The organism is Halococcus agarilyticus (assembly GCF_000334895.1).
In the GTDB taxonomy this organism is placed as follows: Archaea; Halobacteriota; Halobacteria; order Halobacteriales; family Halococcaceae; genus Halococcus; species Halococcus agarilyticus.
In genome coordinates this window covers 165,165-219,964 of sequence record NZ_BAFM01000002.1, presented here as the reverse complement: position 1 = coordinate 219,964, position 54,800 = coordinate 165,165, and the positions used below count along the sequence as shown (strand labels likewise).

Annotated in this window: 62 protein-coding genes (1 of these 62 only partly in view); 40 read left to right on the top strand and 22 right to left on the bottom strand. The window is 67.4% G+C overall.

Annotation, left to right across the window (positions count from 1 at the left end; all coding sequences use genetic code 11):
• The 6 genes from TX76_RS02655 to TX76_RS02635 all read left to right on the top strand — a co-directional run.
• On the top strand, positions 1-612 hold the end of the coding sequence (locus TX76_RS02655) for a DUF7282 domain-containing protein (RefSeq protein WP_049898813.1). 687 nt of this gene lie to the left of the window's left edge; the window shows 612 of its 1,299 coding nt (coding positions 688-1,299); its start codon lies off the left edge, out of view; its stop codon occupies positions 610-612.
• A gap of 64 nt (positions 613-676) precedes the next feature.
• A complete protein-coding gene (locus TX76_RS02650) occupies positions 677-1,681 on the top strand; it encodes an AAA family ATPase (RefSeq protein WP_049898812.1) in 1,005 nt (334 codons plus the stop codon).
• Positions 1,682-1,795: 114 nt separating this feature from the next.
• Complete coding sequence (locus TX76_RS18485; RefSeq protein ID WP_267462353.1) at positions 1,796-1,927, top strand: hypothetical protein; 132 nt, start codon at positions 1,796-1,798, stop codon at positions 1,925-1,927.
• Entirely contained in the window at positions 1,921-2,931 is a 1,011-nt protein-coding gene (locus TX76_RS02645) for a YeiH family protein (protein WP_049898811.1), read from the top strand. The genes TX76_RS18485 and TX76_RS02645 overlap by 7 nt, the downstream gene beginning before the upstream one ends.
• A 49-nt stretch (positions 2,932-2,980) precedes the next feature.
• Positions 2,981-3,736 (top strand): helix-turn-helix domain-containing protein, encoded by a 756-nt coding sequence (locus tag TX76_RS02640; protein ID WP_049898810.1) that lies wholly within the window; start codon positions 2,981-2,983, stop codon positions 3,734-3,736.
• 85 nt (positions 3,737-3,821) lie between these two features.
• Entirely contained in the window at positions 3,822-4,697 is an 876-nt protein-coding gene (locus TX76_RS02635; protein ID WP_049898809.1) for a sulfurtransferase, read from the top strand.
• Positions 4,698-4,721: 24 nt separating this feature from the next.
• Here TX76_RS02635 and TX76_RS02630 read toward each other — a convergent pair whose 3' ends face one another.
• Positions 4,722-5,696 (bottom strand): methyltransferase domain-containing protein, encoded by a 975-nt coding sequence (locus tag TX76_RS02630; RefSeq protein WP_049898964.1) that lies wholly within the window; start codon positions 5,694-5,696, stop codon positions 4,722-4,724.
• A 123-nt stretch (positions 5,697-5,819) separates the two neighbouring features.
• On the opposite strand from TX76_RS02630, the gene TX76_RS02625 reads away from it, so the two are divergent.
• Positions 5,820-6,389 (top strand): TATA-box-binding protein, encoded by a 570-nt coding sequence (locus TX76_RS02625; RefSeq protein WP_005045880.1) that lies wholly within the window; start codon positions 5,820-5,822, stop codon positions 6,387-6,389.
• 26 nt (positions 6,390-6,415) lie between these two features.
• Here the strand turns inward: TX76_RS02625 and TX76_RS17940 are convergent, their stop codons facing one another.
• Positions 6,416-6,592, bottom strand: coding sequence for a hypothetical protein (locus TX76_RS17940; RefSeq protein WP_195155982.1), 177 nt, complete (start codon positions 6,590-6,592; stop codon positions 6,416-6,418).
• 140 nt (positions 6,593-6,732) lie between these two features.
• On the opposite strand from TX76_RS17940, the gene TX76_RS02620 reads away from it, so the two are divergent.
• Complete coding sequence (locus TX76_RS02620; RefSeq protein ID WP_049898808.1) at positions 6,733-7,152, top strand: RidA family protein; 420 nt, start codon at positions 6,733-6,735, stop codon at positions 7,150-7,152.
• Between the two features lie 26 nt (positions 7,153-7,178).
• On the opposite strand, the gene TX76_RS02615 is transcribed toward TX76_RS02620, so the two are convergent.
• Both TX76_RS02615 and TX76_RS02610 read right to left on the bottom strand, forming a co-directional pair.
• Positions 7,179-7,490: a hypothetical protein gene (locus tag TX76_RS02615; protein ID WP_228842286.1), complete on the bottom strand. Its 312-nt coding sequence runs from the start codon at positions 7,488-7,490 to the stop codon at positions 7,179-7,181.
• Between the two features lie 90 nt (positions 7,491-7,580).
• Positions 7,581-8,537: a hypothetical protein gene (locus TX76_RS02610; RefSeq protein WP_049898806.1), complete on the bottom strand. Its 957-nt coding sequence runs from the start codon at positions 8,535-8,537 to the stop codon at positions 7,581-7,583.
• Positions 8,538-8,772: 235 nt separating this feature from the next.
• On the opposite strand from TX76_RS02610, the gene TX76_RS02605 reads away from it, so the two are divergent.
• Positions 8,773-9,147, top strand: coding sequence for a DUF7473 family protein (locus TX76_RS02605; RefSeq protein WP_049898805.1), 375 nt, complete (start codon positions 8,773-8,775; stop codon positions 9,145-9,147).
• A 58-nt stretch (positions 9,148-9,205) separates the two neighbouring features.
• Here TX76_RS02605 and hisG read toward each other — a convergent pair whose 3' ends face one another.
• Entirely contained in the window at positions 9,206-10,051 is an 846-nt protein-coding gene (gene hisG / locus TX76_RS02600; RefSeq protein WP_049898804.1) for an ATP phosphoribosyltransferase, read from the bottom strand.
• Positions 10,052-10,147: 96 nt separating this feature from the next.
• Positions 10,148-11,680, bottom strand: coding sequence for a glycerol kinase GlpK (gene glpK, locus TX76_RS02595; protein ID WP_049898962.1), 1,533 nt, complete (start codon positions 11,678-11,680; stop codon positions 10,148-10,150).
• A 118-nt stretch (positions 11,681-11,798) separates the two neighbouring features.
• Between glpK and glpA the strand changes: the two genes are divergently transcribed.
• The 5 genes from glpA to TX76_RS02570 all read left to right on the top strand — a co-directional run bounded on the left by glpA (position 11,799) and on the right by TX76_RS02570 (position 18,410).
• Complete coding sequence (gene glpA / locus TX76_RS02590) at positions 11,799-13,568, top strand: anaerobic glycerol-3-phosphate dehydrogenase subunit GlpA (protein ID WP_049898960.1); 1,770 nt, start codon at positions 11,799-11,801, stop codon at positions 13,566-13,568.
• Positions 13,558-14,832, top strand: a complete 1,275-nt coding sequence (gene glpB / locus TX76_RS02585; protein WP_049898958.1) for a glycerol-3-phosphate dehydrogenase subunit GlpB — start codon at positions 13,558-13,560, stop codon at positions 14,830-14,832. Before glpA ends, glpB begins: the two co-directional genes overlap by 11 nt.
• On the top strand, positions 14,766-16,196 hold the full coding sequence (locus TX76_RS02580) for an anaerobic glycerol-3-phosphate dehydrogenase subunit C (protein ID WP_394295436.1): 1,431 nt from the start codon (positions 14,766-14,768) through the stop codon (positions 16,194-16,196). The genes glpB and TX76_RS02580 overlap by 67 nt, the downstream gene beginning before the upstream one ends.
• 67 nt (positions 16,197-16,263) lie before the next feature.
• Positions 16,264-17,556 (top strand): amidohydrolase, encoded by a 1,293-nt coding sequence (locus tag TX76_RS02575; RefSeq protein ID WP_049898802.1) that lies wholly within the window; start codon positions 16,264-16,266, stop codon positions 17,554-17,556.
• A gap of 71 nt (positions 17,557-17,627) precedes the next feature.
• A complete protein-coding gene (locus tag TX76_RS02570) occupies positions 17,628-18,410 on the top strand; it encodes an inositol monophosphatase family protein (protein WP_049898801.1) in 783 nt (260 codons plus the stop codon).
• A gap of 38 nt (positions 18,411-18,448) precedes the next feature.
• On the opposite strand, the gene TX76_RS02565 is transcribed toward TX76_RS02570, so the two are convergent.
• The gene (locus TX76_RS02565) at positions 18,449-18,679 is read right to left on the bottom strand and encodes a hypothetical protein (protein ID WP_049898956.1); all 231 of its coding nucleotides are present in this window, start codon (positions 18,677-18,679) and stop codon (positions 18,449-18,451) included.
• Positions 18,680-18,901: 222 nt separating this feature from the next.
• On the opposite strand from TX76_RS02565, the gene TX76_RS02560 reads away from it, so the two are divergent.
• Positions 18,902-19,456, top strand: a complete 555-nt coding sequence (locus TX76_RS02560; RefSeq protein ID WP_049898800.1) for a metal-dependent hydrolase — start codon at positions 18,902-18,904, stop codon at positions 19,454-19,456.
• A gap of 27 nt (positions 19,457-19,483) precedes the next feature.
• Here TX76_RS02560 and TX76_RS02555 read toward each other — a convergent pair whose 3' ends face one another.
• The gene (locus TX76_RS02555) at positions 19,484-21,061 is read right to left on the bottom strand and encodes a S8 family peptidase (RefSeq protein ID WP_049898799.1); all 1,578 of its coding nucleotides are present in this window, start codon (positions 21,059-21,061) and stop codon (positions 19,484-19,486) included.
• 165 nt (positions 21,062-21,226) lie between these two features.
• Here TX76_RS02555 and TX76_RS02550 point away from each other — a divergent pair, with 165 nt between their 5' ends.
• Positions 21,227-21,691, top strand: coding sequence for an NYN domain-containing protein (locus tag TX76_RS02550; RefSeq protein ID WP_049898798.1), 465 nt, complete (start codon positions 21,227-21,229; stop codon positions 21,689-21,691).
• 30 nt (positions 21,692-21,721) lie between these two features.
• On the opposite strand, the gene TX76_RS02545 is transcribed toward TX76_RS02550, so the two are convergent.
• Complete coding sequence (locus TX76_RS02545; protein ID WP_049898954.1) at positions 21,722-22,864, bottom strand: glutamate-cysteine ligase family protein; 1,143 nt, start codon at positions 22,862-22,864, stop codon at positions 21,722-21,724.
• 169 nt (positions 22,865-23,033) lie between these two features.
• On the opposite strand from TX76_RS02545, the gene TX76_RS02540 reads away from it, so the two are divergent.
• From TX76_RS02540 to TX76_RS02530, 3 genes are all read left to right on the top strand, one after another.
• The gene (locus TX76_RS02540) at positions 23,034-23,888 is read left to right on the top strand and encodes a TatD family hydrolase (protein ID WP_049898797.1); all 855 of its coding nucleotides are present in this window, start codon (positions 23,034-23,036) and stop codon (positions 23,886-23,888) included.
• Between the two features lie 39 nt (positions 23,889-23,927).
• Positions 23,928-24,515 carry a DUF2150 family protein gene (locus TX76_RS02535; RefSeq protein WP_049898796.1) on the top strand — a complete coding sequence of 196 codons (588 nt, stop codon included), beginning with the start codon at positions 23,928-23,930 and terminating at the stop codon, positions 24,513-24,515.
• 91 nt (positions 24,516-24,606) lie between these two features.
• Entirely contained in the window at positions 24,607-26,160 is a 1,554-nt protein-coding gene (locus TX76_RS02530) for a Kelch repeat-containing protein (RefSeq protein ID WP_049898795.1), read from the top strand.
• Between the two features lie 19 nt (positions 26,161-26,179).
• On the opposite strand, the gene TX76_RS02525 is transcribed toward TX76_RS02530, so the two are convergent.
• Together TX76_RS02525 and TX76_RS02520 are read right to left on the bottom strand one after the other, a co-directional pair.
• Positions 26,180-26,446: a DUF7513 family protein gene (locus tag TX76_RS02525; RefSeq protein ID WP_049898794.1), complete on the bottom strand. Its 267-nt coding sequence runs from the start codon at positions 26,444-26,446 to the stop codon at positions 26,180-26,182.
• Positions 26,443-28,014, bottom strand: a complete 1,572-nt coding sequence (locus tag TX76_RS02520; protein WP_049898793.1) for a Na+/H+ antiporter NhaC family protein — start codon at positions 28,012-28,014, stop codon at positions 26,443-26,445. The genes TX76_RS02525 and TX76_RS02520 overlap by 4 nt, the downstream gene beginning before the upstream one ends.
• Before the next feature lie 156 nt (positions 28,015-28,170).
• Here TX76_RS02520 and TX76_RS02515 point away from each other — a divergent pair, with 156 nt between their 5' ends.
• Positions 28,171-28,596, top strand: coding sequence for a hypothetical protein (locus TX76_RS02515; protein WP_049898792.1), 426 nt, complete (start codon positions 28,171-28,173; stop codon positions 28,594-28,596).
• Between the two features lie 2 nt (positions 28,597-28,598).
• On the opposite strand, the gene gvpO is transcribed toward TX76_RS02515, so the two are convergent.
• Both gvpO and gvpA read right to left on the bottom strand, forming a co-directional pair.
• Positions 28,599-29,129: a gas vesicle protein GvpO gene (gene gvpO, locus TX76_RS02510; protein ID WP_049898791.1), complete on the bottom strand. Its 531-nt coding sequence runs from the start codon at positions 29,127-29,129 to the stop codon at positions 28,599-28,601.
• Positions 29,130-29,256: 127 nt separating this feature from the next.
• The gene (gene gvpA, locus TX76_RS02505) at positions 29,257-29,595 is read right to left on the bottom strand and encodes a gas vesicle protein GvpA (RefSeq protein ID WP_049898790.1); all 339 of its coding nucleotides are present in this window, start codon (positions 29,593-29,595) and stop codon (positions 29,257-29,259) included.
• Positions 29,596-29,797: 202 nt separating this feature from the next.
• Here gvpA and TX76_RS02500 point away from each other — a divergent pair, with 202 nt between their 5' ends.
• From TX76_RS02500 to TX76_RS02440, 13 genes are all read left to right on the top strand, one after another.
• Positions 29,798-30,430: a GvpL/GvpF family gas vesicle protein gene (locus tag TX76_RS02500; RefSeq protein WP_049898789.1), complete on the top strand. Its 633-nt coding sequence runs from the start codon at positions 29,798-29,800 to the stop codon at positions 30,428-30,430.
• Position 30,431: 1 nt separating this feature from the next.
• Complete coding sequence (gvpG, locus tag TX76_RS02495) at positions 30,432-30,683, top strand: gas vesicle protein GvpG (protein ID WP_049898788.1); 252 nt, start codon at positions 30,432-30,434, stop codon at positions 30,681-30,683.
• Positions 30,680-31,150 (top strand): gas vesicle protein GvpH, encoded by a 471-nt coding sequence (gene gvpH, locus TX76_RS02490; RefSeq protein ID WP_049898787.1) that lies wholly within the window; start codon positions 30,680-30,682, stop codon positions 31,148-31,150. Before gvpG ends, gvpH begins: the two co-directional genes overlap by 4 nt.
• The gene (locus TX76_RS02485; RefSeq protein WP_049898786.1) at positions 31,147-31,776 is read left to right on the top strand and encodes a hypothetical protein; all 630 of its coding nucleotides are present in this window, start codon (positions 31,147-31,149) and stop codon (positions 31,774-31,776) included. Before gvpH ends, TX76_RS02485 begins: the two co-directional genes overlap by 4 nt.
• A gap of 15 nt (positions 31,777-31,791) precedes the next feature.
• Entirely contained in the window at positions 31,792-32,295 is a 504-nt protein-coding gene (locus TX76_RS02480; RefSeq protein ID WP_049898785.1) for a hypothetical protein, read from the top strand.
• Between the two features lie 4 nt (positions 32,296-32,299).
• A complete protein-coding gene (locus tag TX76_RS02475; RefSeq protein WP_049898784.1) occupies positions 32,300-33,322 on the top strand; it encodes a hypothetical protein in 1,023 nt (340 codons plus the stop codon).
• Entirely contained in the window at positions 33,315-33,851 is a 537-nt protein-coding gene (gvpJ, locus tag TX76_RS18570; protein ID WP_049898783.1) for a gas vesicle protein GvpJ, read from the top strand. The genes TX76_RS02475 and gvpJ overlap by 8 nt, the downstream gene beginning before the upstream one ends.
• Positions 33,838-34,161 carry a gas vesicle protein K gene (locus TX76_RS02465; RefSeq protein ID WP_049898782.1) on the top strand — a complete coding sequence of 108 codons (324 nt, stop codon included), beginning with the start codon at positions 33,838-33,840 and terminating at the stop codon, positions 34,159-34,161. The genes gvpJ and TX76_RS02465 overlap by 14 nt, the downstream gene beginning before the upstream one ends.
• Positions 34,154-35,023 carry a gas vesicle protein GvpL gene (gvpL, locus tag TX76_RS02460; protein WP_049898781.1) on the top strand — a complete coding sequence of 290 codons (870 nt, stop codon included), beginning with the start codon at positions 34,154-34,156 and terminating at the stop codon, positions 35,021-35,023. The genes TX76_RS02465 and gvpL overlap by 8 nt, the downstream gene beginning before the upstream one ends.
• Before the next feature lie 7 nt (positions 35,024-35,030).
• Positions 35,031-35,327 carry a gas vesicle protein GvpM gene (gene gvpM / locus TX76_RS02455; protein WP_049898780.1) on the top strand — a complete coding sequence of 99 codons (297 nt, stop codon included), beginning with the start codon at positions 35,031-35,033 and terminating at the stop codon, positions 35,325-35,327.
• A gap of 132 nt (positions 35,328-35,459) precedes the next feature.
• On the top strand, positions 35,460-35,894 hold the full coding sequence (locus tag TX76_RS02450) for a hypothetical protein (RefSeq protein WP_049898779.1): 435 nt from the start codon (positions 35,460-35,462) through the stop codon (positions 35,892-35,894).
• Between the two features lie 44 nt (positions 35,895-35,938).
• Positions 35,939-36,196 carry a hypothetical protein gene (locus tag TX76_RS02445; RefSeq protein ID WP_049898778.1) on the top strand — a complete coding sequence of 86 codons (258 nt, stop codon included), beginning with the start codon at positions 35,939-35,941 and terminating at the stop codon, positions 36,194-36,196.
• Between the two features lie 196 nt (positions 36,197-36,392).
• Positions 36,393-36,665, top strand: a complete 273-nt coding sequence (locus tag TX76_RS02440; RefSeq protein WP_049898777.1) for a hypothetical protein — start codon at positions 36,393-36,395, stop codon at positions 36,663-36,665.
• Positions 36,666-36,675: 10 nt separating this feature from the next.
• Here TX76_RS02440 and TX76_RS02435 read toward each other — a convergent pair whose 3' ends face one another.
• The 9 genes from TX76_RS02435 to TX76_RS02395 form a co-directional block, all read right to left on the bottom strand.
• Complete coding sequence (locus tag TX76_RS02435) at positions 36,676-37,599, bottom strand: DMT family transporter (RefSeq protein ID WP_049898776.1); 924 nt, start codon at positions 37,597-37,599, stop codon at positions 36,676-36,678.
• A gap of 29 nt (positions 37,600-37,628) precedes the next feature.
• The gene (locus TX76_RS02430; RefSeq protein WP_049898775.1) at positions 37,629-38,780 is read right to left on the bottom strand and encodes an ABC transporter ATP-binding protein; all 1,152 of its coding nucleotides are present in this window, start codon (positions 38,778-38,780) and stop codon (positions 37,629-37,631) included.
• Complete coding sequence (locus tag TX76_RS02425) at positions 38,777-40,063, bottom strand: ABC transporter ATP-binding protein (RefSeq protein WP_049898774.1); 1,287 nt, start codon at positions 40,061-40,063, stop codon at positions 38,777-38,779. The genes TX76_RS02430 and TX76_RS02425 overlap by 4 nt, the downstream gene beginning before the upstream one ends.
• Complete coding sequence (locus TX76_RS02420) at positions 40,063-41,079, bottom strand: ABC transporter permease (RefSeq protein WP_049898773.1); 1,017 nt, start codon at positions 41,077-41,079, stop codon at positions 40,063-40,065. The genes TX76_RS02425 and TX76_RS02420 overlap by 1 nt, the downstream gene beginning before the upstream one ends.
• On the bottom strand, positions 41,076-42,065 hold the full coding sequence (locus TX76_RS02415) for an ABC transporter permease (RefSeq protein ID WP_049898772.1): 990 nt from the start codon (positions 42,063-42,065) through the stop codon (positions 41,076-41,078). Before TX76_RS02415 ends, TX76_RS02420 begins: the two co-directional genes overlap by 4 nt.
• Positions 42,066-42,144: 79 nt before the next feature.
• On the bottom strand, positions 42,145-43,866 hold the full coding sequence (locus tag TX76_RS02410; RefSeq protein ID WP_079890729.1) for an ABC transporter substrate-binding protein: 1,722 nt from the start codon (positions 43,864-43,866) through the stop codon (positions 42,145-42,147).
• A gap of 226 nt (positions 43,867-44,092) precedes the next feature.
• Positions 44,093-44,752, bottom strand: coding sequence for a bacterio-opsin activator domain-containing protein (locus TX76_RS02405; RefSeq protein ID WP_049898771.1), 660 nt, complete (start codon positions 44,750-44,752; stop codon positions 44,093-44,095).
• Positions 44,753-45,172: 420 nt separating this feature from the next.
• Complete coding sequence (locus TX76_RS02400; RefSeq protein WP_049898949.1) at positions 45,173-46,321, bottom strand: carboxylate--amine ligase; 1,149 nt, start codon at positions 46,319-46,321, stop codon at positions 45,173-45,175.
• Between the two features lie 106 nt (positions 46,322-46,427).
• Positions 46,428-48,233, bottom strand: coding sequence for an asparagine synthase-related protein (locus tag TX76_RS02395; protein WP_049898770.1), 1,806 nt, complete (start codon positions 48,231-48,233; stop codon positions 46,428-46,430).
• Positions 48,234-48,610: 377 nt separating this feature from the next.
• Between TX76_RS02395 and TX76_RS02390 the strand changes: the two genes are divergently transcribed.
• The 7 genes from TX76_RS02390 to TX76_RS02360 all read left to right on the top strand — a co-directional run bounded on the left by TX76_RS02390 (position 48,611) and on the right by TX76_RS02360 (position 54,768).
• On the top strand, positions 48,611-50,083 hold the full coding sequence (locus TX76_RS02390) for a flippase (RefSeq protein ID WP_049898947.1): 1,473 nt from the start codon (positions 48,611-48,613) through the stop codon (positions 50,081-50,083).
• 287 nt (positions 50,084-50,370) lie between these two features.
• Positions 50,371-50,988: a ribonuclease H family protein gene (locus TX76_RS02385; protein ID WP_049898769.1), complete on the top strand. Its 618-nt coding sequence runs from the start codon at positions 50,371-50,373 to the stop codon at positions 50,986-50,988.
• Positions 50,989-51,153: 165 nt separating this feature from the next.
• Entirely contained in the window at positions 51,154-52,656 is a 1,503-nt protein-coding gene (locus TX76_RS02380) for an alpha,alpha-trehalose-phosphate synthase (UDP-forming) (RefSeq protein ID WP_049898768.1), read from the top strand.
• Positions 52,646-53,512: a trehalose-phosphatase gene (gene otsB / locus TX76_RS02375; RefSeq protein WP_049898944.1), complete on the top strand. Its 867-nt coding sequence runs from the start codon at positions 52,646-52,648 to the stop codon at positions 53,510-53,512. The genes TX76_RS02380 and otsB overlap by 11 nt, the downstream gene beginning before the upstream one ends.
• A 234-nt stretch (positions 53,513-53,746) precedes the next feature.
• Positions 53,747-54,109 (top strand): hypothetical protein, encoded by a 363-nt coding sequence (locus TX76_RS18245; RefSeq protein ID WP_228842284.1) that lies wholly within the window; start codon positions 53,747-53,749, stop codon positions 54,107-54,109.
• Positions 54,106-54,492, top strand: coding sequence for a PIN domain-containing protein (locus TX76_RS02365; protein WP_228842283.1), 387 nt, complete (start codon positions 54,106-54,108; stop codon positions 54,490-54,492). The genes TX76_RS18245 and TX76_RS02365 overlap by 4 nt, the downstream gene beginning before the upstream one ends.
• A gap of 72 nt (positions 54,493-54,564) precedes the next feature.
• Positions 54,565-54,768: a hypothetical protein gene (locus TX76_RS02360; RefSeq protein WP_049898767.1), complete on the top strand. Its 204-nt coding sequence runs from the start codon at positions 54,565-54,567 to the stop codon at positions 54,766-54,768.
• The last annotated feature ends 32 nt before the right edge of the window (positions 54,769-54,800 follow it).

Here is a 54,800-nt window from a genome sequence, read left to right as displayed (position 1 = left end):
ACCTACGAGAACGTCACCATCGCGGTCGGGGCGGGGGTTCCCGGCGTGAACGCGACAGAATTGAACCGGACGGTACGTCTCGGCGCGGTCGCCTACGAGGACACAGACGGCGACGAGCGGTTCCAGTACGTGCCCTCGAACGGGAGCGAGGACGACCCGTACGTCGACGACGGCCCGGTGAACGCCTCGGCGGTCGTCACCGTCGAAACGCCGGACGACGGGACAGCGACGGCGAACGCGACGACCACGCCGGCGAGCGCGAACGCGACGCCTGGCACGAACGCCACGACGACCGTCGAGAACGCGACGACCCGGAGCGAAGACACGACCGTCGCGACGACTACGGCCTCCTCAACCACCACTTCGACGAACACCACGACCGCCACGCGAACGCCGTCCGCCACCCCGACCGCGACCCCCGCAACCACGACCGATTCACCCACCGAAACCGACACCCCGACCGCCGATCCCGCGAGCGGATCGGAGCACGAGACCACCGCGTACGGTGCCGGGAGCGACGGTCGCGAGGGGATCCTCGACAACCCGTTGTTCCCGATACTCGCGCTCACGTTCGCCGTGTTCGTGGTCCTCGTCGCGGTCACCGGTCAGTGATCCGTGGACGAACGGCGGACCGCGACCGACCGATTCATCTTCGTGGCGCACCGATCCACCCTCGATGGACGGGCCGCTGTGGATCGACACGTACGCACCGGCGCTTGCCGACCTCCCCCAGTCCGAACTCCGGGACTCGTTGACGCGCGCGGTCGACGAACCGCTGAACCTGATCCTCCACGGACCGGCGGGCGCGGGCAAGACCGCCGCAGTGCGCGCGCTCGCCGCGGCAACTCACGCCGATCCCGACAACGACCTCGTCGAGATCAACGTCGCCGACGTCTTCGGTCGCACCAAGAAGGAGGTGAGCAACGACCCCCGGTTCGCGTCGTTCATCACGCCGAAGCGCCGGCGGAACTCCTCGAAGGCCGACCTGATCAAACACGTCCTCGCCGAATCCGCGGGCTACGCCCCGGTGTCGGGCGGGTACAAAACTGTGCTCCTCGACAACGCCGAAGGGATTCGTGAGGACTTCCAGCAGGCACTCCGGCGGGTGATGGAGCGCCATCACCGAACGACGCAGTTCGTCGTGACGACGCGCCAGCCCTCGAAGCTGATCCCGCCGATCAGGTCGCGGTGCTTCTCGATCCCGGTGCGCGCGCCGACCACCGCGGAGGTGGTCACGATCCTCGAACGGATCGTCGCGAGCGAGGACGTTCCCCACGACGACGACGGCCTGGAGTTCGTCGCGGCCTCCGCCGACGGCGACCTCCGGACCGCGATCTCGAGCGCGCAGGCCACCGCCGAGGACGCGGGCGAGATCACGATGGACGCCGCCTACGACACCCTGGGTGCGGTGGGCCACGACGATCGGATCGAGGCGATGATCACGGACGCCGCCGAGGGCGAGTTCACCGACGCCAGAGCGACCCTCGACGATCTGCTCGTCGACGAGGGGATGGACGGCGGCGAGGTCCTCGCCGAATGCCTCCGCGTCGCGCGGTCGCGGTCGGTGGGTCCCGACGCCGCCACGCTCCACCGGCTGGCGGGCGATATCGACATGGATCTCGCGGAGGGGACCAACGATCGACTCCACCTCTCGCACCTGCTCGCCGAACTCGATCGCTGAGTCGGCGCTTCGCCACCCCCGGTCCCGCCGCTGACCCGAAACGACGTTCGTCGTGCGACAACGTTGTCGCACGACGAACGAACGCGTATGATCGTCCCCGACCGACCGTATCCAGTGACCGATAGCGCGTCGACGATCACCGGTGTGGCCGAACGGTGGGCCGAACTCGACAGCGGTTGGCAGGCCGTCGTTCTCGGCTGGGTTCTCGTCGTGGCCGTTCGAGCGGGGGTCTCGATCCCGTGGTGAGGCGGGTCCGACGACTCCTGCCGGGCCTGGCGCTGCTCGTCGCGATCGGTCTCGCTGCCCGCGCCGTCGCGGGGATGATTCCCTCGATGAACTACCTCATCGTGGCGATCGTCATCGGGTTCGTGGTCGCGAACACCCGTGACGTCCCCGCGTGGGCGAAGCCGGGGGCCGAAACCCACACGCTGTGGCTCGAAACCGGGATCGTGGTGATGGGCGCGAGCGTCGCGCTCGACCGCGTTCTCGCCGCCGGACCCCGTCTCCTGGTGTTGGTCGCCGGCACCGTCCTCACGACCGTGGTGGTCGTCGAGGCACTCGCCCGCACGGTGTTCGCGATTCACGAGGAGACCGGATCGCTGCTCGCCGCGGGATCGAGCATCTGTGGCGTCTCGGCGGTCGTCGCCATCGCCGAGAGCATCGACGCCGACGAGACCCGGATCGCCTACGCCGCCGCCACGGTGTTGCTGTTCGACGCGGCGACGCTGTTCGCGTACCCCGTGGTCGGCCACGCACTCCACCTCTCCGACACCGTCTTCGGCGTCTGGGCCGGGCTCACGATGTTCAGCACCGGGCCCGCGACCGCCGCCGGCTTCGCCTTCTCCGAGGCCGCCGGCGAGTGGGCGCTGCTCGTCAAACTCACGCGGAACGCGCTGATCGGACTCGCCGCCATCGGGTACGCCCTCTACTACACCCGACGGACGGGGGGATCGGCGGTCGCGGGACGTGTCACCGGCGGCCTGGCACAGCTCTGGGAGACGTTTCCGAAGTTCGTGCTCGGATTTCTGGGCGTGATGCTCGTCGCCAACCTCGGCGTCCTCGGCGATCCCGCGATCGCGTCGCTCTCACACGCCGCCGACTGGACGTTCATGCTCGCGTTCGCGGGGCTCGGTCTCGGCATCGACGTCGACGAACTCCGCTCGACGGGGTACGAACCGATCCTCGTCGTGCTCGTCGGGCTGGTCGCCGTCAGCACCACCGTGCTGTTCGTCGTCGAGAGCCTGTTCTGAGACGGTCACGAACACCATCCTTTTGTCGAGCGCCAACTCCCCTCCACGGGTGCGGGAGTTCACGTTCGCCATCGACTACGACGCCGGGGCCGACCCCATCATGGACGTCTGTATCGAGCATCCCTCGGTCGTGGCCCACTCGCTCGACGGCTTCGTGACCGAGGACCGGTTCTGGCGTATCGAGCGGATCTCCGGGCCGGAGCGCGCGCTCGATCGGATCGAGGCCGTTCGGTTCGACGGGACGAAATGCGGCGAGTCGATCACCGAGCGCGACTGCGAGGCGGCCCGGTATCACGACGTGCTCGAACGTTCCGCCGACGAGATCGTGATCTACACCTACCTCGAAGACATCGCAGCGTGCGAGTCGGTTCATACGCTCGCCGGCAAACACCTCCCGTCGGGGCTGGTCTTCGAGACCCGCCGCCAGGGCTCGCGTCACCAGTGGCGGGTGTTGATGCGCTCGGACGCGAAGGTGGGGGTGCTCTACGACGAGATCGGCGCGCGCCTCCGCGATGGGCTCTCCTTTCAGATGGGGCATCTCCGTGACGCCGACGGCTGGCAGCGCGACTCGCTCACGACGCTCTCGATGCCGGACGAGCAGCGGACGGCGTTGTGCGCCGCCGTCGAGGGCGGGTACTACGAGACGCCACGGGGGACGACCCTCGACGACCTCGCCGACGAGCTCTCGGTGCCGCGGTCGACGCTTTCCTACCGACTCCGACAGGCCGAAACGCGGCTCGCACGTCGGTACGTCGGGGACGGGACCGACGACCGATGGCTCCGAAACCGGAGGACGAGCGAGTGAGCCCCCGATGGTGGCGGTCGAACCGGACAACCGCCACCCGACGCCACGAGGTTAATGCGTCTCGCGGTACGAGGTGGGTTACCGAATGAGCGACTACGCGAACGACGTGCTCGTTTCGGCCGCGTGGGTGGACGAGCGACTCGCTGCGTTCGAGCGCGACGACCCATCGCTTCGGCTGCTGGAGGTCGACATCGATCCGAGCAACTACGACGCGGGCCACGTGCCGGGAGCGACGAAGATCGACTGGGAGCGTGACCTCCAGGACGCCACGACGTTCGACGTCCCGACGCGGACCGATTTCGAACGGCTGCTCGGCGACGCCGCCATCACCGCCGACTCGACGGTCGTCATCTACGGCGACATGATGAACTGGTTCGCCGCCTACGCCTACTGGCTGTTCGTCTACTACGGCCACGACGACGTTCGCCTGGTCGACGGCGGTCGCGATCGCTGGCGGGCGCGCGACCTGCCGGTGACGACCGACGTCCCGCGGTTCACCGGCCGCTCGTACGCGGTGACGGGAACGAACGAGGCCATTCGAGCCGACCGGCCGGACGTCGAGGACGCGATGGGTCGTGGCGTCCCGCTCGTCGATGTCCGCACTCCCGAGGAGTACCGTGGCGAGATCCTCGCTCCGCCGGGCTGGAACGAGGGCGTCCAGCGCGGCGGCCACATCCCGGGCGCGGTGAACGTCCCGTGGAGCCAGGTCGTCGACGACGACGGCTGCTTCAAACCCGCGGCGGAGCTCCGGGAGCTGTACCGAGAGGCAGGCCTCGATCCGGGAACCGAGGTCATCACCTACTGTCGCATCGGGGAGCGTTCGGCGCTGACGTGGTTCGTCCTCAGCGAACTCCTCGGCTACGACGACGTTCGCAACTACTACGGCTCGTGGGTCGAGTGGGGGAACACGGTCGGCGCGTCGATCGAGAAGGGCCAGCGTGCCGAGATGCGCCGCGAGTAAGGTTCGAGACCGACGATCTGTGCCTCAGCCGAGCACCGCGATATGCCGCACCAGCGAGCGATGCACACGACGCTCGAAGGTGGTCTCGACGTTCCAGCCCGCCTCGCGCGCCGCAGTCGTCCACGGTCGGTCGCCGACCACCACGGCTCGCTCCGCGATCCGCCGCGCCTCGCCGAGCGCGCCCGTCACCACACCATCGAGCTCGCCCTCGATCCTCGACTGGCGGCCGTAGGGGGCGTCGAACACGACTGCGTCGGCGGCGTCGTCGCGAAGCGGGAGGCGGGTCGCGTCGGCTTGCGCGGTGGCGAATCCGGGACTGCCTTCCTCGTCGAGGTAGTGTGTGAGGTTCTGCGCCGCGCCGCGGGCCATCGTTGCCTGGGCGTCGAGCCCCACCACATCCGCCCCGACGAGCCCCGCCTCGACGAGCATGCCGCCGGTGCCGCACATCGGATCGACGAGCAGGCTTTCCGACCCCGCACCGGCGATGTTGACGAGGGCGCGCGCGAGCAGCGGGTCCATCGATCCGGGTTTGAAGAAGGGCTTCTTGGTGGGTTTGCGCGGGCCGAAATCCCGCACGCTCTCCATGTCGAGCCAGCCGAGCACGCAGGTCCCGTCCGCGAACAGCGCCCGGAGCTCGTGGTCGGAGTCGTCGAGATCGACCGCGAACCCACGGTCGGTGAGCACGCCACCGAGGCGTCGTTCGGCAGTCGGGGTGTCGATCCCGGTCGTGCGGCGCACGTCGCGCGCGCGAACCGCGACCGTTCCCGCGACGTCGAGCGTCGCGTCGTCGAGGCAGGCGACGGCGTCCGTGACGGTGGCGTTGGTCCGGCCGACGACGCGACTCGTCCGGTGGGTGTACGCGAGCGTCCGAACCCGATCGCGGTCGACCCCGTGAGCGAGCGCGATGCCTGGCGCGACGACCTCGACGTCGGTCGCCGCACTCGCGGCCTCCCGGGCGGCGAACGCGTCGTGCTCGCCGCCGAGTTCGAACGCGTACACGCGCCGACGTGGGCGACTCCGACGCATCATGCTGTCGATCGACGCCGGAGCGGTCGCCACACCGACCTATCAGGCTGTGACACCAATCTTTATAAGCCTTAAATACGATCTTTAAGACGAGTCATGTCTGCCCAGGACCCGAAGGAGACGATCAACATCGAGAACGTGGTGGCGTCGACGGGCATCGGTCAGGAGCTCGACCTCCAGAGCGTGGCGATGGACCTCGAAGGGGCTGACTACGACCCCGAGCAGTTCCCCGGCCTCGTCTACCGGACCCAGGAGCCAAAATCCGCCGCGCTGATCTTCCGGTCGGGCAAGATCGTCTGCACCGGGGCGAAGAGCACTGCCGACGTCCACGAGAGTCTGGAGATCGTCTTCGACAAGCTCCGCGACCTCGAGATCCGTGTCGAGGACGACCCCGAGATCGTGGTCCAGAACATCGTCACCAGCGCCGACCTCCAGAAGACGCTGAATCTGAACGCGATCGCGATCGGGCTCGGGCTCGAGAACATCGAGTACGAACCCGAGCAGTTCCCGGGTCTCGTCTACCGACTCGACGATCCCGAAGTGGTCGCGCTGCTCTTTGGCTCGGGCAAGCTCGTCATCACGGGCGGCAAGGAACCGGCGGATGCCGAACACGCGGTCGACAAGATCACCGACCGGCTCGACGACCTCGGCCTGCTCGACGGCTGACGCTACACTGTCGTCGTTTTCCCCTCTCACTCCCTGAACGTCGGATCGATGAGATCCTCCATCGGGACGATGCTGGTGCCGCGACACTCCGGACAGACCCCGTCGTGCGTCTCGATGGGGAGTCCACAGTCCTCACACGCGTAGCGATCCCGGTCCCGGTCCGCGGAATTTCGCTCCTGCCTGAGATCGTCGGCCCTGGTCATGATCACTCTATGTTGTGTGACACCATGTACCCATCGTTTGCAAGTGCCGGCCGACCGCTTCGCCGAGCCCGCGTCGAACCGACGTCGCCGTGGGGTGACGCCGCGGTACTTTTGCCTTCGTCCGGTGGAGGGCCGGTGTGATGAATCGCGAGCACGTCTCGACCGGCACCGAGTGGGAATCGCAGGTGGGGTACTCGCGCGCCGTTCGTGCCGGGGCCCAGATCCACGTCTCGGGGACGACCGCGACCGACGAAGACGGCGAAATCGTCGGGCCGGACGATCCACACGCACAGACCGTCCACGCCCTCTCGAACGTCGAGCGCGCGCTCGAAGCGGCGGACGCGACGATCGAGGACGTCGTCCGCACCCGGCTGTACGTCACCGACATCGACGACTGGGGGGCGATCGGCGCAGCGCATCGAGAGGTCTTCGGCGACGTTCGGCCCGCGACCAGCATGATCGAAGTCGCGCGACTGATCGATCCCGACCTGCTCGTGGAGATCGAGGCGACCGCCGTCGTGGATGCGACTGACGACGCCGAGCACGCGGACAACCAGTAGGGCGTTCGATTCGTTCGGATCACGCTCTAAAGCACTATCACGAGGACGAGAAAGAGCGTGAGCGTCCCGACCACCGCACCCCCGAGCCAGAACCATCGTGTTGGAGTCGGCTCGTGTCCTTGACGAACCGAATCGGGACGGCGATGATAGTACACTGCAAACCCGAGAAAGAAGAGCCCGTAGGCGATGAAGAAGGCGTCGGACGACAGTAGCTCGTCGGGAAGTCCGTCTCCGAGTGCGCTCACGAGCCAGAAGATCCCCATCGCAGCCCAGAGCACGGCGAGGAAGTCCGCACGCCGGAGCGAGATCGGCGCGGCGTCGTCGGTAGGCGTGCTCATGCCGAACCAGTAGCACTGCTCACACATATGTGTGTGGGAAGTGCGCGAAGACGTTCGGAGACCCGATCAGTATCCAGAACCGAACACGGTTCAGTCGTCAGTATCGGTCAGCGAACCTGTGAGAAGCGAGCTGATGCGGTCGAACGCGCCGACCGACCATTTCACGACGAGCCACAGCGCGATGAAGAACGCGAGAGGTACTATCGGTCCGACGAAAAAGAACTGCGGCCAGACGAACCCGGCACCGAACGGGATGCCGACGAGCGAGAGCAGACCCTCCGCGTTCCGTCGCCGGACGACGGTTCTACTGGTTCCTTCTTCGATGCGGTCACGAATCGGGATGTCGTGCGAAGAGAGCATCTCTCGGAGGACATCCAACTGGCTGGCGGGAACGAGAACCGATCTCGGACTGACGGAAAATCGGGTTTCGTACCGGAGTATGGCCAGCGGCTGCGTACCGACGCGACGGAGTTCCACTCGCTGTACGCCGGCGAGATCGATTTCCTGCTCGGAACCGCTCGGCGAAAGCGGGTGGTCTCCGCCCCGCCACGTCATCCGAATCGTCCCCTCCGCCGGATGGAGTCGGATGGTCGTGTCGGTGAACGCATTGGCGGTGCCCAGATACGTCAGCCAGAACAGACAGCAGAACGTCGACAGCACGATGGCGATGCGTGCATCCACGAGGACGGCGAGAACCAACAGGATCGGTGGTCCGGTGACTGCTACCCGCCAGAGCGTTTGTCCGTCCTGGATGGCGTACGCGAGTCGCCGGGGAAGTCGGCGAAGCCCTCGGTTTTCGATGGTCCAGACCCCGTCGGTTGCTGTTTCGGTCACCGTTGGTGGGGAGAAATCCCGGGTCGGCAACTCCTCGCGCCGCGAGAGATACGCTGCAAGGATAAGGAATCCGACGAGCGGGATCGAGACGCCATAACAATACAGTTCGGGATAATCGAGTTCGCGCCGATTGGCGTCCATGTAGACGAAACCCCCGAGAACGAACTGGAGAATTACCACGCCAGCAATTCCAAGAGGGATCGTATCCGCCATCACGTAGAGCTATCGGCACGTTGATTATAGTTCTGTGCCTCGATACCCCCGAACTGGTACGATCTGCCGTCGGTACGAAACTGACGGAACTGACGAAATCGACGAACTGCACCACCCCGTGGTGGCGTATCGTTGCGTGAGTCCACAGCCGGCATGCACGCGTCGCTCGTGCTCGGCGGACGCCCCATCGACGGAAATAGCCAGACACAAGCCGCCGCGGGGCGTACCGTCGTCCGTGATCGGGACCGTCGCGCTCCAGGCCGTACCCGTCGCCGGCGGTCCGCTCGCGTATCTCGGCAGCTTCCTCGTCTTCGCGGCCGTCTACTCGGCGACCGCCCACATCGCCGCGCGGAACGTGCTCGGGGACGTGCCGCTCCGCCGGGCGCTCGTCGTCGGCGCGACCATCGCGGTGGTCGTGCTCTTGCTCCAGCAGTACGGCGCGATCGCGTTCGCCGTGGCGCTCGCGCTCGATTTCGTCGTCATCCGGTACGTGTATCGGTTGCGACTGCGAACGACCGGCCTCGTCACGCTCGTCCACCTCGTCGTCAGCATCCTCCTGACGATCGCGACGCTCAGCCTCGTTCGCCTCCTCGGGTCCGCTCCGGCCTGATCGATACGGACTCGCTCGGCGACCGATTCCAAAGGATTGCTTACTCCACGGTGCCTCGCTATTCGACGAGCCGTTCGATCTCGGTCACGAGCACGTCGCTCGCCCCCATCCGCTTGACGTCGTTGATCGTCTCGAAGACGTCGTCCTCGTCGACCACCGCGTGGACCGCGACCGCGTCGTCGCCCGCGATGTCCATCACCGTCGGGCCGCCGAGGCCCGGGATGACCTCGCGAACGTCGTCGAGTCGGTCGGCAGGGACGTTCATCATCAGGTAGCGCTTGCCGTCGGCCGAGATCACCGACGCGAGCGCGGTCGCGACCTCCTCGACCTTCGGGTCGTCGGCGACGTCGGGACGCGCGACCAGGCGAACTGAACTCTGGAGCACCTCGTCGACGACCGCGAGGTTGTTGACCGCGAGCGTGGTCCCCGTCGAGGTGATGTCGATGATCGCGTCGGCGACGTCGACGTGGGGTGTGAGCTCCGTCGCACCCGAGACCTCCACGATCGCGGGCTCGATCCCCCGATCGGCGAAGAAGTCACGCGCGACGTTCGGGAACTCGGTCGCCACGGTGCCGCCGGCGAGATCAGCGACCGTCTCGACCTCCCCCTCCTCGGGGGCGGCGAGCACGAGCCGGCAGGTGCCGTAGCCGAGATCGAGCAGGTCGTGGAGGTCGACGCCGGCCTCGCGGACCTGGTCCAGCCCCGTGATGCCGACGTCGGCCGCGCCGTCGGCGACGTACTCCGGGATGTCGGCGGCGCGAACGAACAGGACGGTGACCTCCGGATCGACCGTCTCGGCGTAGAGCTTCCGATCCGCGCCGTCGGCGACGTGGAGCCCGGCACGTTCGAGCACGTCGATCGTCGGGTCGTGCAGGCGGCCCTTGTTGGGCACGGCGATGCGCATACCCGATCCCCGCGTTCCCCGATGAACTGCCTTTCGTTAGCCGTCCGTATCGGTGGGCGCTCGCCCCGACGACCGTCGAGGGACATCCGTCGCGGCTCACTCCTCGCGCGCCCAGTCGCGCGATCGCTCGACGGCCTCGGTCCAGCGCGCGTAGCGGTCGTCGACGGTCGCATCGTCCGTGGGCTCGAACGTCCGCTCGACCCGCCAGTTCTTCCGGAGGTCGTCGTAGTCCACCCAGTAGCCCACGGCGAGACCGGCGGCGTACGCCGCGCCGAGTGCGGTGGTCTCGTCGACCGCGGGGCGGACGATCTCGGTGCCGACGATGTCGGCCTGTTGCTGGCAGAGGAAGTCGTTTCTCACCGCGCCGCCGTCGACCTGCAGGCTGTTGATCTCGAGATCGGCGTCGGCCACCATCGCCTCGGCGACGTCCCTGGTCTGGAACGCGATGGATTCGAGCACGGCCCGGACGATGTGTTCCTTCCGGGTGCCGCGGGTCATCCCGACGATCGTCCCTCTGGCGCGCCCGTCCCAGTGGGGTGCGCCGAGCCCGGTGAACGCGGGCACGAAGTAGACGCCGTCCGTCGAGTCCACGGAGCGGGCGAGATCGGCGGTCTGGGCCGCGTTGTTGATGAGGTCGACGTCTTCGAGCCACTCGATCGCCGCCCCCGTCACGAAGATCGACCCTTCGAGTGCGTACTGGACGGGTTCGCCCGAGCGCTGAAAGCCGACCGTCGTGAGGAGTCCCTGATCGCTCTCGACGGCCTCCTCGCCGGTGTTGAGCAGGAAAAACGAGCCGGTGCCGTAGGTGTTCTTCGCGTCGCCGGGATCGAAGCAGGCCTGGCCGAACAGCGCGGCCTGCTGGTCGCCGAGCGCGCCCGCGACCGGGACTTCCGCACCGAGAAACCCCTCGGGATCGGTCGTCCCGTAGAAGTCGTCGTCCGAGGAGGGCCGCACCTCGGGGAGCATCTCGCCGGGCACCCGGAACTCCTCCAAGAGTTCGTCGTCCCACGCCATGTCGTGGATGTCGAACAGCATGGTCCGCGAGGCGTTCGTGACGTCCGTGATGTGATTCCCGGTGAGCCGGTGGATCAGCCACGTGTCGATCGTGCCGAAACGGAGCTCGCCGCCCGCGGCGCGATCCCTGAGATCGGCGGGTCGGGCGCGCTGGGTCTTCAGCGGGTCGGCGTTGTCGAGCAGCCACTCGGCCTTCGTCGCCGAGAAGTACGCGTCGGCTTCGAGCCCGGTCTTCGCCCGGATCTCCTCGACCTTCCCCGCTTCCTCCAGCTCCTCGACCCGATCGGTGGTCCGGCGATCCTGCCAGACGATCGCGTTGTACACCGGGGAGCCCGAATCGTCGTCCCAGATCATCGTGGTCTCGCGCTGGTTGGTGATCCCGATCGCCGCGAGCTGTGCGGCGTCGATCCCGGCGGTGTCGAGCGCCTCGCGCACGACGATCTCGGTGTTCTTCCAGATCTCCGTCGGATCGTGCTCGATCCATCCCGGTTCGGGATAGATCTGTTCGTGTTTCTCGTAGGCCCTCGCGATCACCTCGCCGGCGTGATCGAAGATCATGAAGCGCGTCCCGGTCGTTCCCTGGTCGATCGCGCCGACGTAGGTTGCGTCGCTCATTTCCTCTCCCTTCGTGTCCGACCGCATTGAGCTACTGGTTGTTCTCGACGAATCCGAGCACGAACACTACCCTCGACCGTGTAGTGAAGTGAGTGGAGAACCACCGTTCGATCACTCGATGACGAACAGCACCGAGGTGCTCGTGATCGGGGGTGGCTCGACCGGCTGTGGCATCGCGCGCGACCTCGCGATGCGCGGCGTCGACGTCACGCTCGTCGAGCGCGGCAACCTCACCCACGGGACCACCGGACGGATGCACGGACTGCTCCACAGCGGCGGCCGCTACGCGGTTGCCGACCAAGAGAGCGCCGCTGAATGCATCGACGAGAACCGCGTTCTCCGACGGATCGCGAGTCACACGATCGAGATGACCGGCGGACTGTTCGCCCAGCTGCCAGGCGATTCCGACGAGTACTTCGAGGAGAAGCTCGCGGGCTGTCGTGAGTGTGGGATCCCCGCCGAGGTGCTCACCGGCGAGGAGGCCCGCGAGATCGAACCCTACCTCACGCGGGACGTCGAGCGCGCGATCCGGGTGCCCGATGGTGCCATCGACCCCTTCCGGCTCTGTGTGGCGAACGCTGCCGACACCGAGCGCCACGGCGGGCGGATCGAGACCCACGCCGAGGTGATCGACGTGCTCGTCGAAGGCGATCGGGTCGTCGGTGTCGAGGTCCGTCACGAGAGCGGGCCAGGCAAGCGTAGCCACCGCGAGCCGGGCACCACCGAGCGCATCGAGGCCGACCACGTCGTGAACGCGACGGGCGCGTGGGCCGGCCAGTTGGGAGCGATGGCGGGCGTCGAGGTCGAGGTCCGGCCCTCGAAGGGCGTGATGACGGTGATGAACTCCCGGCAGGTCGACACCGTCGTGAATCGATGCCGCCCGAAGGACGACGCCGACATCGTCGTGCCCCACGAGACTGCCTGCATCCTCGGCACGACCGACGTGGAAGTCGAGGATCCCGACGACTATCCCGAAGAGCAGTGGGAGGTCGATCTGATGATCGAGAAGCTCTCGGAACTCGTCCCGATGCTCGCCGAGGCCCGGACGCTCCGCTCCTTCTGGGGTGTGCGGCCGCTGTACGAGCCACCCGACACCGGCACGACGGACCCGACGGACATCACGCGCCAGTTCTTCCTGCTCGATCACGCCGAACGCGACGGTCTCGACGACATGACGAGCATCGTCGGCGGCAAGCTCACCACCTACCGGCTGATGGCCGAGCAAATCTCGGATCACGTCTGTGAGAAGCTCGGCGTCGAGGCGCGGTGTCGCACCGCCGAGGAGCCGCTGCCCGGGAGCGAGGACTTCTCGGTCCTCCGGGATTACATGGAGGAGTTCGGGCTGCGATCGCCGGTGGGCCGTCGGAGCACCGAACGACTGGGCAGCAGGGCCGACGACGTGCTCAAGACCGACGACCCCAATCCGGTGGTCTGCACCTGTGAGGCAGTCACGCGCGCCGAACTCGAAGACGCCATCGAGGACGCGGGAACCGACCTGAACGCCACGCGCATTCGGACCCGCGCCTCGATGGGCAACTGCCAGGGCGGGTTCTGTGCCCACCGGATGGCCGCGCTGCTCCACCCCGCACACGACGAGGCCACCACGAGAACCGCACTCGACGAGCTGTATCGGGAACGGTGGAAGGGCCAGCGCCACGCGCTCTGGGGCGAACAGCTCTCCCAGGCGATGCTCAATCACGCGCTCCACGCGACCACGATGAACCGCGACCGCGACCCGGCGGCGCGCGAGGACGCGATCGAGTACGACCGATTCGACGCCGGGCCCACCGAGGCACAGGTCGGCGCGGCGACCGATGGCGGATGCGACGAACGCGAGCAGTCGAGCGAGTCCGGCGACCCGAACGGGGGTGACGAGCGTGGCGATTGAGGACGACGTCTGCGTGGTCGGGGGCGGCCTCGCGGGGATGACGAGTGCGATTCGGGCGGCCCGCAAGGGCGCACGGGTTCGCCTCGTCTCGCACAAGAAGAGCACGCTCCGACACGCGAGCGGCCTCGTCGACGTGCTCGGGTACACTCCCGACGGCGAGTTGGTCGCGGAACCCTTCGACGCGCTCTCGGCGCTTCCGGAGGGCCACCCCTACCGACGGGTCGGGACCGACGCGGTGCGTGCGGGCCTCGACCTGTTCGATCAAGTTGCGGGCGACGCCTACCGGGGCAACCACACCGACACGAACGCGCTCGTGCCGACCCACGGTGGCACCGTGAAGCCGACCGCACGCTACCCGCAGAGTGTGGCCGCGGGGCTCGCGAGTCGCTCGGAGGAAACGTTGTTCGTCGGTTTCGAGACGCTGACCGCGTTCGACGCGCCGCTGGCCGCAGACCACCTCGCCGCGGCGGGCGTTCCGTCGCGGACGCGCGGCGTCACGGTCGATTTTCCGGGCGAGTTCCGGGCCGACTCGCGGGTCACGCGCTTCGCGCGCGCACTCGACGAGAACGAGACGATCGAGACGACGGACGGACCCACGACCGCTCGGCGGGCGCTCGCCGCGGCGGTCGAACCCCATCTCGACGGCGCAGGGCGAGTGGGGTTTCCGGCCATACTCGGCGAGGACGAGCCGAGCGCAGTCCGGACAGCCCTCGAAACCCGTCTCGGAGTCGAGGCCTTCGAGGTGCCGATGGGGCCGCCGAGCCTCCCGGGACTTCGGCTCGAAGAGCTGTTCGACGCGGCGCTCGACGAGTGGGGCGTTCGCCGGACGACCGGCAATCCCGTCGTCGACTTCGAAGCCGACGGCGGGCGGATACGGGCGGTGTACGTGGATCGAAACGGACAGCGAACGCCCTTCCACGCCGACCAGTTCGTGCTCGCTACTGGGGGATTGGTCGGCAAGGGCATCGACTCCGATCGGACGGGAGTGGTCGAGCCGGTCTTCGACTGTCACGTTCCTCATCCTGGGGATCGCTACGAGTGGTTCGCCGACGAGGCGTTCGGCGACCATCCCTTCGCACGATTCGGCGTCGCAGTCGACGACGATCTACGGCCGCTCGACGCCGGTGGGGGAGTCGAGTACGGGAACCTCCGGGCTGCCGGGGGCGTCCTCGGCGGCGCGGACTTCGCGGCGGAGAAATCGGGCAGCGGGATCTCGCTGGCGACCGGCCACGCTGCGGGTCGTGCGGCGGGCGAGGCGGTGTGATCGACGGTCTTCCCACAATGAGTGATGCAGATTCCACGGACGAGTTCGAGCCGGTACAGGTGTTCGAGACGACCGACATGGACCTTCGACCGGGGTCCGACGACTGCTACAAGTGCTCGACGTGCGATACGTCCTGCCCGGTCGCGGAGGTCGACGACGAGTTCCCCGGCCCGAAGTTCCAGGGGCCCGAACAGTGGCGACTCAAACGCAAGGAGGGTCACGCAGTCGACGACTCGATCACGGGCTGCTCGAACTGCATGCGGTGTGACGACGCCTGTCCCTCCTCGGTCCCGCTGAGTCAGATGCACAACACCGCTCGCGGGGAGTACGTCGAGAGTCAGCGGTTCGGGCGCGAGACGCTCGCCGCACTCCGGCGGGGCAAACCACGCGAGGCGCTCGAAATCGTCGACGAGGGCCGGCAGGGGCTCGTCGAGCGCGTCAGGAACCGCATTCTCGCCAACTACCGCACGTCGGCGTGGTTCGCCTCGAAGATGCCGCGGCTCGCGAACCGCGCGATGAACTTCGGCCCCGCGCGCTGGCTCATGGAGAAGACCCTCGGTGTCACCAGCGAACGCGAATTCCCCGCGTTCGCCGAGCAGACGTTCCGCGAGTGGTGGGCCGAGCGCGGCGGTGCGCACGTCGAAAATCCCGAGCAGCGAGTCGCGTACTTCCACGGCTGTTACTCGAACTTCAATACGACGGAGGTCGGAAAGGCGATGGTTCGGGTGTACGAGGCGTTCGGCTACGAGGTGCTGGTGCCGCCCCAGCAGTGCTCGGGCACGCCGATGTTCGCGAACGGGATGCTCGACGACGCGCGCCGCCACGCCGAGACGAACGTCGCAAACCTCGCGGCCGCGATCGACGGCGGGGCCGACGTGATCGCCTCCTGCACCTCGTGTTCGATGGCACTCCGTCAGGAGTACCCCGAACTGTTCGACCTCGACGGGATCGAGTCGGTCGCCGCCCACACCTACGAGGCCCTGGAGTATCTCCGCCTCCACGAGGACCTCGAAGGAGCGCTCGCCGAGGCCGACGTCGATGCCGGCGAGTTCGCCTACCACGCGCCGTGTCACGCCCGGAACCAGGGCCTCGATCGCCAGGCGATCGAACTGTTCGCCGACCTCGACGGCGCGACCGTCGAGGACGTCGGCGACTCGTGCTCGGGCATCTCGGGGACGTACGGCTGGAAGGAGGAGAAGTACGACTACTCGATGGCGATCGGCGAGGAGATGTTCGAACACATGGACGCCGCCGACGGCGAGACCGGGATGACCGAGTGTCCGACCTGCGCGATGCAGATGGAACACGGCACCGGCTACGAGATCCGCCACCCGCTCGAACTCTTAGAGGAGGCGCTGGTCTGACGCGGCGGCTTCACCGCGTGCGTCGCCGAACCCGGGGATTGACGCTCCCGGACGCGAAACGACCGGTATGACGACGCTCGAAATCGTCGGCGGGCGGGTGCTCCGACCGGACATGACCGTCGAGCGCGCGGACGTGCTCGCCGACCAGGCGACCGGCGAGATCCTCGCCGTCGGCGACGTCCCGGCGGGCGATGCGACCCTCGACGCCACCGATGGCCTCGTGATCCCGGGGCTCGTGAACGCTCACACTCACGTTGCAATGGCGCTCCTCCGGGGGTACGCCGACGACAAGCCGCTCCACGACTGGCTCCGCGAGGACGTCTGGCCGGTCGAGGGCGTTCTCGAACCCGCCGACGTCCGCGCGGGGGCCGAACTCGGCCTGGTGGAGATGATCCGGTCGGGCACGACAGGCTTCTGTGATATGTACTTCGACGTGGGCGAGATCGTCGACGCCGTCGACCGCGCGGGCCTCCGGGCGCGAGTCGGCCACGGGGCCGTCACCGTCGGGAAGGACGAGGCAGCGGCCCGCGAGGACCTCGAAGAGGGGCTCCGAGTGGCCCAGGAGTACGACGGCGCGGCCGACGGACGGATCACGACCGCGTTCATGCCGCACAGCCTCACCACCGTCGATAGCGAGGAGTTCGACGAGTTCGTCCCGCGGGCGCGCGAGGCGGGCGTCCCGATCCACATCCACGCGAACGAGACGACGGGGGAGGTCGGCCCGATCGTCGACGAGCACGACGAACGGCCGCTCGAATACGCCGCGGATCACGGCCTGCTCGAAGACCGCGATTTCATCGCCCACGGCACCCACTGCGACGAGAACGAGATCGAGCTGCTCGCCGACACAGGGACAGGAATGGTCCACTGTCCGGCCTCGAACATGAAGCTCGCGAGCGGGATCGCGCCGATCCAGGCCATGCTCGATGCGGGCGTCACGGTGGGGATCGGCACCGACGGCGCGGCCTCGAACAACGACCTCTCGATGTTCGACGAGTGCCGCGACGCCGCGATGGTCGGCAAGCTCGCTGCCGGGGACGCGAGCGCGGTCGACGCGCCGACGGCGTTCGAACTGGCCACCGCGGGGAGCGCCGCGGTCGCGGGCTTCGACTCGGGCCGGATCGCCGAGGGGGCGAACGCCGACCTCGCCGTGCTCGACCTCGATCGTGCCCACCTCACGCCACACCACGACCTCGTGAGCCACCTCGTCTACGCCGCGAGCGGAGCCGACGTGCGCCACACGGTCTGCGATGGACGGGTGTTGATGCGCGATCGAGAGGTGCTGACGCTCGACGCGGATGAGGTCCGCGAGACGGCCGAGCGGCGGGCGGCCGCGGCGATCGACCGCGCCGAATCCTGATCCATGCGATCGGCCGTCGCTCGGGAACGACCCGCCGGACGGCTTTTGCCCGCGCGGCGAGTCGGTGTCCCATGACCGACACCGAGGCGCGGGCGGATCTCGCCGCACGGGCAGCGGACGCGGGCGCGCGCGTCGCGCTCGCATCGTTTCGGGACGACCTCGCGGTCGAGACCAAAGCCGACGAGACCGACGTGGTGACTCAGGCCGACCGCGACGCACAGCGTCGCGTGATCGAAACCATCCACGCGGAGTACGACGAGCCGGTCGTCGGCGAAGAGGAAGACACGCGAAAGACGCTGCCGGACGAGGGGCCGGCGTGGGTGGTCGACCCGATCGACGGCACCAACAACTTCGTTCGCGGGCTCCGGATCTGGGGGACGAGCGTCGCGAGCGTGGTCGACGGCGAGCCGGTCGCCGCGGCCACGGTCCTGCCGGCGCTCTCGGATACGTACCTCGCGGGCGTGGAGCGCGTCACGCTGAACGGCGACCCCGTGCGCGTGAGTTCGCGCGAGAACCCGGCAGCGTTCGTGGTCGACCCGATCCTCCTCGTCGATCCGGCCGAAACCGGCGGGACGAACGCGCTCGCGGAGCGCTTCGGCGACTTCCGTCGGTTCGGCTGCGCCCAGGCGACGCTTGCGGCGGTCGCCGGCGGGTCGATAGAGGCCGCGATCGCCACCGTTCGGCTCGACCCGTGGGACACGGTCGCGGGCGCACACATGATCCGCAACGCCGGCGGCGTCGTGACCGACCTCGACGGCGAGCCGTGGCGGCACGACAGTTCTAGTTTGGTGGCCTCGAACGGCACGGCCCACGAGGTGGTGCTCGCAGCCGCTCGTCAGGCTGCCGGGGACTGAGTGTTCGACGAAGCCGCGAAACAGACTGACTGCTGTGACTAACTGCTGTGTGGCTCCTCGTCGCGGTGGTTGTCGGGGTTTTCGGCCTCACGCGCGGCCGCCTCGCGCTGTTCCGACTCGGTGTCGACCTCGCCCTCGGCGGCCTCCTCGCGCGCCTGTTCGGCTTCCGCCTCGCGTGCCTGTTCCGCCTCCTCGGTCTCCTCGCCGTCCGCCTCCTCCTTTTCGTTCGCGAGCGTGACGTCGCGATCGTGGGGATCGTCCTCGGACATGGATTCCCGTTCGGCTTCCCGTGACTTGAGTGTGGGGCCTGCGGACGACGACCGTTCGAAGTCGACGAGCTCCCTCCGCACCACCGCTCCCGACGGATCGCACCGAACCGACGCCAGGCGTCGAGCGCGATCCGAACGATCTCGATCACCGACGCCCGTTCGGCGGGATTCTCGGGCAGGAGAAGGCAGCAGGCTTTTGTCGCTCTCACGACCCACACGAGCATGGTCGACGTCCTCGGTCATCTCGGAATGGGGCTGCTCTGGCTCGCCCCCGCGTGGTACTTCATCGACGATCGGCGTACTGCGGCGCTGTTCGTCGGCGTGGGCTTCTGGTTCGGCATGTTGCCCGATGTCGATCTCGTGCTCTCGAGGCTCCAGGGCATCCACCACCACGGGGTGTTCCACACGGTGCTCGCCGCCCTGGTGTTCGCGGCGATCCTCGGACCGATCCTCGGCTGGCTCCTCAAGCGACTGTTCGGCGGAACGAAGTGGTTCTCCCGCGAGGCGGCGGACCACGCGACCGCGCTCGGCGTGATCGCGGTCGGCGTGCCGAGTCTCGCACACGTCTTCGCCGACATTCTCTCGGCCCCCGACACCTCGACCCGGATCGAACCGCTCTGGCCGCTGATCAACGAACCGATCGTCTACATCGACGTGCTCTACTACCAGTCGTTCTGGGCGACGATCGGGCTGTTCGTCCTCGGACTCGCGGCCAACGTCGCGTTCTACTACTGGAGCGACCAGAACGAAGCGGACCGACGCACACAGCCGTCCTGACGCCGGAAAATCGGCGACAGCGATCGATTACTCCGTCTCCGTGACCGTCAGCGTGTAGCTACCGGAGCCACTGTACGAGTCGACGTTGATCTGCATCGCCGTCGAGTCGTCGGGGCTGTCGATGGTGACCGTCTCCTGGCTGTTCGTCGACCGGGAGGTGTAGTCGTAGTTGTTCGGCGAGGCGTTCTGGGTCGTGCCCGTGTTGACGTAGAGATCGAAGTCCGCGTCCGTGGGACCATCGAGTTCGACGACGACCTGGCTCGGCGAGGAGTACGTCCACGACCACGTGTAGTTGTCGCCGTCCCAGTAACCAGACAGGCTGCCGTCGACGGAGCCGGACGTGGTCTCGCCGCCGCCACCGCCGCCACCGCCGCCTCCGCCGTCGGCAGGATCGGTGGTGACGGCCGCGAGCGCGTCGACCTGGCCGCTGCCCTGTTCGTTCGCCGAGAGTCCGATGTCCTCGGCGGTGTTTTTGAGGTGCGATCGGAGCTCCTGGTTCGTGAGGTCCCACTGCGCGAGCGTGAGCCCGGCGACGCCGGAGGTGACCGGGGTCGCCATCGACGTCCCGCTCAAGCGCTCGTAGGAGCCGCGGGCCTCGGTGGTCGTCGAGAGGACGTCGACGCCCGGCGCACAGAGTTCGACGTTCTCGCCGTACTGGCTAAAGCTCGCCAGCTGCTCGTTGTCGTCGACCGCCGAGACCGCCACGCACTCGCTGTACGCCGCCGGGTAGCTGACGGAGCTCGACCCGTTGTTCCCCGCGGCGGCGATCACGAGCGCACCGTTGTCGGTCGCGTAGCTCACGGCGTTTTTCATCGTGCTCGTGTAGCCACCGCCGCCGAGCGAGAGGTTGATGACGTCCGCGCCCTGGTCGGCCGCCCACTCGATGGCGTCGGCGATGTCCGCCGTCGATCCCGAACCACCCTCGTCGAGCGCGCGACCGTTGATGAGCGAGGAGTTGCTCTGGCCGGCGACGCCCGTGCCGTTGTCGATCACCGCGGCCGCACAGCCCGAGACGTGGGTTCCGTGGTACTCGCTGCGCGTGTCGTCCGGGTAGGGGTCCGAGTCGTTGTCGGCGAAGTCCCGGCCGGGATTGGACTCGTAGTTCGCCGCGAGGTCGGGATGGTCGTACTGCGCGCCCGTATCGACGACCGCGATCGTCACCCCGGCGTCGCCGAGCGTGGTGTCCCACGCCCCATCGGACTCGACCTGCTTCGGCGCGTACTGGTCGCCGAAGCGCGGGTCGCTCGGCTCGTAGAACGCCTGGTGGGTCGCGTTCGGCTCGGCGTACTTGATGTGGTCTTTCTTCGTGATCGCGTCGATGAAGTTCTCCTTTGCGCGACCCGTGGCCTGGCTCGGGAACTTCACCGCGACGTAGCTCAGCGTCTCGTTTCGGTGGACGATCTCCGCGTTGCCGGGAACGGCCTGTGCGACCGCCCCCTCCATATCGGCCGCCGACGCCGATACTCCAACGAGGATCTCGTCCTTTTTCGGACCGGGTTGGCGACCCGGTGTCGCCGACGCGACGCCGCTCAGTCCGCCGAACAGCGTCCCTGCACCGATTGCTTTCAGGAACGATCGTCGACCTGGAGTGGGTTTCTCAACCATGATCCAGACCTACCATCAGTACACCATTCCTTAAATCTTCCTGTATAATAATGCAATAAATTGTTGCAGTAGTTCAATTATGAGATCAACTAGAGAATCTAACTGCGATCACCCGTCTCGGCCGAACACCGTCATGGCTTTGCCGCCCGCCGGTCGACTCGGCGTATGCTCGGAAAGCTCCGAGAGGCGGTGTCGAGTACGGGTAGTCGCGAACCGGCGGTCGGGCTGTTCGTCGACGGACCGAACGTCCTCCGGAGCGAGTTCGATGTCGACCTCGATGACGTGCGTGCGGCCGCGGCGGCAGTCGGTCGGCCGGCAGTCGTGCGGCTCTATCTCGACGAGCACGCCACGCCGGGGCTGATTCAGGCCGCCGAAGCCCGCGGGTTCGAGGTGCGGGTTACGAGCGGCGACGTCGACGTGAAGCTCGCGGTCGATGCGACCGCCGCCGTCGACGATCTCGATACCCTCGCGATCGCGTCGCGCGACACCGACTTCAAGCCCGTGCTCGAACACGCCGCCCGCTGTGGGCTGGAGACGCTCGCGATCGCGCCCGGGAGTCACGGCCGCTCGGACGCGCTCCGCAACGCTGCCCACGAGGCCGTCACGCTCGAATCCGACCCGACGGACTGACGTGGTGGGTGGCGGATCGCTCCCGGACGGCTACGGCAGCTCTCCGGTCGCGGTGTCCGTGTTCCAGCCCCCATCGACGAGCGCTCGTTGCTCGCTCACCCCTTCAATGGCGGAGCGAGCCGTGAGCGCCGCGACATCGCGTTCGAGTCGCTCGGCGTACGCGAGCCGGATGCACCGCGCGTCGGCCCGCGTCACCGGGGCGTCGTGGCCGATCTCGGTCGCGATCGGTCGGTAGGCCCCCGTGTCGATCCCCATTCGTTCGAGGTACTCACGGACTGCCGACGAACCGGGTCCGTGTCCGATCGCCGCCTGCGAGAGCCGTTCGAGTTCGTCGAACGGCGGCACGCTGATCCGCCCCGGCTCGACGCCCGGATCGCCGATCTCCACCGGCTCGTCCGCGGCTCGACGGACCAGGCGGGCGACATCGCCTACGAGGCGCAGCGTCTCCGAGGGCAGCGCCGTGTCGGGAGCGCGCCACTCGACGGTCGGTGGGCACCGCCGCAGCCGAACCGGGGCCACGATCGCGTCGTCGGGTCGGAAGTGAGTCGTGAGCTCGTCCTCACGAACGCCGCGCTCGGCAGCGAGCGCCCGGAACCGGCCGTAGCTCGTCTCGATCCGGCGTTCCCACTCGGGAAGGTCGGTCGGGTACGACCAGAGGCCGCGAAGCGGGGCGAACGCCTCGCCACACAGCGACCGGTAGGCGTGTGCGCGCGAGGAGTGGCCCCGGGGATGCCCCGCGTACCACGGCGAGGAACTCACCAGCGCGAGCGCGGGATCGAGCGCGGTCAGGAGGGTGAGCTGCCTCGTGGCGTCGACGAGATCGAAGTGGACGTGCGTGCCGGCACACTGGGTCGCGGGCGCGAGCCCCTCACCGTAGATCCGTTCGAGGAGCCGCCCTCGGTCGGTGACCGGCGGCGATGCCGCCGAGGCGAGCGGCGTCCCGAGCGGCACGAGCCGCTTGCCGTCGGCGGCAGCCGCATCGAGCACCGTCCGGAGCGTCGCCCCGAACGAGCGCCGGAGCTCGTCGACCCGTTCGAGCGGCGGCGTGTGGACCTCGATCAGCGGGGCGATGAACTCGGGTTCGACGTTGTCGTGTGTCGCGAGCGCCCGCCCGTCGCACAGCGCTCCCGACGCATCGATCACCCAGTACTCGGCTTCGATTCCTATCTTCATGATCAACACCTCCGAGCCCGCGCGGCGCGAGCTACTCCCGATCGGATGGTGCACACGAGCATAGCGACGACCCTTGCACGTGCCGGTAATACGGCCACGTCGGTCGATTTTCGTGGTACGAGCTCGACGAGAGCGTGCGGTTTTTGCGACCGATCCCCCGAGGATGGCCATGGAACTCGACACGCCGGTGCTCGACAACCACCTCCACCTCGATCCCGCACATGGAAGAGGGATCGAGGCCGTGAAGGACTTCGCCCGGGTCGGCGGCACCCACCTCCTCGTGGTCAACAAACCCTCGTGGCTGCTCGGGATCGAGGTCGAACGGGGCGCGGACTTCGAGGCGGTGTTCGAGACCACGATCGAGGTCGTCACGGACGCGAACGAAGTCCTCGATGGCCGGGCGTGGCCCGTTCTGGGTGTGCATCCGGGACTCGTCTCGAAACTCGTCGACGATCGCGGGTTCGCGCCGGCCGAGGCACGCGACCTGATGCAGGCCGGTCTCGACGCCGCCGCCGAGTACGTCGACGACGGCCGGGCGCTCGCGCTCAAATCCGGTCGACCTCACTACGACGTTCCCGACGCGGTGTGGGACGCCTCGAACGCGGTCCTGCGACACGCGCTCGCGCTCGGAGCCGAGTGCGACTGTGCGGTCCAGCTCCACACCGAGGCGAGCGACGACCTGACCGCGGTTGCGGAGTGGGCCGAGGAGCGCGGTCTCGATCGCCATCGCGTCGTCAAACACTACGCCGGCGGTCGGCTCGCCGGGCCGACGCCGAGCGTGATGAGCGACAGGGATCGACTGACCGAGGCCGCAGAGCGCGCCGAGAGCGCCGACGAGCCGTTCCTGATGGAGACCGACTTCGTCGACGATCCCGACCGGCCGGGCGCGGTGCTCGGGCCGAAAACCGTCCCCCGGCGGGTGCGGTGGCTCCACGAGGAGGGCTGGAACGGGGCGATCGAGACCGCACACGTCGGGACGCCAGCCGAGGTGTATGGCATCGACACGCGCGCGACCCTCGGGTAGACGAAAAGGTCTATCAACAGCGCAACGTTCGGTGCGAGTATGAGCGCATCCACGGACGGCTTCTACACCGACGAACGCTGGCAGAACTGGCTCGATCGCCTCCGCGACGAGGACCTCGATCCGGAAGACGAGGACGCCGCACGGCTGCTCTGGAACCTCCAGGAGGACGCCGCGATCGCGGTCGTGAAGGTCCTCACCGCGTACGACGAGGAGGAGCTCGATCCCGAGATGACGATGCACGAGCTCGCGAACGTCCGCGAGATCGTGCTCGCGGACGTCGACATCGACGACGAGGAGACGCTCCTGCTGGTCGATGGCGTCCAGACCTCGCTGGTCTGTGTGTTCTACGCCGCGGAGCTGTACGTCGCCGAGGGCGTCGCCGACGCCGACGTCACCGAGTGTCTCCGCGCCGCCGAGGCCGCCGAAGCGGAGGAGGAGTTCGACGACGCGCTCGGCCACTGCGCCCGGGCCGGGACGCTGCTGATCGACGGCGCGGAGCTCGACCGCTCGGTGATCGACGACGTGGGCTACGGCCCGGTCGCCGAGTGGATCAACGGGCTCGGGAGTTTGGAGAGCGCGCTCAGCGATCCCGAGCTCATCGAGGAGGACGAGGACGGGGACGACTGACCCGCCCGAGCGCGCGCCACACGACCCGACACGTTCACCGACGAGCGCAGCGCGGATGCCGACGCGGAACCGCCGGCGGACACGACGATCAATGAGCGAGGACCAACGCCCTACCGGATCCGACCCGACCACGAGACGAACGCTGCTCCGCGCGCTCGGTTTCGGGGCGAGCGTTGCGACGGCCGGCTGTCTGTTCGGCGATACCGGCGGGAACGGATCCGCCGGGAACGATACGTCCAGGCCCGCAACCGACGAACCGACGCGCCGCACCGAGCCGTCGACCGACGGCACGGAAACCAGCGAGTCGACCCGAACACAGGAACAGTCGATCGTCACGGCCACCGATCCGGCGACCGGGACGCCACCCAACGCTACCACCGATCCTCGACCCTCGACGACGGTCGCCACGACGACGGCCACGCCGACCGAATCCCCGACACCGACCGAAACCGCGACGCCGACCACCACGCGAACTGCGACCACGACCGAAACGGCGACCGCCACGCAGACCGCCACCTCGACGGAAACGACGACACCAACCCCGACCGAGACGGCGACCGCAACGCCAACCGAGACCGCCACCACGACCGCCACGCCGACGCAAGCGGAACCGGCCGTCGGTGGCTGGACCGAGCGCGCTCCCCTGCCGGTCGTCGGGAGCGACGCCGGCGGCGCGGTGCTCGACGGGGAGCTCCACTTCTTCGGCGGGATCGAGACCGGTACGGGGCTGGCCGCCACCCGACGGACGTTCGCGTACGATCCGACGGCGGGCTCGGGTGGCACGTGGGACCGTCGGCCCGACTTCCCGCGGGCGCTCTGGGGGCCCTGCGGGGTCGCCACCGACGACGCGATCTACAGCTTCGGCGGCGCACCCACCGACGGTCCCTACGACGGCCCGCCGCCCTCGGACGCGATCTGCCGCTACCGCCCGGGCGAGGGCTGGACCGATCTGACCGCAACCCAGGGCGTGCGCTGCCCGTACCCCAACTGGGTGATGGGCGGGGTGTACGACCCGGCGGACGGCCTGGTCTACTGCGTCGGCGGCGGCACCGGCGATCACGACGCTCCGACCGCGACCGACCACGGGTTCGACGGTCCTGCGGCCGGAACCTACGACGAACGCCGGCTCTGGACGTTCGATCCCGCGAGCGAGACGGTCGACGATCCCGATCTCGCGCGGCTGCCCGCAGCGAAACGCTGGCCGACGGTCGCACTGCTCCCCGACGGCGGGAACCGGTACATCCACGTCATCGGTGGGCTGTCGGGAACCACCGGCCCGACCGACTCGAACTTCCGGTACGACGTCGCCGCCGGCGAGTTCGAGCGCGCCCAGCCCATGCCCGAGGCCGGCACCTACGCGACCCACGGCGATCCCGTGATCGGCAACCAGGCGTACCTCACCCACGGGATGTTCTGGCAGGGCCGGCCGACCGTCGATCGCTACGAGACGGCCGCCCATCGCTACGACCCCGTGAACGACGAGTTCGCGACCGACCTCCCCGAACCCACCCACCGCCGCGGCGGGGCCACGTCGGGCGTGATCGACGGGACGCTCTACGTCGTCGGTGGCCACATCAAACGATTCGATCAAAACGGCCTCCACGACTGCGTGGCGCACAACGAGGCGTACACGCCCGGCGAGTAGCGCTCACCCAGGCGACGAGTCAGAACGAACTGTCGCCGATCTCGTCGAGCACGGTCGCCCGCCCGACGTGATCGTTGTCGTCGAACTCCTCGACCCGGAGTCGAACCTGGGTATCGACGAGGTCGGGCGTGGCGTCGGCGAGGCGGAACACCGTATCGCCGATCCGTACGAGAGCATGGCCGTTTTCGTAGCCGGTGACGAACGCCGCGATCTCCTCGCCCGGCTCGAACGTCGGTCGGTTCGTCCGGAACCCGACGCCCTCGAACAGCGCATCGAGTCGGCTCATACCCGTGCCACCTCCGACGACTCGCGGTCGGCAACGTATTCGAGCCCGAACCCGGTCAGCGCCGAGGCGATGAAGACGAAAAAGAGCAGCCAGCCGTGGAAGACGAACGGCCAGACGTCGATGGGGTTGACGACCATCGACTGGGTGAACCACTCGTACTGGTCGGGGAGGCCCACCATCGCGGAGTAGCCCGCGAGGACCCCGCCGCCCCACGGGAAGATGTAGCCGAGCGCGGAGGTGTTCGCGTCGAGGATGTTCGCCCGGCGGTAGGCGTTGATGTTGAACCGCTCGCCGATCCGCGCGATATAGGGCGCGATCGCGATCTCGGCGGCGGTGTTGATCGTGATCATGGAGTTGACGCCCGCGGTCCCGAGCACCATCGTGAGCTCGGCCCGCCGCACGGTCGTGGCGAACGTCTCCAGCAGCCAGTCCTGGATCACCGCGAACCCGCCGCCGCGCACCAGGATCCGCGCGCCCGCGACGATCAACAGCGTGAGCACGATCAACGGGAAGAAGCTCAGCGCGCCGGCGTAGATGCTGCCGGCGACGGCAGCCTGGCCGCTGTCGACGAGTTCGACGAACGGCAGGAACGACAGCGACTGGGCGAGCCCGGCGTCCCGCGGAGCCTGGAACACGATCATGTCGCTCACCGATGCCAGCCCGAGCCCCAGGTTGAGGACGGCCGACGTCAGCAGTCCCCACGAGACGGCCTCGACGATGTGGCGACCCCGGATCGCGGTCGCGATCACGACGCCGATCGAGAGCAGATGGACGAGCCCGAGCGGGTTGCTCTCGTCGACGAGGACGCTCTGGGCACCCTGACCGACGTCGATCCCCGTCATCATGCTGCCGGCGACGATGTAGCCCGCGAGCGCGAGCACCGCCGCGACGATCGCGTACTTGAATCGTGAGGCCACCACGCCGCCGATATCGGCGTCCTGGGTGACGGCGCTCACGATCGTGGTGTCGCTCACCGGCGCGAGGTTGTCGCCGAACACCGCGCCCGAGAGCAGCGCGCCGAACATGAGCACCGGGTTCGCGCCCAGCAGGACGCCGGCCGGGAAAAAGAGCGAGGTGAACGCGATCGCAGTGCCGTAGCCGCTCCCGATTCCGGTTGCGAGCAGCCCGGCGAGCAGGAACGTGACCGCGGGGAACAGCGTCGGGCCGATGCTCAGCGCGTCGGCCGCCCAGACCAGTCCGTCGACGAATCCGCCGACCTGGATCGTTTCGGCGAACATGCCGGCCCACAGCCACGCCACGATCGCCGTCGCGGCGACCCGCTGGGTCATCCCCTCGAAGATGGTGTTCGCGTAGGTCTTCCAGTCGCCCTTCACGAAGAACATCCCGACGATCAGCGCGAGCAGCATGCCCGCCACCAGCCCGTTGGTGGCACTGATCTGGAGGAGTCCGCTCTGGACGATCGCCCAGAGGACGAAGATCGCGAGCGGCAGCGCGCTCGTCAGTCTGCCGCCGTAGAACTCGATCGCCGGTCCCTCGCGATCGTCGTCCGTGAACTCCCGCTCGAAGTCATGCTCGTTCGGGTCGTCCGGATCGCCGCTGGCACTCATGGTTCGTCGTTCGTCACACGCCGTCGAGAGCGCCTATATGTGTTCTGAACGGGCGATCTGGGTGGTATTCACACCCAATTCGCGTGTCGGGGGTCGGCGAGGGGCTGTCGTCGATCGCCGCCGGGTTTATCCGCTGCCGCCGTGGATAGGGCACTCATGAGCGAACAGGAACCGACCAGCGAGGCGCGCGGGCGGCGACTCGGCGAGGCGCTCGGACAGCAGGTCGGCGGGCTGCTGGGACGTCGGCTCGGCGAGGCGCTCGTGGCCGGCGTCGGGGCGGCGAAACCGGGTAGCGACGCCACGGTCGGCTCGCCGGTCGGCGACGAGGACGCCACCGCGGACGAAGATCGGGCGGACGAAGATCAGGGAGACGAAACCGGCGGACAGGACGCGTCCGGGGACGAAAACGGTGAGGGAACCGAGGCCGCCGAGGAGTCCGGGCGGCCGTCGTCGCGCGCGGAGCTCGACGAGCTGTCCTACCGCGAACTCCAGAAGCTCGCGAAGGAGGTCGACGTGACGGCGAACCTCAAGCGCGAGGAGATGGAGGACCGACTGGTCGAGACGCTCGACATAGCGGAGTAGCGCTATTCGACGGCCTCGTCGTCCGTGTCGCCCCGCCGATACCGTCGGAGCCGGCGGTAGCCGACGACGTTGGCGTCGGCGTCGAGGTCGATCTCGTACCGCCCGAGGATGTCCTGGGTGTCCGGGATCGAGTTGCGCTCGATCACCTCGACCGTGGTGTACCAGCCGTCGTCGTCCGCCCGAACCTCGGTGATCCCGTCGAGCGGCCGGCCGATCAGGTCGGCCGCCACGCTCCGGACCTGGTTGCGGACGTCGATGATGCCGACCCCACCCGATCCCGAGCTTTCTTCGGTCGTTTCGTCGGCGGCCTCGCTCGCGCCCTCATCGTCACCGTTCTGCCCCTCGGCCTCGCGACGGTCGAGTTCCTCCTGTACCGCTGCGAGGCGCTCCTCGATCAGCTCGGTGGCCCCGGTTCGGTCCTCGCCGTCGGTTTCGGCGTCGTGGATATCGCGGAGCCGCTCGGGGTCGTCGACCGATTCGAGTTCGTCGTCCAGTTCGTCGATCGTGTGTTCCGTCGGGTCGAGGTCGGCCATTGCTGTATCGTGTCTCTCGGCGGGAGGTAATCAAACCCCGTCCCGGCACTGGCCGGCAACGTCGCGGCCCGATCCGGCGTGGCGCAGGGGAAGGGGAGGTTCGAACGGACGGTCGTTCGGGGAGCGGTTACTGCTCGGCTTCCTGTTCTTGTTCTTCTTCCTCGTCCGTCTCCTCGATGTGGACTTCCGGCTCGTCGGGTTCGGGCTGTGTCATCGGCGAGGTGCCGAGCTCGAGGTTCTGGAGGTCCTCGAGGTCGCCGGACTGGCTCGCCATCTCCAACTTCGATATCTCCTTGCTGTAGTGGAGGAAGGTGTCCACCGACGCGGCGACCACCCGCGCCTCCACAGTCAGGATCTCGATCCCGACGACCGACACCCGCGCCCAGATGTCGATGACGATCCCCTTGTCGAGGATGCGGTCGACCACTTCAGCGAGGCTTGCCGTACTCGGTCGTTCACTTGCCATGACGCCTCACTTGCCCGGCTTGCCTTATGACCGTTCGGGTTGTGAGTGCAGGCACGATCCCGTTCTGTCGGCCAAATACCATCAGAATCGAATCGAAACGATCGCGGCGGTCGCCGACGACTGGGGGCCTTCCAGCGCAGGCACCTATCTTTTAACGGCTGGCGTACCACTCGGTATACGGACGAGACCCATCAGTCGCACCATGGCAAGCACACACCTCTACACGTACGGGATCACCGACGACGCGGACGTCGCGTTCGAGACCGATGGCGTCGACGGTGCGACCGACGTGTACGCGGTCGAGCACGGTAGCCTCGCGGCGGTCGTGAGCGACAGCGAGACGATGGAGCCGGACCGAAGCGACGAGAACCTCCGGGCGCACGACGACGTGCTGCAGGAGTTGCTGTACCGTGACGGCGGCCGGACGGTGGTCCCGATGCAGTTCGGGATGGTGTTCAAGAACGCCCGCGCGCTGAAGGGCGTGCTCCGTGGCGGCCGGCGGGCGTTCCGGAAGGCGCTGAACGACGTCGAGGGGCGGGTCGAGCTGGGGCTCAAGATCCTCGCCGACGAGGGCGCGACGGTCGACCGGGAGTCGATCGTGGCGTCGGTCACGGAGCGACTCGAACCGGTGAGCGTGAGCGAGGCCGAGAACGGACTGTTCAGCGACCGACTCGTACTGAACCGATCGTACCTCGTCGAGCGCGACGACCGAGCGGCGTTCGACGAGGCGGTCGACGGGATCATCGACGAGTACGGCGAGACCTTTACCGTCCAGTACACCGGCCCGTGGGCACCGTACAGCTTCGTCGACATCGAGATCGGGGCGCAGCGGTGAGATGTTCGTCGTCGACGACCTCCTCGTGCGGCCGTTCGTCTCCCTCATCAACGTGGTTCACGCGATGGCGATCGAGGAGCTGTACGACGTCGAGGCGATCCGCGACGACATCAAGGAGAACCGGCTGCTGTTCGAGGTCGGCGAGCGCTCGCGCGAGGAGTACGAGGAGCGCCGCACCGACCTCGAACGTCAGCTCGATGTGGCCGAACAGGCACGCGAGAACCTCCAGGGGAAAGTCGAGATCAAACGATGAGTAACAGAGACACGATCGGCGGACTGATCCGAACAGCACTCCGCGACGCGCTCGAAGCGGCTGCCGACGCGGACGAGGACGGGCGCGCGAGGAGAACCGGCAGCGTCACCGACGGCAAGCGGCGTGCGGAGTACGGGATCACGGTCGGGACCATCAGGCCTGGCGAAGTCCCGAGCACCACGGACGAGTCCCGGACGGCCGCCCTCGAAACGACCGACACCGAGTACGCCACGAGCGTCCGGCGCGTCGAGGACGGTCTCGTGGTCACGGCCGATCTGCCGGCGATCGATCCGGAGGGCCTCGCCGCCGGCGTCACCGACGACTCACGGACGCTCCTGATCGCTGACGACGACCGGCTCCTCACCAGGGTCGACCTGCCCGACGGCGGGTTCGCCGTCGACGGCGCGTCGTTCAACAACGCGGTTCTCGAAGTGTACCTCCGCCCCACCGAGGATACGAAACAATGACAGACGACTCCGACACCACGGCCGGTCGATCGACGGACGAACGCACCGACGTCTCGGCCGACACAGTACCGCCGGGATCGCCGGTCGTGTTGGCCGACGGTGGCGAGGACGAATCCGGAAGCGGTGATGCTCCCGAAAAGAGCGCACAGAGCGGACGCGACGCTGGCGGGGAGGGGACGAGCCTCGTATACCTCGACCTCGAGGGGCTGTTCGTCGACCTGCTCGGCGTGGAGATCGACCTGAACGAGGTCGTGCTGGACGTTTCGGCCGTCCCGGGTTCGGGGAACCTCCTCGGGAATCTGCTGTCGCAGGTCGTGGGGCTGCTCGACGACGTTGCGGGAGCGCTCGGCGGGATGTTGCCCGAGGGTGGGTTCGACCTCGGCAGTCTGCTGCCGGAGATCGAGATCCCGTCGACGTCCGACGTCCTGTTCGGTGCGATCAACGTCGTTCTCGACGCACTCCTCGACGCACTCGGGGACGACGAGAGTGAGAACGGCGACGAAGCCAGCACCGAAGACGACGAAGAGAGCGAAGACGACGAAGAGAGCGAAGACGACGAAGAGAGCGAAGACGACGAAGAGAGCGAAGACGACGAAGAGAGCGAAGACGACGAAGAGAGCGATTAGCGGCCACGATCATCCATGAGCCAACGAGACGAAACCACGGAGAAGATTTCACAGCTGAAAGAACGGCTCGGCTCCGACGAGGGAGGCGTGGCCGAACTCCTCGATCGGGGCGACGGTACCGACGAGAGCGATGTCGCCGATACCGACGACGAGACCGATACGTCGAAAACGTCGTCGAGCAGCGCCGATCTCCCCGAGGTCGGCGAGTCGCTCGGCCGGACGCTCGGTGGCCTCGTCGGCCGGCGGCTGGGCGAGATCCTCGGCCGGAACGTCGACCTCGACGAACGGATGGTCACGCTGCTGGTGAGCTATCTCGAGACGACCGACATCGAGGGGGCCGCCGAGAGTCTCGTGAGCGGGACGACCGGTGGCGACGACACCGGCGATACGGCCGACGAGGACGCGGAGAACACCTCGTCCGAGCCGCCCGAGGACCTCGACGAGATGTCGACCGACGAGCTCCAGTCGCTCGCCGATCAATTGATGACCGAACTCGAGGAGCGCTCGGAGGACGGGTGATGCCGTGAGCGACCAGTCGGTCGAGGGTCGCGAGGACGTCGAGGACGTCGCGGAGACGCTCGACGATCTGTCCGAGACGGTCGAGGAAACGGATGAAGGGAGCACCGGGGGCGACGAGGTGGCCGACGAAGCTGACGAGCCGTCGACCGACGACGGGAACGTACCCGACCGCGATCTCGACGACCTGCTCGACCGCGCGATGGGCGACGTCGACGCGCTGCTCACCGCCCACGAGAGCGACCACCCGTTCGAGGAGGTACAGGAGGACGTCGAGGACCTCATCGCGGTCGTCGAGGAGATCGAGGAGCTCCTCGAAACCATCGATCTCACCGACCTCCCGGACGCCGTCGACCTCTCGGAGCTGCCGGACGCGATCGACGCGAGCGAGGTCCCCGAGGCGATCGCGGAGGGCGACCCCGGCGAGGCCGTGAAGTACCGAAAGCTCCTCCAGGTCGTCGAACTCGGGAAACTCTGGGATACGGTCGACGTCCGGGAGTTCTGGCGGAACAAGCGCGAGTTCGACGACGCGACCGACGAACTGACCGACGACGAGGACGACGAGAAAGGGCCGATGGCGAAACTCCGCGAGCTCGTGGGCGACGACGATGCCGACGGCGACGACGCCGGCAGTATCGAGGGTGGGGGTGCCAGCGGTACAGCCGACGTCAACGCCGACGCCGAGGGCGGGAGCGAGCGCGACGATATCGACGTCCCGACCGAGACCATCCAGCAGCGGGTCCAGTCGAAGCTCAGCGACGCGGTCGAGGAGTTCAGGGAGAGCCTGCTCGACACGAGAGAGCGCGTCAAGGAGCTCAAGGAGGAAAACGAAGCACGGACCGAGGACGTCGAACAGCCGGAGTCGCGGAACCCGACGGCGTACTCCTCGATCCCGACCTCGCGGAACGACATGAGCGGCCGAGCGGCGTTCTCGACGGTGCCCGAGGAGACGCGCTACTCGTCGGCCCCGAACCGGCCACGGCTCTACGGATCACGCCTCGACCGGACGGCGGAGGGCGACGATGAGTGAGCGCGGCGGCGGTCCGACGCGGCGAAGCGACAGTCTCGCGGACGTGGTCGAGATGTTGCTCGACAAGGGCGTGGTCATCAACGCCGACATCGCGGTCTCGGTGGGTGACACCGAACTCCTCGGGATCCAGCTCCGAGCGGCGCTCGCCTCCTTCGAGACCGCCGCGGAGTACGGCCTCGAGTTCCCCGACGGCACCGACATGCGCCGGGTCGAGGCGGCCTCCGACCGGACCCCGATCGAGGAGGTCGACGACGAGGACGACCCGCCGCCGATCAACGAAAGCGGGTCGTGGCTCGCCGAACCGCCGATCACGAGCGACGAAAGCGATTCGGACACCGACTACGACGACGAGAGTCCCGCCTCGGAACCGGGAATCGGGGCCAGACCGCGGATCGGCGGGCGATCGAGACGGGAGGGCGACGAAGCCGACGGAAGCGAGGACAGGGAGGAAAGCGAGAACGCGGCCGAGGATACCGACGACACTGAACCGGAGGCAACGACCGACGGGGAGAGCGATGACGAAGATTGATCTCGACGGCGACGACGCCGCCGACGGGCTGATGACGCTGGTGCTCGCGGTCATCGAGATCCTCGTCGACGCGCTGGAACGCGAGGCGATCCGGCGAATGGAGTCGGGCGACCTCTCCGACGAGGAGGTCGAACGCCTCGGCGCGCAGCTCGCGTCGGTCGAGGCGGAGATCGATCGACTCGAAGCCGAAGCCGGGGTCTCCGAACCCGTCGACGATCTCCGGGGCGAGCTCGACGGGCTTGTCACCGATCTCGTCCACCGGGCTAACGACTCCGACCGGGCCGAGCGGGGCGTGATCGGGGATGAGTGATTCCGAGAGCGAGTTCGCGACCGGCCGCTATCTCTACTGTGTCGTGAGCGTCGACGAAACCCGTGTGGACGAGGCGTTCGACCGGACGGGCGTCGACGACGAGCCAGTGTTTCTCGTGGTCGAGGAGGGCCTCGGTGCGGTGGTTCACGAGTGCGAGGCGCTCTACGACGCCGCCAATCCCGACGTGGTGCGCAAGTGGCTTCTCGAACACCAGGCGACCATCGACGCGGCGGGCGAGCGCTTCGGCACGCCCCTCCCCTTCCGGTTCGACACCATCCTGACCGGCGGCGACGAGCGCGTGCGCGAGTGGCTCACCGAGGAGGCGGGAACGCTTTCGGCGCATCTCGACGAACTCGCCGGCCACTGGGAGTACCGGATCGAGGTCGCCGAGGACGACGCGACCCTCGACGAGGGACTCGCGAGCGACGACCAGCTCGCCGACCTCGCCGACCGGATCGAGACCGCGGGCGAGGGAACCGCCCACCTCCTCGAAACCCAGTACGAGCAGCGCCGCGACGAGCTCCGCCACGAGCGCCGCGCCGAGCGCACCCACGAGCTGGCCGAGCGACTCGAACCGCTGGCCCGCGAGGTCCGGGAGCTCTCGCCCGAGCGCACGACGACGCTCGACGACGAGGACGACACCGCAACGGGAGCCAACGGCGACCGTGAGGACGACACCGCAGCGGGAGACGACGACCGCGAGAGCGCGACCACTCAGGCGCGCGTCTCGGTGCTGGCTCACGAGTCCGATACGGACGCGATCGGCGAGGAGCTCGACGCGGTGGCGGCCGAGCCCGGCGTCGAGGTCCGCTTCACCGGCCCGTGGCCACCCTACACGTTCGCGCCGACGTTCGACGAGTGACTCACTGATGGAACCATCGAAACCGGAAGAGGGCGCGGTGGTCGACCTCGTGGACGCGATCCTCCGCGACGGGGTCGTGCTCCAGGCTGACGTCATCATCTCGGTCGCCGACGTCCCACTGATCGGCCTCAAACTCAGAGCGGCGCTCGCGGGGATGGACACGATGACCGAGTACGGCATCTTCGAGGACTGGGACCGGACCCATCGACGTCGGGCGCTCGACGACGACGCCGGACAGCCGCTCTCCGTCGAGGCCGAGGACGCGACCGACGACGAGCAAGCGGACACGGAAAACGAGGAATGACGGCGCGTTCGCCGGCAGTGTGGCCCTCTCGGCTGTCCCCGAGTCGACCGCCCGTCCGGACGTGCGCACGACGGTACGACCGGACCACGCCCGGCGCATCGTTTAGGAACGTCCGGCGGCAACCGTCGATCGATGTCGCCCGCCGGGGACTACCACGACGTTCGCTCGATCGCAGTCCACGCCGAGGACGTGGTGAGCGCGATCGAGGCCAATCGCTCCGACGGGCCGCGGACTGTGCTCCGGGTGACGCCGCCGTTCGACGGCCGGATGCGCGCGCGCCTCCACGTCGAACACGAGGGCGAGTACGCCGAGGGCGACGGCCAGACACCGATTCATATTCCACCTTCACGGCTCGTCGCGGACCCACCGACCCGGCCGACCCCGGACGGGACCGGAGACCGACTCCGCGCCGACCCCGCAGCGACCTATTCGGTCGAGACCCACCACGAACGCCACACGACGGCGGTGGCGGCGTGGCGCGAGGCGCTCGCCGCATCGATCGTCGAGTCGGTCACGCTCGACGGCACGGGCGGTCCCCACCGCGTCGAGGTCACCGTTCTCGGCTGAAGCGTCTCGTCCGGTTTATCCCGCGGGCGGGGATATTGTTCGGTATGACCGACGACACTCCGTCGATCCTGAGTCACGAGGAGGCGGCGATCGCGGCCGCGCTCACCGAGGGGCGCGACCCGGTGACCATCGCCGACGAACGCGACGCCTCGATCGCCGCGATCGAGGCGTCGATCGACCGCATCCGGGAGAAGACCGAGCGTGCGTTCGCCACCCTCGACGCCAGCCCGTTCGCCGCCGACCTCGCCGCGGACCTCGATCCGGAACGCCGCGCGGCGCTCCGGGACGCGCTCGCGGAGTGACCGACGCTATATACCGCTCCCGACGCGAACCACAACTGATCCCGAAACACGGCAAAACGCTGCGGAGAAGACCCCTCGACATCGATTGATCGACGAGAAACGCTCCATTACTTGACGACGATCCGTCACCAATGCGCGTCAACGCTCACCACAGTATAAGTCGCTCCAGCACGATGAATCGTTCGGGGCCGTCAGTATGTCACGAAGAACCGAACGAGTGCTCGCCGGCGGGGGCGGCGAGACCGACGGGATCGGCGCAACGCTCGCGTCCGCGTACGCGAACTACCGGGACGATCCCCGGACCGAACCGATTCAGGCGATCGCGTTCTGGCTGGCGGTCGTCCTCCCGGTCGTCCACCTCTCGCTGCTCGCGACCGGCCTGTCGAACGGAACGGAGACGGCGCTGTTCGTCGGGCTGTTGGGACTGAACGCCGTCGCGATCGTCGCCGGCCACGCCCACCGCGCCTGAATTTCGCCACTCACTCGCCGGAGAGCGCCGCCCGGAGCCGCGGCCACTCCGCGGCGAGCGCGCGGCGCTTGAGCAGCACGAACCCCGCGAAGATCAGGACGAACCCCGCGACGGTCGCGGCGTCGATCGACTCGTCGAGGAGGAGTGCGCCCGAGATCGCCGCGAACACCGGCGCGACGTACGAGACGAGGTTGATCTCGATCGGGCCGAGCCGGTCGAGCAGGTCGAAGTAGATGAGGAAGCCGACCGCACTCGCCGCGATCGAGAGGTACGCGAGCGCCGCGATCCCGGCGGGCGTCACCTCGACGGTCGCGACCGATTCGCCGAGGAGGACGCTCACGCCGTGCATCAGGAGTGCGCCGCCGACCATCGACCACGCCTCCATCGTCTCGATCGGGAGCTGTGCGGGGATCCGGCGGGTCAGGACGCTCCCGAGCGCAAAGGACAGCGCCGCCGCGAACACGAGCCCCTCCGCGAGCAGCTCCCCGTTCAGGAGGTTCGTCGGGTCCGGACTGGTGAGGACGACGACGCCGACGAGCCCGAGCAGGATGCCGGCGATCCCCGCGGTCGTGAGGCGTTCGCTGGGGAGGAACACGCGCGCGAACGCGGTCGTCAGCACCGGCGAGAGGCTGACGACGACCGCCGCCGCCGCGCTAGTCGTCCCCTGCTCGCCGACGAACAGGAAGGCGTGGTACGCGGCGATAAGAAAGACCGCGCCGACGCCGACGAGCGCCCACTCCGCTCTCCCACGGGGCCGCCAGCGATCGGTCGCGTAGAGCGCGTAGCCGAGCATGAGGAGGCCGGCGATGTCGTACCGGAACGCCGCGAAGAGAACGGGCGGAAAGTACGCGAGTCCCGCCTTGATCGCCATGAACGCAGTCCCCCACAGCCCGGCGAGGGCGAGAAACGCGAGCAGGTTGCGATAGCGCACCACTTGATCTCCGCGAGGCGACGACCTGAACGTTACGCACTCGGCTCGTCCGCCGGTTCGTCGCGTTCTCCCAGATCGGATTCCGTGGCCTGGGCCCGCTCTTCGGGTGGTTCGAGCGGCGTACTCTCCCAGTAGGCGTGCCCGTCGACCGCCCGGAAGCACGCCGCTTCGTGGCTCGATCCGGCGTCAAAGCGCCGGGGATCCTCCTCGCGACACGCCTCGCGGGCGTGGGGACACCTGGTGTGGAACCGACAGCCGGCGGGGGGATCGCGCGGCGAGGGCACGTCGCCCGCGAGCGCCTCGACCTCCCGATCGCGCTCGGCGGTGTTCGCGCGCGGGACGCTTTCGAGCAGTGCCTCGGTGTAGGGATGACTCGGGCGCTCGAAGATCTCCTTGACCGGGCCGATCTCGGCGATCTCGCCGAGATACATCACCGCGACGCGATCCGAGATGTGCCGTACCACCGAGAGATCGTGGGCGATGAAGAGGTAGGTCAGGTCGAACTCCTCTTGAAGATCCCCTAGGAGATTGAGGATCTGGGCCTGAACCGAGACGTCGAGCGCGCTCACGGGTTCGTCGAGCACCACGAACTCGGGATCGAGCGCGAGCGCGCGGGCGATCCCGACGCGCTGGCGCTGCCCCCCCGAGAACTCGTGGGGGTAGCGCTCGCGCTGGGCCGCCGAGAGGCCCACTCGATCCAAGAGGTCGGCGACGCGCTCGTCGCGCTCCTCGCGCGTATCGATCCCGTGGACGTCGAGCGGTTCGCGCACGATCTCGCCGACGGTCTGACGGGGGTCGAGACTGGAGAAGGGGTCCTGAAACACGATCCCCGCACGCCGACGAAACGCCTTCTCGTCGTCGCCGGACAGCCCCGCCACGGGTTCGCCATCGAAGCGCACGGTCCCGGCGGTCGCCTCCCGCAGCCCAAGCAGCGTCTCGCCGGTGGTCGACTTCCCACAGCCCGATTCGCCGACCAGGCCGAGCGTCTCGCCCCGCTCGACCGCGAACTCCACGCCGTCGACCGCCCTGACGGCCGTCGGGTCCCGTCCCAGCAGCCGGTCGAACAGCGAGTCGTTCTCGTAGTAGTGCTTTTCGAGACCATCGACGGTCACCAGCGGCTCGTCCGAATCTCCGGCCCGCGTCTCGTCCACATCGGTCCCGTCGTGATCGAGTCGTTCGCTCATGTGTCAGTCCCTCCGTCGGATTCGTCGAAGAACCCTTCCGGCAGGGCGCGTGCCTCGTCGAACTCGTGATCGGCGAGATAGCACTTCGCGCTGTGGGCGGTCGTGTCACCTGGCGCGTCGTTTCCTGCCGCAGCCGCCCCTGCTGCATCCGCTCCCGCCCTGTCCGCCTCCTCAGCGACGCCCGCACCGTCGACCGCGAACGCGGGCGGCTTGTCGAGACACTCCTCCATCGCCTTCGGACACCGATCGGCGAAGTAACACCGGTCGTCCATCTCCGCCGCGAGCAGGCTCGGGACGTTGCCCTCGATGGGATCGAGCCGCGGGGCGGGGTCGTCGAGGTCCGGGATCGATCCGAGGAGTCCCTGGGTGTAGGGATGCACCGGGCTATCGAACACGTCCGCCAGACTGCCGTGTTCGACGATCTCACCGGCGTACATCACCCCGAGTCGGTCGCAGGTCCGCGCGATCACCCCGAGATCGTGGGTGATCAGCACGATCGCCATGTCGAGTTCGTCCTGGAGGTCCGCCAGCAGATTCAGGATCTGGGCCTCGATGGTGACGTCGAGTGCGGTGGTCGGCTCGTCCGCGATCAGGAGATCGGGCTCGCCCGCAAGCGCCTGCGCGACCATCGCGCGCTGGAGCATCCCCCCCGAATACTGGTGGGGGTACTCCGCGGCGCGCGCTTCCGGATCGGGGATTCCGACCTGTCCGAGCAGCTCGATCGCGCGGTCGTGGCTCTCCTCGCCGACGTAATCCCGCGTCGGAACGACCGTGCTCGCCAGCATCGATCCGAGGCCGAACCCCTGAGTGCGCGAGCGCGTCGAGCGCGGGTTCGCGCTCGCGCGGCGCTGGACCTCGACCGCCTCGGCGATCTGCTCGCCCACCGTGATCGAGGGGTTGAAGCTGCTCATCGGATCCTGGAAGATCATGCTCACCGACGAGCCACGGAGCGAGCGCCGGACCTCGGGGGGGACGCACCGGAGATCCACAGCGTCCCCGTCGACGGCGTCCGGATGCGATTCTCCCATCTCATCGGCGAGGTCGGCGTCGCGATACCACACCTCGCCCGAGACGATCTCGCCGGGCGACTCCACGAGATCGATGATCGAGAGCGCCGTGACCGACTTCCCGGAACCGCTCTCCCCGACCACGCCGAACACCTCGCCGTCGCGCACCGTGAAGTCGACCGACTCGACCGCGTTGACCTGCCCTTCCTCGGTGAAAAAGCGGGTCGTGAGGTTCCGAACGTCGAGCAGGGGCTCGGAACTCCCTCTGCCGGCCATCACGCCCCACCTCCCTCGCCCTCGATGCCCGGATCGAGGGCGTCGCGGAGCCAGTCGCCGATCAGGTTGACGCCGATCACGGTCAGCACGATCGCGACGCCTGGCATGGTCGAGATCCACCACGCGGTGGCGAGGTAGTCACGGCCCTGCGCGATGTCGAAGCCCCACGAGAGGTTCGCGCCCGAGAACCCGAGATACGACAGCGAGCTTTCGAGGAGGATGATCGCCGCGATCTGGATGGTCGCGAGCACCAGAATGGGGGTGATGCTGTTCGGCAGCACGTGTTTCCGGAGGATGAACCCGTCGCTCGCGCCGACCGACCGTGCGGCCTTGACGTACTCGGCGTCGGTGATCGAGAGCGCCTCGCCCCGCGCGACGCGGGCGAACCAGACCCAGTTGACCAGCGCGACCACGAGGATCACGGTTCCGGGCAGCGCGAACGAGTCGGGCATCCCGGGAGCGAACCCGAGCGCCACGATCGGATCGGGCACGCTGACCGTCGCGCCGCCGAACAGCCCCACGAGCGCGACCGCGAGCACGAGCGAGGGGAAGGCGAGCATGACGTCCGCGCCCCGCATCAGCGCGTCGTCGACCTTGCCTCCATAATAGCCCGCCGACAGTCCCACGGTGACGCCGAGCACGGTGGCGATCGCCGTCCCCAGAACGCCGACGAGCAACGAGGTCCGCGCGCCGTAGAGCACCCGCGAGAGCATGTCGCGACCGAGCGAGTCAGTACCCAGAGGATGGGCGGCGGTCGCGCTGATGTTCGTGGTCTCGTTCACGATCTCGATCTCGCCGTCGACCATCTGCGAGGTGGTCTCGTTGGTCTGGGCGCTGAACCCGAGGGGTGGCAGCGACGAGTTGTTGAGGTCCTGGTCGAAGGGGTTCTGCGGGGCGAGCACGGGTGCGAACACCGCCACCAGCACGACCGCGACCACGAGCACGATCCCGACTTTCGCCAGCGCGCTCGATCGGAGTTCGCGCCGGAGGTTCCGGAGGGTGCGTGGTCGGATCATTCGTTGGCCACCTGCGGGTTGAGCGAGGCGTAGAGTGCGTCCACGAGGAGGTTGACGATCACGAACCCGGCCCCGATCACGATCAGCGAGCCCTGGATCATCGGCCAGTCACGCGCGTTGATCGCGTTGATCACCAAGGTACCGAGCCCGGGCCACGCGAACACCGCCTCGGTGATGACCGCCCCGCCGATCAGCGTTCCCAGCTGCAGGCCGACCACCGTGATGACGGGGATCAGCGTGTTCCGGAGGGCGTGTTTGTACCGCACCAGCGTCTCCGGCAGCCCCTTCGCGCGCGAGGCTCGGATATAGGTCTTGCCGAGTTCGTCGAGCATGCCGCTTCTCGTGAGGCGAGTGATGAGCGCGGTGAAGTACGTGCCGAGCGTGATCGCCGGGAGCGTGATGTGGGCGAGCCACGTCACGAGACCGTCGACACTCCCCTCGGTGAAGAGCATCTCGATCGCGGGGAGAAAGCCGACGACTCGCCGACTCGTCGGGAACAGCCCGAACTGCACCGCGAACACGAGCACCAGCATGATGCCGAGCCAGAAGTTGGGCGTGCTGATCCCGGCCAGCGAGAACCCCGTCGCGCCGTAGTCGGCGGGCTGGTGGCGATGGGTCGCGCTGACCACGCCGAGCGGGATCGAGAGGCAGACGGCGACGACGGTCGCGGCGATCGCGAGTTCGAGCGTCGCGGGCAGCCGGTTGAAGATGCGGGTGCTCGCCGCGGTGCCCGAGATGTACGAGTAGCCCATGTCGCCCTGGAGGAGGGAGGCGAGATAGTCGACGTACTGGACGTATATCGGGCGGTTCAACCCGAGCTCGGCCGCGATCTGCTGGCGGAGCGCCTGGCTCGCGTCGAGCGGCGCGACGAACGTGATCGGGTTGCCCGGCGTGACGAAGCGCAGCAGGAAGACCACGGTCACGACTCCCCAGATCACGAACACGCCTTGCAGGGCTCGCTTGAGGAGGAATCGACCGGTCGCCATCAGGTCGAGCCTCCCGCCGTCGACACCGCCCGATCGCCGACCGTGCAGGGTCGCTGGCGAGGTGACTCCATCCGGGTGGTCAGCTCGTCTCGCCCATCGCGTAGGCGTTGATGCGCTCGTCGCGGCGCGCGCTCCACTCCACCCGGTTGCTCACGCCGTAGACGCTGTACTGGCGATTCAGGAAGATCCACGGAGCCTGCTCGTTGATCAGCGCGTTCGCCTCCTGAAGCAGCGACTCGCGCTGGTCCTCGTCGCTCGTGGACTGGGCGTCCGCGACGAGCGAGTCGAGCTCCTCGTTGCTGTAGGAGGTGAGCGCACCGTCGCTCGTCAGCAGCGGGATGATGGTCTGGCTCGCGTCGAACGTGGCGTTGCCCCACCCGATCAGGTAGAAGTCCGGGCCGGTCGTGATGTCGCCATCGGTGAGTTCGCCCGCGAGCGAGGTGAACTCGCGCTGGCTGATCCCACACGAGACGTTCGACAGCGAGTCGATCTGGCTCACGACCGCCTGGGCGATCTCGACGTCCTTGAGGTAGCGCCCGACCGGCGTGTGGAGCGTGATCTCCGCGCCCGCGAAGCCGCTCTCCTCCACGAGGGACTCGGCCTGGGCCTGGTCCTGGGGGTAGGGATCGACGTCGCCGTTGTACCCGAAAAAGCCTTCGAGCGTCGGCTGTCCCGTGGGGTCCGCAAAGCCCGAGAGCACGTTCTCGACGATCCCGGAGAGGTTCACGGCGTAGTTCATCGCCCGGCGGAACTGCGGACTCGAAAACGGCTCGACGTCGTAGCGCATCGCGTTGTAGATGACCCGCGTGCTCGGGACCGCGCTCAGCCCCGCGCTGTTACTGGAGCGAACCCGCTGAGCGTCCTGGGGTGGGACGTTAACCGCGACGTCGGTCTCGCCTTCGAGCAGCTGGTTGACCCGAGTGCTCGACTCCTGGGCGGCGTTGAACGTGAGCTGTGAGATGTCGGCCGGTTCGCGCCAGTAGTCCTCGTACCGCGAGAGCACCACCCGGACGCCCTGCTCGTAGGACTCGAGCTGGAACGGCCCGGTGCCGTTCATGTTTTGGGCGATCTCCTCCCCGGAGCGCTCCTCGACCCACGACTGCTGCATGACGTCACAGTACGTGGCGAAGGAGGCGAACACGATCGGGTTGAACCCGTCCGACATCACGTCGACCGCGCGCTCGCCGTCGACGACTTCCGCGCCGGTCACGCCAGCGAGCTGGTCGGCCTGCGGGCTGGTGAACCCGACGTCCTCTTTCACGATCCGGTTGATGCTGAAGGCGACATCCTCGGGGGTGAGATCGTCGCCATTATGAAAGGTGACGCCCTCCTGGAGCGTGAAGCGCACCCGGCCCTCCTCGACGCGCTCGTAGTCGGTGGCGAGCTTCTGGATGATCTTGCCCTCCGCATCGCGCGCGAGCACGCCCTCGTAGGCGTGGAGCACCACGTTGTCGGTCGGCGTCTCGCGGTGGTTCTGCGGGTCGAGCGTCGACGGCGGCTGACCCTGGGTGATCGTCACCCCGAACCCGCCCGTGCCCGATCCGTCTCCGCTCTCGTTGCCGGCTTCGGTCTCGGTGCTCTCTCCGCCTTCGGTCCCGCCGCTGGTGGTCGCCTGATCCCCCGCGGTGGTGTCGGCCCCCTCGGTCGCCTCGCCACCGCTCGCGTTGTCGCCGCCCGAACCGTTCTCGCCGCCGTCGCCGCCACCACCGGAACAGCCGGCGAGCGCCGTGGTCGCTGCCGCACTCCCGGCGAGCGCGAGAAAGCGCCGCCGGCTCGTCGAACGATCGTGAGGGTCGGTCATGTCCCGCACATTGGTTCATCGTGGTATATATGCTACGGTAGGAGTTACCAGTCCCATTGATCCACCTTCTCCCTCCAACGTCGAGTGGCGTGCCGAACGAAAGGCAGTTCCGGCGCTCCTAGCGCGGATATGTTCGGAAACTGTTCGGCTGATACTGCCTCCTCTCGACCGAGATGGGAACATCGGGACTCACGGCGTTTCTCGTGGCGAGGTGCGCTCCGTAGCCTCAGTTTCCTTCGTCCTCATCGACGAGCAGCGTACTCGTGACGAGGCTCTTCGTCGCCCGACGGAATCGCTCGGAGAGCGCCTGGTGGGAGACGCCGAACTCGGCGGCGAGTTCCTTGGCGTTCACTTCACGCGGGATCTCGTAGTAGCCCTGCTCGACAGCCGCGGTGAGCGCGTCGTGTTGTGCCTCCGTGAGATCGTACTGTGCCTTCTCGAACCCGTCAACTCCATAGATACGCTTCACGTCGAGCGTGAACTCGCTTTCTTCGGCGTACTCGTTCGTGGCCGAGAGACCGTTCCGCTCGGGAAAGAGCACGCGGAGGTGCCACTCGCCGTCGGTCGCGGTGGCCTCCTGGACGGTCGCGCCGTGGCCGTTGACCATGTACCCGATGACCTGGGCGGTGTCGTTCCACACCAGTCGGTAGAAGCACTCGTCGTCCGTCTCGCCGAACAGTTCGACCTCCTCGACGCTGGAATCGGCTTCGAGTATCTCGGTCAACCCCTCGAGCTTCCCCTGCGTCATCCGCACGAACGGCACCACCTGGGTCGTGTTGTGGGCGACCACGCGATCGATGTTGAACGTCAGCTCCGGCCGGCGTTCGAGCGTCTCGTAGAGCGCGAACTCCTCCGCCGGGATACTGAACTCCGCGATTACCGACACGAGATGTATCCATGACTTGCTTGCATATGAATGGTGGCGTTCGGTAGTTTCGGGCGCTGTTCAAAACAGCCATCAGGGCGCTGCAAAAGCGTCCTGAGACGAATCTTCGGGGGATCAGCGTCCGTCTGCGACGCTCGGAAGGCTATCTTTCGACAGCGAGAGAATCCCGCCCTGAGGCTTCGACGAACCGATGGGCAAGATCCGGCGACCAGGCGAGCCGAAACGGGCGGCGATCGCCGACGACACACCGACCCCGCGCTCTCCGGGACGATGTGTTCGGAGCCTGCTGCGTGAGACCATCCCGCTCATCGGCCAGCGAAGGACAGCTCGACCGCTCAACGAAGGAGAAGCCCTGTTCGATTTCACGACATGACCGATGGAGGGGAACGAACGCGATCTCTCCAGTCACATCCAGTGAACCTACGAAAACAGTCGGCGCTGGGCGAACTTGCCGATTTCGGCGGCGAAGTACGCTGCAGTTGCACCCGGATCATCAGCAGAGAGAACGTCGTGGTGACGTGGACCATCGGCCGGACGAAGGAACTCCCTGAGAGCGGCCTTCCTGTCCTTCCGGGCGATCACGTGAGCGATGTCGCCCAGCAGCCGACGTGCCTGGACGCCAGATCGATAGTCGAGTACCGTTTCGCAGTCTCCCGTGGTCGCCAGCTCGTACAGCAGCGCGGGGAAGTCCACACCCGCCCCGACGGAGAGCGCGAGGCTTCCCCAGAGACGAGGGTTGATTTCGATGAGCTTCGGTTCGCCATCGCGCGAGTCGATACGGAACTCGGCCATCGCCACCCCTTGCCAACCGAGCCCGGAGAGGAGGTCGTCGGTCACCGAGATCAGGCCCGGATCGTCGACGGTTTCACGCAACGTGCTCGTCCCACCCCCGGGTGGGTCCGTCCGAATCCGCTGCTGTACGGTCACCGCTTTGAGTTCGGACGACCAGTTGTAGAGCGTGTAGACACCACGCTCGCCCCCGTTCGGAACGAACTCCTGGAGAAGCAGCGGGTGGTGGTGATCGGGCGTGTTCGCGTAGGCGGCCTCGAGTTCGCCTGGTGTGTGACAGACGGAAACACCGAGCCGACCGGCTCCCTGCCGCGGCTTGACGACCACGGGGTACCCGATCTCGTCCGCCACTTCCTCGACGTCGAGCTCCGCTGGCGCGAGTGTTTTCGGATGGGGCACTCCCGCCTCGCGTGCGGCTTCGATCGTCCGTTTCTTGTCCGTCCCGATGCGCAGTGTGTCCGCCTCGGGAAACGGGATCGCCGCGTACGGTTCGAGTCGATGTCTGGCTTCCACGACGGGGGCGACGGTGGGATCGGCGATCGGGAGCAGTACGTCGTAGTCGTGAGTACGGACCTCTCGCTCGATCCGATCGACGAACGCTGCCGGATCATCCTGGGGACGCGGATATCGAACCCGCCGATCGACGTACTTCGACGCGCCACCGGCGTTCAGCCGCAATCCCGATGCAGCGGTCACGTCGATCCCTCGACGACCGAGCGAGCGGATCGCCACCAGCGCCTGTCGCCGCTCGGCATCGAACACGAGCGCGCGTCCGTTCATCGTCGAGTGACACCCCCGCTGCGGTGTGGCTTCCTTCGACACATCGTTTTCGAACCGTCCATCGCTTCTGGCACAGTACTGAATCGTATTCCCGTCACGGGTTCGATCAAGCCGGCTGCTGCGGTTTCCGCTGTGGATCGAGGTTGCGCTGCAACCAGAGTTCGACCGTCGTGATCGCAGCAACGAGCGTTGTCACGTGGTTGGCCTCCCGCTGGTGATGCTGGCGCTGAAGACGTCTGATCGCCTCCGCGCGAAACAGCGATCGCTGACAGGCGTCGTCGAGCAGTTCGTCGATGTACGCCCGAAACGCGGGGTGCTGTCGGTACCACTCGTCCGGAGTCTTCCCGCCACCGTAGGCGATGTTCGAGCGGAGGCGGGAGACGCCGGTTTTGCAGACGAAGCCAGCCAGCTGTGCCGGGTACGGCCACACCGGTCCCAAGCCCGTCCGTTCGTACGGGATCCGACTCAGCTCCCCGACGTGAGATCTGGCGAGCGCGTGCTTCGGTCGGGTCATCCCGTACGGGATCGCGCCCTTCGTGAGCGGGAACGTCCCCATTCGGTACTCGATCGGCAACCGAGCCGTGTGCTCGAGGAAATCCCCGTGTGCGAACGGGACCCGTGTTCCCACCTGGCTGCGCATGATCTCGTTGCTCGCGAACGCCATTCGCGAGTAGTAGTTGGTGTAGTTCACGTCGAGGAGGCGCTTCTCGGTGGTTCGTTCCGCGCTTCGCCGCCCCGATTCCCGGAGCGAGCGCTTCGGATCGACGTTCGCCGTCAGCAGCGCGTCGACCGCCGATGCATCCACCATCGCTTCGCTCATCATGAGTCCCTCCACGACGGAATCCGTGTGTGTGAAATGGTACTGCCGCGGGTGCTGGCCGATCAGTTCGCCCTGACCGGAGGCTTCCATGAGGACGTTCGTCCCGTCGTTCGGGAGCGAAAACACCGTCGAGAGGTTCAGCAGCGACGACCATCGCAACATTCCGTCGACGAGGTCGACACTCTCCTCGATGATGTCGAGGAACGTGTCCGGATCGAGCTCGACTTCGGTGTTGTCCACATCGAGCACCGATGCCACCCGGGCTGCGATCTCCGGGTTCCCCCCTCCTTTGGGGTTCGCATCGTACGTGTAGGTCGTCAGCGAATCGAACGTTCGACCGGCGTGCTGGCGCAGCTCGGCGGCCATCGATCGGCTGTCGAGTCCGCCGGAGAGCCACAGCCCGAGCTCCCCGTCGACTGTCGTCGAAACGTCGGCCATCGCCTGGCGATACTGCCGGACGAGTTCGGCGACGTACCCGCGGCGTGGTGCGGAGTCGTAGTCCGGTTTCCAGTACCGAGCGAGGTCCACGCCCGCATCATCGTATTCCAAGACCGTCGCCGGTCCGAGCGCACTGACACCCTCGACGAGCGTCCGTTCTCCCCAGACGTTCCCGAGGAGCAGCATGTCACTTACTGCATGTTCGTCGACGGCTGGCGCATCGATCGCCGGGAGCAGGGCAGCGAGAGAGGAGCCGAGAACCACCCCATCGTCGTGTGCGTAGTAGCACGGTCGCGTTCCGAGCTTGTCGGTCGCGACGACGAGTCTCCCGGCGTGTGCATCGAGACACGCGATGACGAACGGACCGTCGAGTTCCGCGAGAAACGACGTGTCATCGAGAACGCGTTCGAACACCTCGTCCGGGCACACTCCCAGTCGGTCGACGTTCGAGATCGCGCCGTGGACGATGCCGGCACGGCCGTCGCCTTGCCACGTTGTATGGCCCGCCGGATCTTTCGCGCCGTGATGGAGAAATCCGAGACCCGTGGTTCCCTCCTCGAAGCGCTCGCGCTCGTACCACGGCTCGTGGTGGAGTTCGTCGACCAACGAATCGAGGGTGGAGCCGACAACAGTCCCGCCGACGAAACCGGTCATCGGAGGTCGTGGTGTGACTCGGTAGCGTCCCGTGGCCCCGGCGTTCGCGGACACGACGCCCCAATCAGTCCGTGGAGGGATGGACCAACCATTACCGAGGCGACACGCCAGACGTCAATAAACTGTGTGGTACATACGCTAACAGATCGCTACTGAGCAGCACAACGGAGTATCCCACTCTAAATCGGGAAATCAGCAGAAAATCCAATCAATACGAGAACAACGACAGAACGATTTCGTACTGGAAAAAGGAGGCGTCACGCTCGAACCGCGTTTCATAAGTCGACCGTCCTCGGTGGTCGACGGAAGGTGAGTCGATAGTCTTGTCCGGAGCGAACGAATCGGACCTCTCGTCGCTCGTTTCGAGTGCGAGTCTGATGTTGGTGGGTGGGACGCTGGGTTCTTCGTCGAAGCTCGTCGAGCGGGTCGTCATCGCACGCGTGCTGTCCCAGAGTGCGTACGGGGAGGTTGCGCTGGGGATCTCGGTGATGAGCCTCAGCACGACGGTCGCGCTCGTCGGCCTGGACACGGGGATCGCCCGGTACATGTCGCGGCTGAAGACGAGCCGGGAGGTGCGAGGCGTCTGGGTCACCGGCCTGATCATCTCTCTCGTCGTGTCCGTAGTCCTCGCTGCGCTCCTTCTCGTGGGCGGATCATGGATCGTGGGTCTCCTCTTCGAGCAACCTGGCTCTCGAGAACTGCTGACGCTGTTCGTTCTCGCGATCCCGTTCGGCGTCGGCTTTCGCATCGCCATCGGAGCGATCCGGGGACTCGAAAACACGATCTACCGCACCTACGCGCGCGACCTGTTCTACAACGGCGTGCGTCTCGGGCTGATCGTTGCGCTGTTGCTCGCCGGGGTCGGTGTGTCGTCGGCGGGATACGCCTATCTGTTCGCCGGCGTTGCGACGTTCGTCCTCGCGCACCTCCTCCTGAATCGGTTGCTTTCGCTCCGTGGCGAAATCACCATCAGGCCCAAGCAGTTGCTGCTGTTCTCGATCCCGTTGGTGCTCTCGGCGATGACGTCGAAGCTGCTCGGGGAGGTAGACACGCTCATGCTCGGGTACTTCAGGACGACAGCCGAGGTCGGGGTTTACGACGCTGCCTACCAGCTCGCGGCCGGGTTGCCCGCGCTGATGAGTTCGTTCGGGTTCCTCTACATGCCGCTCACGTCGCGGCTCGACGCCGAAGGCAATCACGAGGAGATCAACTCGATCTACAAGGTCACCACGAAGTGGGTCTACATCGCGGGGTTCCCGATCTTCCTCGTCTTCGTCGGGTTTTCGGCCGACGTCGTCGCCCTGTTCTTCGGCGAAACCTACGCCGAGGGCGGGACGGCGCTGTGGATCATCGCGACGGGATTCTTCGTCAGTGCTGCCTACGGCCGTGCGCAGGACACGCTCGCAGCGTTCGGCCACACCAGGGTCATCCTCTGGATCAACGTGATCGCTGCCGTTCTCAACGTCCTGCTGAACGCCGTTCTGATCCCTCGATACGGCTTTCTCGGGGCTGCGATGGCGACGGCGCTCTCGTTCGCGACGCTCAACGGTCTGGCGTTCGCCATCCTGTGGAACTCGTTCGGGATCACCCCGTTCTCCCGGTGGTCGACCCGAACGTTCGTGCTCCTGCCGCTCGTCCTGATTCCTCCCGTACTCCTCGTTTCACGGACGGTGACGCTGTCGCTCGTCCTGTTTCCCCTTTCGGGCGTCCTCGCAGGGCTCGCAACGCTGGGCGTCGTCGCTCTCACGGGCTGCCTGCAACCCGAAGACGAAATCCCGGTCGAGCTCGTCGAGAACCGTCTCGACGTCGCGATTCCGGTTATTCGGCGGTTCATCCCGGCTGACGACTGACCACTACACGTCGACAGAACGGGTCCGGGTGATCGCTGACGGTCCTCTTCTCCTCGATTCGTCCCCTCTGATCGGAGCTGTATCGACAAACATGAGACGACTGCCGCCCGAGAGTTCGATCCGTCGTCCGCGTCGAACACCGTTGACGATCCACCCTGTGAAACCCGACGACCGGGCGAACCGAAACACACTACAACCACCTTCGACGCGTCGGTCCCCCACGTACCCGGGTGTCGACCGGCCCCAGCAGCCCGTACCGTTAAGTCCGCGTGTGTGATAGCGTTGGCATGGCCGCCTACGGCCGGCCGACCCTCCGGGATCTGTTCGATGACTCGCCCACCCCCCACATCGCCCACCCCCCGCGGACCCACCACCGGGAGTTCTACGTCGCTACCGACGGCTCCTTTCGGGCGCGGGGCGGGGGTCTCGGCGTCGTGATCGAGACCCGCGACGGCGAGCGCGTCGCGCGGCTCTCCCTGCCCGACGACCCGCCGGACAACAACGTCGCCGAGTACCGCGCGCTCCACCTCGGCCTCGACGTGCTCGCCGCGCGCACACCCCCGGAGACCCGCGTCGGCGTCCTCGTGGATCACGACGCGCTCGCGGCGAACGCCAACCGGACTGTTCTCGCCGCCCGCTCGGACTGGCGCACCCACCCGGTGTCGGTCCCCGCCGATTCGCGCCACCACTGGCGCGGGATCCGTGCGCGCCTCCGGGAGTTCGGCGAGTGTCGCGTGGCGCGGGTTCCGAGCGCACGGAACCCCGCTCACCCGCTCGCCAACGCCCCCGATCAGTACGGTCACGTCAACAGCGAGGCCGACCGGTGTGTGCTCCCGACCCCGAACCTTGACCGCCCCGACGAAGTGCCACCGCCCTCGCGCGCCGACCGCCCCGCCAGCGACTGACGCTCGTTCGGTTCATGATCGCTCCCCGATGGCGGCGTGACGCGACGGCCCCGCGGGTAGTGGCCCGGCACATGCAACCCCCGGACCCAACCGCGTGGCCCGTGAACCTATAAGCAATGCGACCGAAGGGAGGGGCACGAATGCGAACGGGAGTGGTCACATCGCATGGCGGCTGACGCTGGCGGGACGGACGGGACCCCGCCCGTCACCGACGACCTGATCCTCGTCTCGAACCGCCAACCGTACACACACAGCTACGAGCACGACGACGCGGGCGAGCGGACCATCAGCGTCAACCGGCCCGCCGGCGGGCTCACGGCCGGGCTCGATCCGGTGATGCAGGAGACCGACGGGACGTGGGTCGCGTGGGGCGACGGCGAGGCCGACGCCGACGTCACCGACGAAAACGGCGAGGTCCGGATGCCGCCCGAGTCCGAAGCCTACACCCTCAAACGCCTCTGGCTCTCCGAGGAGGAGGTCGAGGGGTACTACTACGGGTACAGCAATCGCGTGCTCTGGCCGCTGTGTCACGGCGGCACGATGAAGACCGAGTACGTCGAGCGCTACTGGCAGCGCTACCAGCAGGTCAACGACCGCTTCGCCGAGGCCGTCGCGGAATCGGCGAGCGACGACCCCCTCGTGTGGTTTCAGGATTACCACTTCACGCTCGCGCCACGCGCCGTGCGCGACGCGCTCGACGACCCCTTCATCATGCACTTCTGGCACATCACGTGGCCCGGCTGGGACACCTTCCGGGCGTGCCCGCAGGGCAAGCAACTGCTTGAGGGACTCCTCGGCAACGATCTGCTGGGGTTTCACGTCGAGCGCTACTGCGAGAACTTCCTCGACTGCGTGGATCGGGCCTTGGAGGACGCCTTCATCGACGAGGACGGTGGGCGGATCAACTACGAGGGTCACACTACGACTGTTCGAGCGTTCCCGCTCGGAATCGACGCCGAATCGATCCACGAGGAGAGCGCGGCCGCCGACGCGTCGTTCGAGGCCGACATCCGCTCGACGTACGACATCGGTGCCGACACGACGATGGTCGTCGGCGTCGACAGGTTGGATTACACCAAGGGGATCGTCGAGCGCCTCGAAGCGCTCGAACGGCTCTGGGAGACCGAACCCGACTACCAGGGCTCGGTGACCTACATCCAGAAGGCGAGCGAGAGCCGCTCGCTGATCCCGGACTACCAGGACCTCCAGCAGAACGTCCGGGAGACGATCGAGCGGATCAACGACCGCTTCGGCACCGACGACTGGCAGCCCGTGGTCTACATCGACGAGTTCATCCCCCAGTCCGAGCTCTGCGGGCTGTACCGCTACTCCGACGTCATGTTGGTGAGCGCGGTCCGCGACGGGATGAACCTCGTCGCGAAGGAGTACGTCGCGGCGCAGGTCGACGACGACGGCGTGTTGGTGCTCTCGGATCAGGCCGGTGCGCACGAGGAGCTCGGCGAGTACGCGCTCACGATCAACCCCTACGACACCGAGTCGTTCGCCGACACCATCCAACAGGCGCTCGCGATGGACCCTGACGAGCGCCGCGATCGGATGGCCGCGCTGCGCGAACAGGTCGCCGCCCACGACCTCTACGCGTGGATGGACGACGTGTTCGAGACCGCCCGTGACCTCCGCGAGCAACGCGATCACGATGGCGGGTGAGCCGACCGGCGGTAACAGGGGGACAGCCAGTGAGGACGGCACCGACCGACCGCCGGCGCTGTTCGACGGCACCGACGAGCCGCTCGCGACGATCGCTGACCGGCTCGCCGCCGCCGACGGACTCTACTTCTGTACGGACTTCGACGGCACGCTCTCGGCCATCGAAGCGGACCCCGACGCACCCGAGATCGCGCCCGACAACCGCGAAGCGCTCCGGACGCTCCGCGATCACGATCGGGTCCGGGTAGCGGTCATCAGCGGCCGGGAGCTCGCCGACCTCCGGCCGCGCGTGGGGGTCGAGGGAATCGCGTACGCCGGCAACCACGGGCTCGAAGTCTTCCGGGACGGCGAAATCACTGTGCATCCGGTGGCGAAGAAACGACAGCGCGATCTCGAACACATCGTCGACGATCTCGACGATCGGCTCTCGGACACCGACTGTTTCGTCGAGGACAAGTCGGTGAGCGCGACGATCCACTACCGTGCGGCCCCCGATCGACGGGAGGCGGTCCACGAAGCGGTCGCGGAGGCCGTCGAGCGGATCGCGCCCGATGGGTTCGAGCGCTCGATCGGCAAGGAGATCGTCGAACTCACGCCGGCGGTCGCGTGGGACAAGGGTGCGGCGCTCTCGCTGTTGACCGCCGATTTCGAGGAGTGGCTCTCGGTGTACGTCGGTGACGACACCACCGACGAGGCGGCCTTTCGCGCGCTCGGCGAACGGGGTGTCGGGATCCACGTCGGTGCGGGCGAGGACACCGCGGCGGACTACCGGATCGACGACCCACCGGCGGTCGAGCGGCTGCTCGACTGGTTCCGTACCGAGGGACTCGCCGCACTCGACCGATCGTCCCCCTAGGACGAACCGCTGGAACCCCCGGCGTCACCGCGGTCGAGCACCGACACGTAGCCGAGCGGAAACACGTCGCTCACGGGATCGGCTCGTTTCGTTTCTGCCCACGACGGCAGGCCGAGCAACGCCGGTTGGTGACGATCAAGCGAGCGCGGACCTAAGCTGGCGCAGCTGGGGATGGTGCTTCGCCGCTCCGCTGACCCCGACAGAACTATGATTCCTGCGTTCCTTCGTGGGAACATGGGTGCGCCTGGATCGACGCGGAGTGTCCTGCCCGAGGACGTCCTCGCGGTGTTCGACGACCGTGATGACGCCGCCGAGCCGCTCACCGCTCCCGAGGTCGCCGAGGCGCTCGGAGCCTCGCGGCGGACGGTTTTCAACCGGCTCGACGATCTGCACGACCGCGGTGAGCTGGCGTCGAAGAAGGTCGGCGGGCGATCCCGAGTATGGTGGATTCCCGACGACGAGGCGGCCCCCGCAGCCCCGCTCAAGCGGCTCGTCGGGCTGCTCGACGACGAGGCGGCCGATCGCGCCGAGCAGCGCCAGCGGGAGTGGCGCGAAGGGTTCGACCGCGAGATACGGAGCGACGATCCCGACGCGTGATCCTCGACTCGACGTTCATCAACGATCTCGTCCGACAGCAGCCAGTCGCGACCGACAAGCTTGCAGAACTGATCGACACGGGAACACCAATCGCGCTCTCGACGCTCACCGTTTTCGAGGTCGGGGTCGGTCTCCGTGGCGAAGCCGAACGGCACCGGGAGCGCTTCGATGGCGTCGTCGACGAGATCGACGTCGTCCCGTTCACAGCCGCTGCTGCCCGCCACGCCACAGCCACCCAGCGCAAACTCGTCGATCGGGGCGAGCGGATCGGCGAGGTCGACGTGCTGATCGCCGGGACCGCCGTCGAACGCGACGAAGGAGTCCTCACGCGCAACGTCGACGAGTTCGGACGTATCGACGCCCTCGACATCGACTCCTATTGACATCGCTCGCCAATCCTCTCCCGGCACACGCCGACTAAGGACTTATGGCTCTGGCGGCCGGTACGAAGACACATGGGACTCTCGGACCTGTTCACGTCGAAACGATCGGGCCTCGTCAGCGCGATTTCGATGGTCGTCGAGGCCGGCCTCGCGCTGTACCGCGGCGACACGAAGATCGCAGCGCTACTGCTCGGCGCGGCCGCACTCGCGTACCGCTGGAGCTTCGTCGGAGCGATCGCGGAGATCCTGATCCGGGCGTACCAGCGGCTCCGATAGCCACACGCGTCGCTCGTTCTCCAACTGGTCGA

What these genes read in the sequence shown, in the direction of transcription:
- TX76_RS02650 (WP_049898812.1), top strand. Translation starts at nt 677, where the DNA reads ATGGACGGGCCGCTGTGGATCGACACGTACGCACCGGCGCTTGCCGAC.
- TX76_RS02635 (WP_049898809.1), top strand. Translation starts at nt 3,822, where the DNA reads ATGAGCGACTACGCGAACGACGTGCTCGTTTCGGCCGCGTGGGTGGAC.
- TX76_RS02625 (WP_005045880.1), top strand. Translation starts at nt 5,820, where the DNA reads ATGTCTGCCCAGGACCCGAAGGAGACGATCAACATCGAGAACGTGGTG.
- TX76_RS17940 (WP_195155982.1), bottom strand. Translation starts at nt 6,592, where the DNA reads ATGACCAGGGCCGACGATCTCAGGCAGGAGCGAAATTCCGCGGACCGG.
- TX76_RS02620 (WP_049898808.1), top strand. Translation starts at nt 6,733, where the DNA reads ATGAATCGCGAGCACGTCTCGACCGGCACCGAGTGGGAATCGCAGGTG.
- TX76_RS02615 (WP_228842286.1), bottom strand. Translation starts at nt 7,490, where the DNA reads ATGAGCACGCCTACCGACGACGCCGCGCCGATCTCGCTCCGGCGTGCG.
- TX76_RS02610 (WP_049898806.1), bottom strand. Translation starts at nt 8,537, where the DNA reads ATGGCGGATACGATCCCTCTTGGAATTGCTGGCGTGGTAATTCTCCAG.
- hisG (WP_049898804.1), bottom strand. Translation starts at nt 10,051, where the DNA reads ATGCGCATCGCCGTGCCCAACAAGGGCCGCCTGCACGACCCGACGATC.
- glpK (WP_049898962.1), bottom strand. Translation starts at nt 11,680, where the DNA reads ATGAGCGACGCAACCTACGTCGGCGCGATCGACCAGGGAACGACCGGG.
- glpA (WP_049898960.1), top strand. Translation starts at nt 11,799, where the DNA reads ATGACGAACAGCACCGAGGTGCTCGTGATCGGGGGTGGCTCGACCGGC.
- TX76_RS02575 (WP_049898802.1), top strand. Translation starts at nt 16,264, where the DNA reads ATGACGACGCTCGAAATCGTCGGCGGGCGGGTGCTCCGACCGGACATG.
- TX76_RS02570 (WP_049898801.1), top strand. Translation starts at nt 17,628, where the DNA reads ATGACCGACACCGAGGCGCGGGCGGATCTCGCCGCACGGGCAGCGGAC.
- TX76_RS02565 (WP_049898956.1), bottom strand. Translation starts at nt 18,679, where the DNA reads ATGTCCGAGGACGATCCCCACGATCGCGACGTCACGCTCGCGAACGAA.
- TX76_RS02560 (WP_049898800.1), top strand. Translation starts at nt 18,902, where the DNA reads ATGGTCGACGTCCTCGGTCATCTCGGAATGGGGCTGCTCTGGCTCGCC.
- TX76_RS02555 (WP_049898799.1), bottom strand. Translation starts at nt 21,061, where the DNA reads ATGGTTGAGAAACCCACTCCAGGTCGACGATCGTTCCTGAAAGCAATC.
- TX76_RS02550 (WP_049898798.1), top strand. Translation starts at nt 21,227, where the DNA reads ATGCTCGGAAAGCTCCGAGAGGCGGTGTCGAGTACGGGTAGTCGCGAA.
- TX76_RS02545 (WP_049898954.1), bottom strand. Translation starts at nt 22,864, where the DNA reads ATGAAGATAGGAATCGAAGCCGAGTACTGGGTGATCGATGCGTCGGGA.
- TX76_RS02540 (WP_049898797.1), top strand. Translation starts at nt 23,034, where the DNA reads ATGGAACTCGACACGCCGGTGCTCGACAACCACCTCCACCTCGATCCC.
- TX76_RS02535 (WP_049898796.1), top strand. Translation starts at nt 23,928, where the DNA reads ATGAGCGCATCCACGGACGGCTTCTACACCGACGAACGCTGGCAGAAC.
- TX76_RS02530 (WP_049898795.1), top strand. Translation starts at nt 24,607, where the DNA reads ATGAGCGAGGACCAACGCCCTACCGGATCCGACCCGACCACGAGACGA.
- TX76_RS02525 (WP_049898794.1), bottom strand. Translation starts at nt 26,446, where the DNA reads ATGAGCCGACTCGATGCGCTGTTCGAGGGCGTCGGGTTCCGGACGAAC.
- TX76_RS02520 (WP_049898793.1), bottom strand. Translation starts at nt 28,014, where the DNA reads ATGAGTGCCAGCGGCGATCCGGACGACCCGAACGAGCATGACTTCGAG.
- TX76_RS02515 (WP_049898792.1), top strand. Translation starts at nt 28,171, where the DNA reads ATGAGCGAACAGGAACCGACCAGCGAGGCGCGCGGGCGGCGACTCGGC.
- gvpO (WP_049898791.1), bottom strand. Translation starts at nt 29,129, where the DNA reads ATGGCCGACCTCGACCCGACGGAACACACGATCGACGAACTGGACGAC.
- gvpA (WP_049898790.1), bottom strand. Translation starts at nt 29,595, where the DNA reads ATGGCAAGTGAACGACCGAGTACGGCAAGCCTCGCTGAAGTGGTCGAC.
- TX76_RS02500 (WP_049898789.1), top strand. Translation starts at nt 29,798, where the DNA reads ATGGCAAGCACACACCTCTACACGTACGGGATCACCGACGACGCGGAC.
- gvpG (WP_049898788.1), top strand. Translation starts at nt 30,432, where the DNA reads ATGTTCGTCGTCGACGACCTCCTCGTGCGGCCGTTCGTCTCCCTCATC.
- gvpH (WP_049898787.1), top strand. Translation starts at nt 30,680, where the DNA reads ATGAGTAACAGAGACACGATCGGCGGACTGATCCGAACAGCACTCCGC.
- TX76_RS02485 (WP_049898786.1), top strand. Translation starts at nt 31,147, where the DNA reads ATGACAGACGACTCCGACACCACGGCCGGTCGATCGACGGACGAACGC.
- TX76_RS02480 (WP_049898785.1), top strand. Translation starts at nt 31,792, where the DNA reads ATGAGCCAACGAGACGAAACCACGGAGAAGATTTCACAGCTGAAAGAA.
- gvpJ (WP_049898783.1), top strand. Translation starts at nt 33,315, where the DNA reads ATGAGTGAGCGCGGCGGCGGTCCGACGCGGCGAAGCGACAGTCTCGCG.
- TX76_RS02465 (WP_049898782.1), top strand. Translation starts at nt 33,838, where the DNA reads ATGACGAAGATTGATCTCGACGGCGACGACGCCGCCGACGGGCTGATG.
- gvpL (WP_049898781.1), top strand. Translation starts at nt 34,154, where the DNA reads ATGAGTGATTCCGAGAGCGAGTTCGCGACCGGCCGCTATCTCTACTGT.
- gvpM (WP_049898780.1), top strand. Translation starts at nt 35,031, where the DNA reads ATGGAACCATCGAAACCGGAAGAGGGCGCGGTGGTCGACCTCGTGGAC.
- TX76_RS02450 (WP_049898779.1), top strand. Translation starts at nt 35,460, where the DNA reads ATGTCGCCCGCCGGGGACTACCACGACGTTCGCTCGATCGCAGTCCAC.
- TX76_RS02445 (WP_049898778.1), top strand. Translation starts at nt 35,939, where the DNA reads ATGACCGACGACACTCCGTCGATCCTGAGTCACGAGGAGGCGGCGATC.
- TX76_RS02440 (WP_049898777.1), top strand. Translation starts at nt 36,393, where the DNA reads ATGTCACGAAGAACCGAACGAGTGCTCGCCGGCGGGGGCGGCGAGACC.
- TX76_RS02430 (WP_049898775.1), bottom strand. Translation starts at nt 38,780, where the DNA reads ATGAGCGAACGACTCGATCACGACGGGACCGATGTGGACGAGACGCGG.
- TX76_RS02425 (WP_049898774.1), bottom strand. Translation starts at nt 40,063, where the DNA reads ATGGCCGGCAGAGGGAGTTCCGAGCCCCTGCTCGACGTTCGGAACCTC.
- TX76_RS02420 (WP_049898773.1), bottom strand. Translation starts at nt 41,079, where the DNA reads ATGATCCGACCACGCACCCTCCGGAACCTCCGGCGCGAACTCCGATCG.
- TX76_RS02415 (WP_049898772.1), bottom strand. Translation starts at nt 42,065, where the DNA reads ATGGCGACCGGTCGATTCCTCCTCAAGCGAGCCCTGCAAGGCGTGTTC.
- TX76_RS02410 (WP_079890729.1), bottom strand. Translation starts at nt 43,866, where the DNA reads ATGACCGACCCTCACGATCGTTCGACGAGCCGGCGGCGCTTTCTCGCG.
- TX76_RS02400 (WP_049898949.1), bottom strand. Translation starts at nt 46,321, where the DNA reads ATGAACGGACGCGCGCTCGTGTTCGATGCCGAGCGGCGACAGGCGCTG.
- TX76_RS02395 (WP_049898770.1), bottom strand. Translation starts at nt 48,233, where the DNA reads ATGACCGGTTTCGTCGGCGGGACTGTTGTCGGCTCCACCCTCGATTCG.
- TX76_RS02390 (WP_049898947.1), top strand. Translation starts at nt 48,611, where the DNA reads ATGTTGGTGGGTGGGACGCTGGGTTCTTCGTCGAAGCTCGTCGAGCGG.
- TX76_RS02385 (WP_049898769.1), top strand. Translation starts at nt 50,371, where the DNA reads ATGGCCGCCTACGGCCGGCCGACCCTCCGGGATCTGTTCGATGACTCG.
- TX76_RS02380 (WP_049898768.1), top strand. Translation starts at nt 51,154, where the DNA reads ATGGCGGCTGACGCTGGCGGGACGGACGGGACCCCGCCCGTCACCGAC.
- otsB (WP_049898944.1), top strand. Translation starts at nt 52,646, where the DNA reads ATGGCGGGTGAGCCGACCGGCGGTAACAGGGGGACAGCCAGTGAGGAC.
- TX76_RS18245 (WP_228842284.1), top strand. Translation starts at nt 53,747, where the DNA reads ATGGGTGCGCCTGGATCGACGCGGAGTGTCCTGCCCGAGGACGTCCTC.
- TX76_RS02360 (WP_049898767.1), top strand. Translation starts at nt 54,565, where the DNA reads ATGGGACTCTCGGACCTGTTCACGTCGAAACGATCGGGCCTCGTCAGC.